This is a genomic window from Bacteroidales bacterium (genome assembly GCA_035342335.1).
In the GTDB taxonomy this organism is placed as follows: domain Bacteria; phylum Bacteroidota; class Bacteroidia; order Bacteroidales; family JAGONC01; genus JAGONC01.
In genome coordinates this window covers 57672-115342 of record DAOQWY010000006.1, presented here as the reverse complement: position 1 = coordinate 115342, position 57671 = coordinate 57672, and the positions used below count along the sequence as shown (strand labels likewise).

Sequence of the window (57671 nt, the reverse complement as noted above, 5' to 3'; positions counted from 1 at the left end):
CAGCCGGAGGCTGTATACCACACCGTGGTCAAAGGTGAATACCTTTCCAAGATTGCCAAACAATATTATGGCAATCCCAACCGGTACATGGAGATCTTCGAGGCCAACAAGCCGATGCTGAAGGATCCGGATGAGATCTATCCCGGACAGGTGCTGCGGATACCGAATGTGACCAAATAACCATATAATGGTGAGGAAGAGACTGCAGTCACTTCCTCACCATTATGTGAATTTCTTTTAACTGCTCCTCGTCCAGCGGGGCAGGCGAATCAATCATCATATCCCTGCCTGAATTATTTTTGGGGAAGGCGATCACGTCGCGTATGGAATCGGCACCTGCGAACATGGCTACAAGCCGGTCAAAGCCGAAAGCAATCCCTCCGTGCGGGGGAGCACCATACTCAAAGGCGTTCATCAGGAATCCGAACTGCTCCTGGGCTTTTTCTTTAGTAAAGCCCAGCACCTGGAACATTCTGTGCTGAAGATCCCTGTCGTGGATCCGGATCGAGCCTCCACCGATCTCTACACCATTAATGACCAGATCATACGCATTGGCCCTGACAGCACCAGGATCGGTATCCAAAAGGTGGTTATCCTCCGGTTTGGGAGAAGTAAAGGGATGATGCATGGCATAATAGCGATGGGTCTCCTCATCCCATTCCAGCAACGGAAAATCCACGACCCACAGGACCTCATACCGGTCAGGATCACGCAATCCCAGGCGGGTACCCATTTCCAGCCTGAGCTCACTGAGGGCTTTCCGGGTGCGGGAAGCCTCCCCGGCAAGGATCATCACCAGATCATTGGGTTCGGCATCAAAACACCGCACCCACTCTTTTAATTCATCGGCAGTAAAGAACTTATCAATGGTGGATTTGATGGTTCCATCCGAATTATACTTCACATAGATCAGTCCCCTGGCTCCGATCTGCGGCTTTTTTACAAACTCCGTCAGCTCATCCAGCTGTTTGCGGGAATAATCACCGCATCCCTTTGCGCAAATACCTGCAACAAGCTCCGCTTCTTCAAAAACAGAAAATCCCTTTCCTTTGGCCAGGTCAGTGACCTCCACAAACTTCATTTCGAACCGGGTGTCCGGTTTATCGGAACCATAAAATTTCATGGCTTCTGCATAACTCATTGCCGGGATCCTTCCTATGCGGATATCCTTGATCACATCGAAAAGATGATGGATCAGTCCGCTAAAGGTCTCCAGCACATCTTCCTGTTCCACGAAGGCCATTTCACAGTCGATCTGGGTGAATTCCGGCTGGCGGTCGGCGCGGAGATCCTCGTCGCGGAAACACTTGACGATTTGCATGTAGCGGTCATATCCCGCAACCATCAGCAGCTGCTTGAAGGTTTGCGGGGACTGGGGCAACGCATAGAACTGCCCGGGATTCATCCGTGATGGTACCACAAAGTCGCGTGCGCCTTCAGGGGTAGACTTGATCAGGCAGGGGGTCTCGATGTCCAGGAATCCCTGTGAGCTCAGGTAAGTGCGTGTTTCCATGGCCATCCGGTGACGCAGCTCCAGATTCCTCAGGTTTGGAGTCCGCCGGAGATCGAGGTACCGGTATTTCATCCGCAGCTCCTCTCCGCCGTCGGTAAGGTCCTCAATCGTGAAAGGAGGTACTTTGGAACTGTTCAGCAGTTCCAGCGTTTCAACCAGGATCTCAATATCCCCGGTAGGCATTTTGAGATTTTTATTGCTTCTTTCGGTCACCTTTCCGGTTGCCCGGATGACATCTTCCCTGCCCAGCTTACGTGCTTCCTGGCAGAGAGCGGGATCGGATTCCATATTAAATACCAGCTGGGTGATACCGTATCGGTCACGGATATCCACAAAGGTCATCCCTCCCAGGTCGCGGGAGCGTTGCACCCAGCCACTCAGGGTGACCGTCAGGCCGGCATGTTTCAGGCGGAGTTCGCCGCAGGTGTGGGTTCGGTACATGGGGATTGGTTTGAATTAAGGGAGTAAAGGTAGGGAAAAAGCTACAAGCTGCAAGCTAAAAGTCGAAGCGGAGCGAAGATCCCACCGAAAGGTGGGACTGCAAGCTGGTATCTGAGATTTTTCGTACTTTTGCTGACAAACTTTGTTAATAAATAGAACAAACCATGAAACATTTGATTATCACCTGCATGATGGCAGGGCTGCTGATTCCCTTTGCGCTGACGGCCCAGGTAGAAAAACCGGTGACTCCGGAAGAAGGCTATGTCTTTACGATCGTCAAACAGGTGAAGGCCACACCCGTTGAGAACCAGTACCGGTCGAGCACCTGCTGGAGCTTTTCCTCCACGGCATTTCTGGAATCCGAACTGCTGAGGATCAGAGGCGACGAATATGACCTGTCGGAAATGTTCGTCATTTACCATACGTATCTGGAAAAAGCCATTAAATACATGCGGCTCCAGGGAAATATCAACCTCGCAGGAGGAGGGGCTTTTCATGACGTTACCGATGTGATGCGCGATTACGGAATGATGCCTGAAAAAGCCTACACCGGGCTGGCAATCGGTGGAGAAAACCCGGTCCATAATGAGATGGACAAAGTGGTCAAAGCTTATATGGACGCCGTTGTCTCAAATCCGAACGGAAAACTGACCCCGGTATGGAAGGAAGGGCTGAAGGGGATCCTCGACGCTTATCTGGGAGAGATCCCGGAGGAATTCACCTACAACGGCAAGAAATACACGCCGAAAAGCTTTGCCGAAAGCCTGGATCTGGATCCTGATGATTACGTGGAGATCGGGTCCTATACCCACCACCCCTTTTATAAGCCCTTTGTGATTGAATTACCCGACAACTGGCGCTGGGGAAGCATCTGCAATGTTCCGCTGAACGAAATGGAAGAGATCATCGACAACGCCCTGAACAATGGGTACTCGGTAGCCTGGGGAGCCGATATCAGCGATAAGGGCTTCTCGTGGAAGAACGGCGTGGCAATCGTCCCCGATGAAAAACTCACCGACCTGACGGGAACTGAAAAGGAGAAATGGGAAAAGCTGACAGAGAAAGAGCGGCAGGATGCCCTTTATAAATTTGACAAACCGGGCAGGGAGAAAACGATCACACAGCAGATGCGGCAGGACGCGTTCGACAACTACAGCCTGACCGATGACCACGGCATGCAGATCATCGGTATTGCCAAGGATCAGTATGATAATCCGTATTACCTGGTAAAAAACTCGTGGGGCACGGATCATAAATACAAGGGCTATTTCTACGCTTCAAAACCCTACGTACTGATGAACACCATCGACATCATGGTGCACAAGGATGCGGTCCCGAAACAGATCCGGAAAAAGCTTGATCTGTAATGATCCTTTCCATCATCATCCCCGCTTACAACGAGGCGAAGACCATCCACCTGATCCTGGATAAGGTGCTGGCGGTCAAACTGATCGGCAACATTGAAAAGGAGATCCTCATTGTCAACGACTGCTCCGGGGATGCCACGATGGCCGTCGTTGAGCAATACATTGAAACCCATCCTTCCTGTAACATCCGTTTGCTGAACCAGCCGAAAAACCTGGGAAAGGGTGCGGCCCTGCACCGGGGCATTGACGAAGCCAGCGGAGATTATATCATGATCCAGGATGCTGACCTGGAGTACGATCCGCAGGAGTACAACCTGCTGCTGAAACCCGTGACCGATGGCTTTGCCGATGTGGTGTACGGATCCCGGTTCCTTGGCGGAAACCCTCACCGCATCCTCTTCTTCTGGCACAGCATCGGCAACAGGCTCCTGACCCACCTGTCCAATATGTTTACCAACCTGAACCTGACGGATATGGAGACCTGTTACAAACTCTTCAGGGCGGTGATCATCAAGAAGATCCATTTATGCGAGAACCGGTTTGGCTTCGAACCCGAAGTGACAGCCAAGATCGCACGCTTCAAGGGAATCCGGATCTATGAAGTAGGAATCTCCTATTACGGCCGAACCTACGAGGAGGGGAAAAAGATCACTGCCCGGGACGGATTCCGGGCAATCTGGTGCATCCTGAAATACAATCTCTTCAACAGAAGGTACCTGAAATGACTTACCTCAATCCATCTTTTGCAACATCCTTCGTACGGTACATCCGCGACCTTAGAATCCCGATGCGGTTCAGAAAATGCACCAGCGAGGTCTTCAGCACCCCGAAGGCATAAACGGTGCTGTTCCGTAAATTAATGGAGGATGCTTCCCTGAAGTATTTCGTGGGGCAGGTGATCTCCGCAATTGGGAAACCCGCGTAAATGATCTGTGAAAGCATCTGGTTGTCGAACACGAAATTATCCGAATTGGCATTGAAGTTCACCCGTTCCAGCACCTCCCTCGAGAACGCCCTGTAACCAGTATGGTATTCTGAAAGTTTCTGCCCCACCAGGAGATTCTGCAGGAGGGTCAGAACACGGTTGGAGATATACTTTATCAAGGGCATTCCGCCTTTCAATGCACCGTTGCCCAGGATGCGCGAACCGAGCACCACGGGATACACATCGTTGGCGATCAGAAACGCCATGGAGTGAATGAGCCTGGGCGTGTACTGGTAGTCGGGATGCAGCATGATGACAATGTCGCCGCCGAGCTCCAGGGCCTTGTTGTAGCAAGTCTTCTGATTCCCTCCGTATCCCTGGTTCTGGCCATGGACCACGATATGCCGGATCCCGATGCGATGTGCCAGTGCGGCTGTCCGGTCAAGGCTTTTATCGTCCACAAGAACCACCTCGTCCACAATATCGAAAGGGATTTCCTGATAGGTCTGTTCAAGGGTCATTTCTGCATTGAATGCAGGCAAAACGACGATTATTTTCTTGCCGTTGATCATATCCGGCTGATTAATTTAGCTTTACAATTTCCAGGTCATCAAAATAGACAGGTTGGCTTCCGCTGTTCCAAAGATACACCTTCAGCGGATCACTCCCAAGTTCACCGGGAACGGTGACATACATCACCAGCTGCCTCCATCCGCTTTCGTCCGACCGGATGTTGTCGTTCACCGACTTATAGTACAATTCCGGTTTTGGGGCAGCCACCACCAGATGGCTTTCGTAATAATCCCCGTACCTCCATACGCTGATCCGGTACCGGTCGCCTGCCTTCAGGTCCGTCAGGGTGTATTCCAGTCCGAACCGGTTCTCTGTATCGAGCTTGACGGAGCGGGAACCGGATCTGGCCTGCTCGCCCGAATGCAGCCAGCCTCCTCCAAAAGTACGGTTGCTGTTAATAAAACGGGAAAAATCAGATGTCAGCGAATCAGCATTGCAATAAATTCTTTCTCCGAAAGGTGCATTCAGATGCGCCAGTGCCGGCCCTATGGCATTGGTGTCCAGCTCATAGAGCGAATGGATCCGTCCTTTGTACACCTCTTTCAGGGGAAATCCTTTCTTTCCGATCGTCGCCACTTCATCCCCGGAGATCACCCGGCTGATGAAAATGATCCTGGGACCCGAGATCCGGAGAATGTCTTCCATGCTCATTTCCGCTTCCCAGTTATAAAAGAGGTAATTCCTGACATCAAAGAAATAGGTCTGGGGATACACCGCTTTCAGTTCCGGCAGGATCCTTCGTTTGGCATAAGCATTCCCAAACTTTAGGGCCGAGTATTTATTGATGGTGTTCGGGTAGTAATAAACACGTGTGAATCCGGCATATTGCTCATCAACCTTCAGGAACGTGGCATCGGTTTCCTCATTGGTGATGCGGTAATGATGATCCGCTGTTTTCAGGTAGGGTAAATTCCCGATCATAAAGATGATCACCAGTGCCAGGAAGAGGACCGGAGTGGCAATCTTCGTCAGCTTAGGATGGGACGAGAGGCGTTCAAGGCTCAGGGTGATCAGAAAAACGGAAAGCCCCAGAAAGCCCTGGGCGGGGAGGAGGTAGTGGTTGGCATGGTAATGCTTGGCAACGATGATGATACTTAGGGCGATCATGAAGGTGATGGCCGCAAGCAGCTTCACGGAGGGAATGGGCCCGTTGATTGTTTCACCGGGTGTTCTCCTGAGGATCTTGCGCGCCAGCAAGACAGCCAGCAGCGCAAGGGAAACGAAAAAGACCGCCGACATGACCGGGTTTGCCACGAAGATCTGTCCAATGTTGCTGAAATAGGTCTGTGTATCGATGAAACCCTCACTACCCTGGCCATAGATGCCAGTATGGGTCGTTAGCCGGTAAAACCAGTCAAACATATGCCGGTATTCGGGAAGGGCAGGGGAGGTGAACACAATGAAAGTCACCGCTGTACCGATGACAAAGAGGCTCTTGCGCAACCAGCCGTGTAAGCGGAGCAGGGGAACGAAAAACAGCGGGAAATAGGTGGCCTTGGTGGCCAGCCCGAATCCTGATAAAAGGGCAAAGAAGAGCACATATTTCCAGGAATCCCTTCCGGAATCATACAGATAATAGACCAAGAGCATCACCATGACGGTTGACACCATGAACAGGACGGGTTCCGGAGAAACCTTGGTCCAGACGTGTTCCAGCACATTGGCCGAAAGAAACGGGGTGATCTGAAAGATCAGGGCATACCACAGGGAACCTGTATTTTTCCAAACCACCCATCCCAGCAGGAGTAAAAGCACTGCAGTAAGAATGATGAAGGTTACCCGGATCAGCTGGATATACCGGTCGGGATCACGGATCACCCTTTCGACCAGCGGGTGGTCGTGATGCCGGTCAAATACGGAGGACAGGGCCAGGATAACGGCACTCCCTTCCATCACCGTCGTACCTGGATTGTCGACATGCCCGACGGGCTGCATCTTTAACAGGTTCAATGCATTGACAAGGTAGATGTAATCGGGGTCATTGGCAAACCGGGCCCTGTGAAACGTGATCCCAAAAACCGAGTAGAGGATGGGGAGGATCAGCAGGATAACGATCAGGGCGGGTTTTTTCATCAGGAAACCAGGTGTGTTTTTTAGAGCGCCATCTGGGGCTGGAACTGAAGGATGCCGTTAATGTATTTGGAATTTTTTATCAGGCGGAAGGGCAGCTGGCCTGTGATCTCTTCCGCCACATCATCGTGATCAAAGTCATATTTAAGCTCCAGAACCACTTCGGTATCGGCCGGGCGATCCCGGTCAAACAGATTCGGTAGGGTTAGAACCTCAAAATACCGCAGCCTGTCGTCGATGGTGATCCTGAATTTCCGGTCGTGGCTCTGATAATAGCTCCGCTGATAGGTGTTCAGCAGGGAGGGCTGCAGGCTTGCCAGTTCATTTCTGACCCATTCCGGCAGCGCTGATTGCGCAAACACAACTGATGTGTCAGCGGCGGTAAAGCCCCGGTCAAAATCAAAGGGCTCCAGGGGAAAGGACAGCTTTCGGCCCACAAACCCGTCCTTGACCTTGATCTCCAGTACCGGGTGTTCAAGATGTCCAAAAAGATCCCCGTACCAGCGGATCCGGAATTTTTTCCTGTTGGCGCTGCCGTAAATGTTGTCGTAGAAAAAACTCAGCGATGGGGTGTCAAAATACAGGTTATTGACGTGCCGCAGTTGATAGATCGGAGAAAACGCGGCCGGGTGCAACCGGATGATCATTTCTGCCTCGGAACGGGAGTAGGGATAGATCAGGAATTTTCTTTCAAACCGTTGACGGAGAAGGGGAGTATGCTCGCTGTTCATCATCCTGCACCCGATTAATAACCTTTGTTATCGATGAACACCACCTTTACGTCGGGGCTGATCTTCTGCAGTTCCTCCTTGCAATCCTGGAGGGAGTTTGTATGTTTTATCTCGATCAGGAAAGAGGCCTCGATCAGATGGTTCGATTCATCGAACCGTTTCAGTTCGGCAGCGATGAAATTCTTGCGCACGATGTCGCTGATGGTACTGAGTGGTATTTGTCCGGGTGAAGCGCTTGAGATGGTAAGGAAAAGGTTTTGTTTTTCCGATTTACGGGATAAAAAGTGGCGGGCCCAGAGAATGGCCACAATGATCAGAAAAGCGATCACCACAATGTTGCGTTGATTAGCCCCCAGTCCCAGCCCGACAGAGATACACAGGAACAGGTAGGCCAGCTCTTCGGGTTCTTTTATGGCGTTCCTGAACCTGACAATGGAAAGGGCTCCGACCAATCCAAGAGAGAGGGCCAGAGAGGACTTGACGATGGAAATGATCAGCATGGTGGCAAAGGCCAGCAGGATGAAGTTGGAAGCAAAACTTCTCCTGTTCGACAGGCTTTTCCCGCATTTGAGATAAGTCCACCGTAAAATCACCATCAATACAACAATGATCGCCGAGTTGATCAGAAAATCAGTGACCGATATCTCTGATGTCTGGGTGATCAGAAACTTTTGAAACAATTGCCATTTATCCTGCATGATCCAATTATTTAGAATTAATAATTAAAGCTAATCTGATTTCTGCTTCTGTTTAATAGAAAATGGAGGCGACGTCTTTCTTGTCTCCCTGAATCACGCTATCATTCAGGTATACCGTTGATTTCTCTTCAATCCACATCAGGTGTTTGATATCACGGAACTGCATCCGTTGTGCCTTGATCGTTCCACCGCCGTATTCCGGTTTTTTCCGGTAGGCCGTCATTCCGTACATACAACCAGAAATGCTGACATCCGATAAATTCAATACCGACAGGTCCTTGGAAGCCACCCCTTTGTCGGAATCAACGATGATGCAATTGCTCACCGTCAGCGTTGATTTCTCTCCGCAGCTGATCCCCTTGTCGCCGGCATTGATCACATAGCAGTCGCTGATCTCAATGGTGCTGCCTGAAAAGTCGATGGCGTCATTGGTCAGTTGCATGAACCGGCAGCGTAGCACCTTTCCCGTACAGAAATCACTGTCGAATGCATCTCCGAAGGTGTTCCGAAACGTCACGCTGTCGGTCAGAAAATCAGAACGGATGATGTTCAGGGCATCTTCACAAAGGTTATCACGAAAAACGCTGTTATGGATATCCACATCCGATTCATAGAAATTGACAGCTCCGGTCAGTGTCCATCCTTTATAATCCAACGTGTTCAGATTTTCAAAAACAGTATGCCGGACCTGGCATCTTTCCCCCGTCTGCAGCACGGTAAATCCCATGGCTGAAGAATCAGAGGAAGTTATCCGTACGGGCTCTGTTGCAGTCCCCTGCATGAACACGGGGGAATAGGATATGAAACCTGCCCGGTTGCGGATATCCAGCGTACAGCCCGGCTCAAAATACACCCTGTGCCCGGCCGGAACGACCAGATATTCATTCAGGTCGTGATACCCTCTTTTAAAGATCACCCGATCCCCTTCGATAACAAAAGAAGTATCCCTGGCAAAAACACCCAACTGTACCAACTCCCTTCTCGGGTTTCCCTCTGTCGGGTATGGCCAGGGGTTGACCGGGACAACGTAGGTCTTCTCACGTCCCTTTACCCAGAAATAAAGAAACTGAACAGCCGTGTCGGATTCAATGAGAGCAGACTGGTCTTTGCCGGAAACAAAGGAAGGTATGGTGAAGCCGGGAGCGACAGGATAACGTAACCGGTCGGGACCCTTACCTGTTCCCAATAAAAGGATATCGTGCGTGTAATTATTGAAAACCCGTACCCAGGCGGTCCGGCCTTCAGTTTTTTCCATATAGGCCTTTATGTAATGGGGTGGAAAAAGATCGTGAAAGGCGGTATCATATTTTGTCTGGACCCTGAAGTTCTTCAAGAGCCTGGAAGCGTACTCCGGATCCTCGCTGACCATTTTTTCATACCGCACCAGGCCTTCACGGACTCCCGCAGCACTCTTTAAAAGAAACTGACGGTCATACCGGTAATAAGGAAATTCCTTACGGATCGCTTCCTCGTATTCCGTAAGTTCAGGATCAATGGATCGCAAGAACGTGCTGATAAAATCCTCCGAAGAATATTTTTCAAGATAATGAATGTATAGCTTTATAAATTGCTGATCCTGAAATAGATAAAAAAGAATCAGCTGGTGTGGCTCTATATCGGATTTACCAAATTTATCGAATTCTCCTAAAAACGCCTGGTTACCGATAGGCAAAATCGGACCGTGCGTATATCCGTCAAAAACAATGGGTTCCAATTTGCAGAGCACGGGATTATAATACAGCCGCTGGTTGTGCCAAGGAATGGCGTGCCAGGCCTGGGTTACATCGCATATGGCGTAGTAGCGGGCCAGTTTGTCGAGGTCAAACAGCTCCGAAGGAGGCTGAAGGGTGTTTTTGAACTCGTAGGCAAGATTCTGGGCAATCAGGAACTCAGCCTTGAGGGTTGGGTCTTCCACGGTCCGGTTGACATTGAACGGTTCAATGACCGATGTTTCGAAACAGGGCAGCATATGATACCGTTTCGTCAGGTAGGCGACCTGTTGAATAGCCCAGAAGGCTTCTTCCGTTAATTTCAGGATCGGTCCTTCCCTGCGATTTCTGGATTCAACCAGGTGCTTTTCGAAATGCTCTTCGTAAGCATACAGGCCAAGGCTTCTTTCTTTGAAGTAGACCGGAATGAATTCATAGGAGGTGTTCAGAACATCCTCCTGGTCGCATAAACGATGAGCTGTCCACTCGCTCAGAAAATCGCGTGCCGCCGGTGTTTGTATGGAAAAAGTACGCATATGTCTCCAGCTGTATTCCTTTCTAAGCTTGATCCTGAACGACCATTTCTCACCGTACAAATGATCGAGCCAGTCGCCTTTCAGGCGGACCCTGGCTTCCATCATATCCCCGTTTTGACCGAAAAACAGGATCCCCGGAACCCAGGATGAGGCATCTGTTTCGAGAACACCCTGTTCGAAAGCCTTCATTCTGTCGCGCTCTATGGTGATCAAATCCACCGAATCGATGAACAGGCGCAGGGGACTCTGGCTGTATTCGGGATAGTGTTTCCCGGAGGATGAAAAAATATGCAGGTCATCAAAATAGACCGTGGCCGTATCCGGGTTCCAGACATAGATGACCATTTCCGCCTCACTGATGGTCGGTGGTATGAAGAATTCGAGCCGGATGAGTTCCCAGCCGCCGGAGTCAGCCTCCACCACCATCCGGGAAGCCTGGTAGAATTCGTTATCCAGGATATCGGCCACCAGAACGCCGGCATCTTCAGGTCCTTTTTTCCATACCCTGAGATCAAAATACTCATCGGCCGACACTAAGGGAAGGGTACATTTCAAGCCATACTGTTCATCGGGTGTCAGCTTAATGGCAAACTTCCCCGAATGAGACTCCCCGGTAGTCCGAAGATGAGCACTGCCCAACCGGTAGCTGGTATCTGTCGTAGAAAACGATACCCCATCGGAAGTGATACCTTCCAGGTCACTAAAAAAGTCCCTCCCCGGATTGACTTTTTTCTTTTCCATGCACGATATCAGCGAAAGAATCATAAAGAGCCCTCCGATAACCTGGAGGAATCTTCTTGTCCGCTCTAGATAGTGATCAAAAAGAAACATTTGTACTTTTGTAGAAGGTGAATCCCGTTATCCTGCAATTGCAAAAGTACAAATTTTTAGAGAAACGGGCAGTTTTCGCCTCTATCCCATGCATCCGAACACAAAACACATTCCCCTGACGCTGCTCCTGTGCTTCCTGCTGACTGCCGGCCTGGCTCAGGGGCCGGCCGGTAACACTTACGGGGGCCTGCTGAATGAACAGGGGATCTGCTTTGACCTGACCAGCGACAACGGATTCATACTGACAGGAAACACCAGGAGCAAGGGGGCGGGAAGCAATGATATTTACCTGGTGAAGGTCAACCCGTTCGGGATGGTGGAATGGGATCTGCCCTATGGCATCCTGTACCAGGATTTCGGGATGTGGGTGGAGCAAACCAGCGATATGGGTTATATTGTAACGGGCTATAAATGGGGACAGGGATACGGAGGAGAGGATGTGGTGCTGCTCAAAACAAACGCATACGGGGAACAGCAGTGGAAAAAGTACATCGGGCACCAGCACCGCGACCAGGGATTCTGCGTCAGGGAACTTGCCGATGGGTATGTCATTACCGGTCACAGCCTGAGTTTCTCTGAAGATGGGGACATCTACGTGGTACGGACGGATGCCGGAGGGGAGGTGATCTGGGAAAAGAACCTGGGAACGAACCAGATTGACTACAGCTATGGGATCACTCCCACGCAGGATGGCCAGTTCATCCTTGCCGGAACCTCCGGCGGATTTTACAACGTCGACCTGACGATTTTCCGGATTCCGGATGCGGAAGCTTTGCTCGCAAGGATCGACGATCAGGGTGAACTCGTATGGCAAAAATTTTACGGCGGCGATGGGCACGACTGGTTCTGGGCGGTAAGGCAGGCTCCCGAAGGAGGGTATTACTGCCTGGGTTCCACGCAGAGTTACGGAGAAGGAAGTTTTGACATGTACCTTGTGAAAATTGACGAAACCGGGGAAGAGCTCTGGTTCAAAACCTTCGGTGGCAGCCAGTTCGACTACGGACAATCGCTCGAGGTAGCCCCTGACGGAAACCTGTACCTGTTAGGAACCACCCGGAGCTTTGGACAGAACGGTTCCACCGATCTGTACCTGGTCAAAACCGATCCGTCGGGCGAAAAGATCTGGTCATTGGTGATCGGGGGTGATTTCACTGATTACGGACATTGCGCCAGGGCCACACCGGAAGGAGGATGCGTCATCCTCGGGGATTACCAGTGGGCGGATGAAACAAAAGACATATACCTGATCAGGATCGACAGCCTGGGAAATATCATATCACTGGGCAGCAATGACGATCTGTCCAGCGGGGATAACCTCTGGATCTATCCGAATCCGTTTTCGCACCAGGCCACACTGCTGGTCAAAGACAGCTCAGCCCTGAAGGGATTTGATCTCAGGATATACAACCAGAATGGCCAGCTTGTGGAAATAGAAGAAGATTTACAGACTCAGATCGTCCCCCTCCGGCGGAATCAATTGGAGTCCGGTGTTTATATCATACAGATATCCTTTCCCCGCACTCCGGGAAAAGTACTGAAGGGAACCTTCATCGTCTATTGATCTTTCGCTGTTGCGAGAGCAAAAGGCTGTCGAGATTGTGGAACTGATAGGTCATTGTTCGTCCGGGCAGGGCATATTCGAAGATCAGCACCTCATCCCCCGGGGATTCGTTCAATCCGACACCCATAAAATGGATCCCATCCTGTGAATCCATCAGAAAGTGCTGGCCCCCCATATCTCCAAGGATGCAGATCACTTCAATCCCCCTGTTTTTCACCTCCACCAAGCGGGGATAGATTGCATTGACAAAGCTGCTGCCGGGCGAATCGCAGTTGGCGTTCCAGTATTTGAAATCGCTCTGTGCGTAGGTCGCCGGGTTTGGTAAATTGGGTACCCCACGCCAGATACCATGGTGCATGATCAGCACCAGGTGTGAAGATGACCCAATGGTGTCACACACATCCATGATGATCCGGTATTGCTTCTCCACATTGTCACAATCGGTAGGGACGAGGTTCGTATTCATTACGATGGCGGTGATCCCCTGGAGGTAATGGGTGAAATATGTGTCGCGCCCGGTGAATTCTTTGAGCCATTCGTAATTGCCGTTCCTTGCATCGTGGTTTCCGAGCGACCAATAGGTAGTAGGGCTGCCCAGGTCGAAAAGGGAATCAATGTACTGGATGGTGGAATAGAGCAGGGTGGCCTCGGAGCACACATCCCCCCCCAGCCAGATTCCCTGGAATCCAGACATATCCAGCTGTTCAACCCTCGGGTCGATCTTGTTGCCGGCCGTATAGAACTTATAGATGTGCCCCATAAAAAGGTACCGAAGGGTGTCGGGCGCCTGGCCGGATACAATGCCCTGGATCCCAAACAGGGTGGAAAGCAGGATTGCGGTTATCTTACTGTTTTTCTTCATTCAGCTTTTTATCCACCATCCAGACGGCGTCCAGATGGATCATTTCATCGACAGAGATGTTCCTTTTGGAGGCTTTTGCTTTGATTGTCTCCATCCACTCCTTGTTGTTACGGATATCCCGTTCCGCTGTCAGGATCAGGGCTGCCCTTTTGCTGGCCGCCTGCCTGCCCTCAACCGTGATCAGATCGTATACCTGGTCAGTAAATCCAAAATCAAATTTGGATAATGTTGCATCAGTGGCCATTAAAATGACAAAATCGGCTGATTTCAGTTCACCTGCAATATCCAGGTCTTTCACCATCTGATCTTCGGGGTAGGCACCGTGCGCCGCCTGAAAATAATACCAGAATTTATCCTGAGCGTAAATTTTCTGCGTGATGGCATTCCCATGCAGGATCCAGTAATAACTGTCGGCGATGGTAATGACCACCGGTTTAAAAGTAGAAGTGTTTTCCCTGAAGCAGAACTCAGGATAAGGCATTGTGTAATGCGGAACACCGAACAGCAGGTTCATTCCGCTTGCAATGTCATTGTCGGGTTCCTGCAGGTCATTCGACATCCTCACGTCCGTCCAGCCAAAATCAACCATTTCCTTACCCTTTACCCGCTCCATGTACCTGACAATGGAATCCATGAACAGGCCCGCGCCATAATGGCTCCAGTGAATCCCTGTCTTTGGGTAAAGCGGATACGGTGAGCTGTCCTTCATCCGGGTGAACCAGTGGTTGGCATCGAAAAAACGGATCCTGTTTTCTTCCAGCTTTTTCATCAGGTATTCCTGGTTAGTGGTGTCCTTTTGCCAGGGTTTAAATTTATCCGGTATGTATTCCGGGAAAAAGGTGCCTTTTCCGGGGGCAAAGACCACCAGAAGGGTTGTTCCGTTCCTGTCGAGACTGTCGCTGATGGCCTTCAGCTTTTGAACGTAACGGTCCCATTTGTCGGTTCCTGTAAAATCCCTTCCAAGGGTTGCCTTGATGTAAAAGACCTCATAAAGATAGCCTTTTTTTCCGAGAATGACATCTTGTGCCAGGGCCAGGTTGAAGCACGAAAAAGCGATCTGGTTGTTGATCCTGACCAGCAGCGGGCGGAATCCAAGATGCTGCTCATAGTAGGCATTATAGTCCTCCTGGAATTTGCCGGTAAAATAATCACGAAAGGAAAAAACAGGTTCTTCCGCCAGTACATAGGATCCCTGGAGGGGTTTTATGCTGAACACCGGGAGTGCATGCTGGAATAAAGGCAGGAAAAGAGCCACGACGATGACAACATAGAGGATGTATTTTACCCTGGCCATCGGATCAGAACCTGAAATAGATAAATGGATTGAAACCCTGGGAGGTGATGGAGCTGGCGCTGATGATCAGCAGTACCAGGCCGGTGGCTGCCATCACCAGAATGGCCCTGTCTTTCTGTTCCTTCCCAAAAACCCGCACCTGCCACGCTTCAACGGCAGGAAAACCTCCAAAGAATGCAAACAGTGCTCCAAGTGCCAGCATGGCAAAGAACCTGGCATCAAAGGCGAATCCGGCAGCGGTGAAATCAAAGGCAAACATCTGCCGGAGGTACGTCCAGGCTGCCGGAAGGCTTTCGGCCCTGAAGAAGACCCAGCCGATCAGGGTGATGAAGAACGTGATAACGATACTGGGTATTTTGCCGATCTTTTTATAGACCTTCAGCAAAAACAGCCGGTCAAGGACAAGAAAAGTCCCGTGAAAGGCTCCCCAGACCACGAAATTCCATGCTGCCCCGTGCCAGAGGCCGGAAAGAAGGAAAACCAGCCATAGGTTAAAATACATTCTTTGGGTGGAAACGCGGTTTCCGCCCAGGGGTATATACAGGTATCCCTTCATGAACCGCCCGAGGGTCATGTGCCAACGGCGCCAGAATTCAGAGATGCTCTGCGAAATGTATGGATTGTTGAAGTTCTCAGGAAATTCAAACCCGATCATCCGGCCAAGTCCGATGGCCATATCCGAATATCCCGAAAAATCGTAATAGATCTGAAATGCATAGGTCACAACACCCATCCAGGCCAATGGGGTGGTCATCTCGGCAGGGGCCAGGGCAAAAATTTTATCTACATATTCCCCGAGCACATTGGCGATGAGTACTTTCTTGGCAAGTCCAACGGCAAACCGGAAAAAGCCCGTCAACCGGTTATCGACCGTTTCATTGGCCCGGCGATCGGTGATCTGATCGGCAATCTCCACATAGCGCACGATCGGGCCTGCGATCAGCTGGGGAAACATCAGGATGTACATGGCAAAATCCCATACATTTTTCAGCGGAGCATGCACATTTCGGTAAACGTCAATGGGGTAGGTCACTTTCTGGAAGGTGAAAAAGGAAATGCCAATGGGCAAAGCCACTCCTGTCCAGGCAAATTCATTGACCCCAAAACCCTGCAGGATGGAGTTCAGGTTTTCGACAAAAAAATTAGCATACTTGAAATATCCAAGAAGGGCAATGTTATGGATCACGGAAAGGGTAACGATCTGTTTTCTTTTCTTTCCGCTGCTCCTGTGCATCCATTGGACCAGGTAGAAATCCACAACAATGGATCCCAGCACGATGAAGATGAAGGTAGGGGCTCCCCAGGCGTAGAAAAAAATACTTGCAGCAAGCAGTACGATATTTTTATACCGCTGATCCGTCAGGAAGTAAACCAGTAAAAAAAGGGGAAGGAAATAAAAAAGAAAAAGGCTGCTGCTGAAGACCATATCCGTAACTTCTAAAACTCATCCTCGTCGTAGTTCTTTTGGCTGCCCGTACCCTGTCCGCCAGTGCAGTCAAGATCCACGGAAATCGGATTCAGGGGTTTTTCAAAATCCCCTGTGGAAATATGCAGGTTTGGGTCATTGTAGATCTTTTTCATATAAATTGCCCAGATGGGCAGTGCGGTATTGGCTCCCTGCCCGAGCGACAATGTCCTGAAATGGGCTGCGCGGTCCTCGCAGCCGGCCCAGATGCCCGTCACCAGTTCCGGTGTCATGCCAATGAACCAGCCATCCGACTGATTCTGGGTGGTGCCGGTCTTACCGGCAATAGGATTGGTGAATTTATACTTGTAGCGCAGGCGGATGCCGGTACCGGTTTGAACGACACCTTTCATCAGTTCGATCATCAGGTAGGCCGTTTCTTCGCTCATGGCCTCATTGATCCGGGGGACGAACCGCTCCAGCACATTTCCGTAACTGTCTTCAATGCGTGTAATAAAAACCGGCTCGATGTAAACGCCTTTATTGACAAATGTGTTCAGCGCGCCCACCATTTCATAAAGTGAAAGATCCGCAGATCCCAGGGCGATCGAGTAAACAGCCGGAATGTCGCTGGTCACGCCCATTTTCCGGGCGATGGTGATCACCGCTTCCGGCGAATAATTCTTCATCAGAAAGGTGGATATCCAATTGTTGGAATGGGCCAGGGCCTCCTTCAGGCTGATCATCTGCCCGGTTTTATAATGGGATGTATTCTGGGGTTCCCACAGACTGCCGTCGTGCAACTGAATGCTGTATTGAATATTCGGAACCTCTGTACAGGGTGAAAATTGCCCCTCCTGCATCGCCAGGGTATAAAGAAAGGGTTTGAAGGTGGAGCCCACCTGGCGTTTGCCCACCGTAACATTATCGTACTGAAAATATTTAAAATCAGGTCCTCCCACATAAGCCCTGACAAAGCCAGTGTTTGGTTCAACCGACATCAGGGCCGCACGGTACAGGAATTTATAATACCGGATCGAATCCAGGGGGCTGAGGATCGTATCAAAAGGACCGTCCCAGGAAAAAACTATCATTGGAACGGGGGTGTTGAAAATCAGCTGGATGGAGTCGTCCGGTTTGCCTGCTTCCTTCAGGTTCCGGTAGCGGTCGCTGCGGTACATAGCCTGAGTCATGAGCTTATGGATTTCCGCCTTGGGGTCGGAATCAGGAAAGACAAAGGGAGCGTTTGGAATATTTTTCCAATGCTTGTAAAAATCTGGCTGTATCGATTTACTCAGATGCTCGCGTACCGCTTCCTCGGCATAGGTCTGTAAAACTGAATTGATGGTGGTGTAGATCTTCAGCCCATCCTTGTACAGATTGTAGGCGGTGCCGTCGGTTTTTTTATGTGTTTCGCACCAGTCGTTCAACCTGATGCGGATCATCTCCCGGAAGTATTGGGCAATGCCGCTGGTATGGTCGAGGATCATATAGTTCGACATATCGATCGGCAATTGCCTGAGGGAGTCGAACTGATCCCGTGTGATGAAATCGTATTTTGCCATCTGGCCCAGAACGGTTTCCCTGCGCTGTGCCGCCCTGTCGGGGTGGCGTACCGGACTGTAAAACGAGGGGGCCTTCAGGATGCCGATCAGCAGGGCCGATTCCTCTGCGTTCAGATCGATGGGCTCTTTATTGAAAAACGTTCGCGATGCCAGCCGTACACCGAATGCCTGACTGCCAAAAGAGACCGAGTTCAGATACATTGCGGCAATCTCCTCTTTCGTATAATTACGTTCCAGCTTGGTGGCCGTCACCCACTCCTTCAGCTTGAAGAGTACCAGTTCACCCTTGTTGATATTGGATTTGCGCGGAAAAAGATTTTTGGCCAGCTGCTGGGTGATCGTACTTCCACCTCCACGGTCCTGCCTGGTCAATATCCCGAACGCCACACGGAAATTTGCCTTGAAATCAATCCCGGAATGGCGGGAAAATCGTATATCCTCCGTGGCGATCAGGGCATTGATCAAATGGGGGGATATCTCCCGGTAGGCAACATTGGACCGGTTCTCAATATAATAGGTCCCCAGGATTTGCTGATCTGCCGATATAATTTCTGATGCCAGGTTGCTCTTCGGATTTTCAAGCTCCCCGAACGAAGGCATAAATCCAAATCCCCCGAGGGATATGATCAGAAAGATCAGGAAGATCAACAAAATGATGGAGGCGTAAATGAGCCAGAAGTTCCTGATATAGGTTCGGTAGTTGTTCGTTGCTTGCTTTGCCATAGTTCCAGGATTACCTGCCGGAATCAATACCTTTCAATTCTCAGTCCCACATCGTGAATCCCTTTGAGCTGTTTCTCACGCATAGCCTGTTCAATGCGGAATACATAGGTTCCTTTCCGGGGAAGATGGATCATTTTTCTGAACGGAAAACGGTTATCCTTTATTTTCCCCAGACCCTTGCCCGACCATTTTCCGGAAGGATCTGCCAGAATGTACTCCACCGTATCCCTGTACAGCTGCCCATCCGGAAAACGGGTCTGGACAAAAAAGAAGATGTTGCTGAACGGGTAATCATTTGTGTGCCGGAGATGGATATACAGGTTGTAGATGGAAATCGTGTCATTGATCTCCACCTGAAACTCCTTACCATCCCTGGGCATCCATCCGCCCGCATCGATCCGGGCATTCTGGTCATAAACACGATTCCGGTCACAGGAACCTATGGTCAAAAAAACAATGCTGATAATCAAATATATCCCTCCGCTATTCCTCATATCTCCCTTTGTCCCTTTGTGCCTTTGTGCCTTCTTTAAATAACCACCGAAATCTCCTCCCCGGCATCAAACCGCCTTAAATCATCCTGTCCGACTGCGTTTTCAAAGTCAACCTTGCGCTCTTTGATCTTTGCAAAATCTTCCAGCTTGTCAGGATAAAGTCCCTTCATGTTGTTTTCGATGATTTCACGTACTTTATCAACGGGTATGGCCAAAACGTTATTTTGATCAGCAACGTAAGAATACCACATGATCTGGCTAAAAACATCGGTTTTTTGATGGATGGCCTCGCCTTTCGTGGTCTTGAGGATGATCTCGTTGTTGGGAAATTGTTTCAGGGCATCAACATACACTGCATATTCATAGCTCAGGCAGCATTTCAATTTCCCGCACTGACCGGCAAGTTTCTGGGGATTGGGGGAGAGTTGCTGAACCCTGGCCATGTTTGTACTAACCGACCGGAAATCGGTAAGCCAGGTTGCACAGCACAGTTCCCTGCCGCAGGTGCCGATGCCTCCCAGGCGGCCGGATTCCTGGCGAACGCCGATCTGGCGCATTTCGATCCTCACTTTAAAACTCTCTGCAAGCAATTTGATCAGTTCCCTGAAATCCACCCTTTCATCAGCGGTATAATAGAAGATGGCTTTGGTGCCGTCGCCCTGGTATTCCACGTCGTTAAGCTTCATCTTCAACCCAATCCTGGAGACAATGTGACGGGCGTTGTGCATGGTTTGATCCTCCTGCCCGACAACGCTGATCCATTTCTCAATATCGGAAATCCTGGCTTTACGGTATACTTTTTTTAGTTCTTCAGAGCCAGGATTGACGCGTTTTTTACGCATCTGCCAACGTACAACCTCACCCGACAGGGTCACGATGCCAATGTCGTGCCCCGGAGATGCTTCCACCGCCACGATATCGCCCGCATGGAACCAGGCGCCGTCAGGTATCCTGTAGAAATCCTTTCTGCTGTTTTTAAAGCGAACCTCTATGCAATCAAAAGGCTCCTGAGTGTCAGGAAGTATAAGGTCTTTCAGCCAGTCATAGCTGTCCAGCTTGCTGCAGCCATGGGAAAACCGCCCCTCATTTCTGTACTGCAGCTGAGGAGGTTGACAACATCCACGTGAAAGAAAGGTTTGATCCGGGTTGTTCTTTGTCTGCTCTTCCATGGAACTAAGCTTGAGCCTGCAAAAGTACAAATTAAACCGATTGTTGCTGTTCAGGCTTCATTTTAAGAAGTTTGCCGAAATTTAAGGAAAGATCCATGAACAGAAAGGATGGGTTGGCATTTCGTTCGATATGAAAAAGGGCACGGTTGAGCTCCTCTGTAATGAATACACCATTCACCTGGTGTATGAAAGGTGCAAAATTGACTGCAAACGCCTTTTCCTCCGGATGAAGCCGGGAGGAATCCTGGCCGGTATAGGGTAAAAGAAGGCACTCACGAATGAACCGCAATGCATAGTGAAGAAAACTCTTTTGCCGTTCCCTGCCCTGTGAGGCGATCGTTTCTGTAAATTCAGCAAGACCCGCCACCTTCTGCTGGTAGCATAAACGCATCCATTGAGCGAACCTGTTGAAAAGATCCACGTCCATTTGTTCCGCTGCTATCCTTCCGGCCAGGATCATGTTGCCATCAACCTGCCGCACCAGTGAAACCAGTTCTGATGCCGGCATTCCCAACCGCCTTCTTAAAACCTCCAGAACCGCCTGATCATCAACCTTCAGGAATTTCACCGGTTGCGTCCGTGACAAAATCGTGGGAATGATCTGATCGTGATTTTCGCTGATAAGGATAAAGAGGGTTTTGTCAGGTGGTTCTTCCAGGATTTTAAGGATTTTAGGGGCTGCCGAGTGGAACAGTTTCTCCACCATCCAGATGATCATTACCTTGTATTCTGATTCATAGGCTTTATAATTCAGGGCCTTAACGATCTCGTTGCAGTCATCGGCGTTGATGATCGCCTGTTTGTTCTCGATGTCGATCTTCTCATACCAGTCATTCAATGAAACGTAGCACCCCTGGTTCAGCAGTAATTCGCGCCATTCTGCAAGAAACTCCCTGGTGACAGGGTTTTTGGAGACTTTTTTGGTAACGGCCACTGGTATTACAAAATGCAGGTCAGGGTGAATCAATTTTTCATATTTGATACAGGAGGGACAGGATCCGCAGGAATCTTCCGGGGTTCTTGCACGGCAGTTGATGTACTGGGCATAGGCAATGGCCATCGCCAGCTTGCCGGCTCCCTCGGGTCCGAAGAACAGCTGTGCGTGACTTATACGGCTCTCCCGCACTGTCTGGATCAGGCGGCGCTTGATGTTATTCTGACCAGGGATTGAAGAGAATTTCATGAATTGTCAATTGTCAATTGTCAATTGTCAATTGTCAATCCCATCGAACATTGTACATTGACAATTAACAATCGACAATTATACCGTCTTCTGGCCGCAGACCTTGGCTTTCCAGAACTCCCGGTTCATGCGGGCAATGTTGGTGATCTTGATGCCTTTGGGGCATTCGGCTTCACAGGCATACGTATTGGTGCAGTTACCAAATCCCAGTTCATCCATTTTGGCCACCATGCGTTCAACGCGCCGTTTGGCCTCAACCCGTCCCTGGGGAAGCAGGGCAAATTGTGAAACCTTGGCCGAGACAAAGAGCATGGCTGAAGCATTTTTGCAAGCTGCCACGCAGGCCCCGCACCCGATGCAAATGGCCGAATCATAAGCCTCATCAGCGCTCTCTTTCGGGATCTTAGTCGCATTGGCCTCCGTGGCCTGTCCCGTATCGATCGCAACATACCCTCCGGCAACCAGGATCTTCTCCAGCGCGGTACGGTCAACGATCAGGTCCCGGATCACCGGAAAAGGCCTGGCACGCCAGGGTTCTACAACGATGGTCTGCCCGTCCCTGAACTCCCGCATGTACAGATGGCAGGTCGTGACCAACTTCTGGGGACCATGCGGATGACCGTTGATATACAACCCGCAGCTCCCGCATATTCCTTCCCGGCAATCATGCTCAAACGCTACGGGCATTTCTCCCTTTTCCACAAGGGTTCCGTTCAACGCATCCAGCATTTCAAGAAAAGACATCTCGGGAGATACCGTATCCATTTGATAGGTGACAAACTTCCCTTTCGCCCGGGCATTTGGCTGGCGCCATATTTTAAGCCTTACGTTCATGGCTGATTTGCTTTATTATTTGTAACTTCTTTCTTTTAATTCGACGTTTTCAAAAACCAGCGGTTCTTTATAAAGAACCGGTGTGCTGTCATCTCCCGCATATTCCCAGGCTGCCACATACGAATACCGGGAATCGATCCGCTGTGCTTCGCCTGTGGCGGTCTGGCTCTCCTCACGGAAGTGGGCGCCACACGACTCCTTGCGATCCAGGGCATCGGTGATCATCAGCTTGGCCAGGCCAAAAAAGTCGGCCACCCGAAGGGCTTTCTCCAGCTCCTGATTTAGTTCGGTGCTCGTCCCCGGGATCTTTACCTCTTTCCAGTATTCTTTTTCCAGTTCATCCACCATGGTGTATGCCTGCTTCAGCCCCGCTTCATTACGGGCCATGCCGCAATAGTTCCACATGATGTTACCGAGTCGTTTGTGAAATGACAGGGAGGTCTTTCTTCCATCAACGCTCATCAGCCTTTCGATCCTGTCCCTGACGTTTTTCTCAGCCGCTTCAAAAGCCTCTCCATCCGTCGAAATGCGGGGAATCCTTATCTCCCCGGCCAGATAATCGCTCAGGGTACAGGGCAGAATGAAATATCCATCACCGGCGCACTGCATCAGGGAAGAGGCGCCCAGACGATTGGCTCCGTGATCCGAAAAATTAGCTTCCCCGATGGCAAACAATCCCGGGATGGTCGTCATCAGGCCGTAATCCACCCACAGGCCCCCCATGGTATAATGACCCGCCGGATAGATCCGCATGGGTTCTTCATAGGGATCGCTGCCCGTAACCCGGTGGTAAAGTTCGAACAGGTTGCCATACTTCCCTGCAATGGTCTTTTTACCCTGCTGCTTTATGGCATCCTTGAAATCAAGGTAGACCGACAGGCCCGTGGGCCCCACACCATAACCCGCATCACAGCGTTCCTTGGCAGCCCTTGATCCCACATCCCTGGGTACCAGGTTGCCATAGGTCGGGTACCTTCTCTCCAGGTAATAATCCCTGTCCTGTTCGGGGATGTTATTCGGATGGCGCTTGTCACTCTTTTCCTTTGGGACCCAGATACGCCCGTCGTTACGAAGGGATTCCGACATCAGGGTAAGCTTCGACTGGTACTCGTTCAGCACGGGAAGACTGGTGGGATGAATCTGAACAAAGCTTGGATTCCCGAAGAATGCACCCCTTTTATAGGCAGCCCAGGCAGCAGTGGCATTGGAATTGATCGCAAGGGTCGAAAGATAATAGATCGTGCCGTATCCGCCTGTGGCCAGCACAACGGCGTGGGCGGCGTGCCGCTCGATCTCTCCGGTTACCAGGTTACGCGCAATGACTCCCCTGGCCTTTCCGTCGATCAACACCATATCCAGCACATCCCTGCGGGCATAAAAAGTAACGGTCCCCAGATCGACCTGCCGGCACAGTCCTGAATAACATCCCAGCAGTACCTGTTGTCCGGTCTGACCCTGTGCATAAAAGGTCCGGGAGACCTGAACTCCCCCGAAAGAGCGGTTGGCCAGCGTGCCTCCATACTCACGGGCAAAGGGCACTCCCTGGGCGACCAGCTGGTCAATGGAAGCCGAACTTACCTCAGCGGCCCGGTAGACATTCGCCTCCCTCGAACGGTAATCGCCTCCCTTGATCATGTCATAGAACAGCCTGTCAACACTGTCGCCGTCGTTCTTGTAATTCTTGGCCGCATTGATTCCTCCCTGGGCTGCCACAGAGTGTGCCCTCCGGGGCATGTCCTGATAACAGAAAACCTTAACGTTATACCCCATCTCGCCAAGGGTGGCTGCGGCTGCACTCCCGGCAATCCCGGTCCCAACGACGATTATGTCCAGTTTCTTCCGGTTTGCGGGATTTACCAGCCGGGAGTGACCCTTGTAATTTGTCCATTTCTCTGCCAGTGTGCCCTGCGGTATTTTTGCATCAAGTTTTGTCATTGGTATTTTAGTTTTTGTTCAGGGGTTAGGGTTGGGAGGCCGGTTTGGTTTAGAGGTGAGGTCTGGAGGCTTTTACTCTGATCTTTACCCCTAAACCAAACCGGCATCTTAACCTTTACCTCTAAACGAATATTCATCATTCATTCAAAATACAAGAAAATAAAGCGGAATACAGATAAATCCCAGTGGAACAATGATGGAATACAACGTCCCGATCCACCGGATGACGGGCGTATACTTGCTGTGATTCAATCCCAGCGACTGAAAGGCCGACTGGAACGCATGGTTCAGATGAAATCCCAGCAGGATGAGCAGAACAATGTAAAGAATGGCATAAGGCGCATTAGAAAACAGGTTGACCGCCATGGGATAGAAATCCTCCTCGCCCATTACCGGCGCCTGTCCCCGGGGAGGAGAAGTGATCCCAAGTTTGACAAAGTAAAAATTGATAAAATGGATCACCAGGAAAATAAAAATGATGATGCCCGTGTGGATCATGAATTTTGAGAAAAAAGAGGTGTGAGCCCATCCTTCCCTTCTGTACCTCTGGGGTCTGGCCCTCCAGTTCTGGATCTGCAGGATCGTTCCGTAAACAATGTGGATAAGAAAGGTGGCAAACAAGACGACCTCAAAAATCCGCACCAGGGGATTAGAGGTCATAAAATGAACGGCATTTTCGTAGACCTCCTGATGATTTTCGGCGATGGGCAGAATAAATAAATTAATGCCCAAATGCACCAGCAGGAAAAGCGCAAGGAATATCCCCGCAAAGGCCATAATGTATTTCTTTGTAAGTGACGACTGCTTGATCATTTCCCCGGGATTTTAGTGTCAAAAAATACGTGAGTGGTAACCTGAATGAAAAAAAATTAGTTCTTTTGTACGTGGATGTGGACAAAATTAGGATATGTTATTTGAATAACAATTGTACGGTATTTATTTTTAACGAGTATAAATAAACAGTTCATCCTTTAAACATGTTTCATGCGTTATAAACGAATTGACCCCGCATTATTCATCCGAAACCGGCATAAGCTCAGGGGAATGTTGCCCAAAAACGCCCTGGCGGTCATTCATTCCAATGATGAACTGTTGCGTTCGGGGGATCAGTTTTTCCCGTTCCGGCAGAATTCCGACATTTTTTATCTCACCGGTCTTGACCAGGAGAAATGCATTCTGACCATTTGCCCTGACCATCCCAATGAAAAATTCAGGGAGATCGTGTTCACGATAAAAACGGATGACCAGATCGCCACATGGGCCGGACATAAATACACCCGTCAGGAGGTCAGGGAGGTTTCCGGCATAGAAACCGTTCTGTGGCTTGAGGATTTTGAGATCACATTCCGAGACCTGATGGCCTCGGCCGATGTTGTCTATCTAAACCAGAATGAATACATCAAACTGACCAATGAGGTTCCCCTGCGCGATCTGCGCTTCGCACAGAAGATCCGCGACTTGTTTCCCGCGCACCGGTATGAACGGCTCGCTCCCCCGATGACCGAATTGCGGCTGGTCAAAGAACCGCAAGAGATCGACCTGATCCAAAAGGCCTGTGACCTTACCGGCCAGGCCTTTCTCCGGGTTCTGCGGTTCGTCAGGCCAGGAGTGATGGAATATGAAGTGGAGGCGGAAATGACCCATGAATTTATCAGGAACGGGTCCAGCGGGCACGCCTATCAACCGATCATCGGAGCCGGACGCAATGGCCTCGTCCTGCATTATCACGATAACGATGCCGAATGCTCCGACGGCGACCTGCTGCTGATGGATTTCGGTGCCGAATACGCCAATTACATTGCCGATTGCACCCGCACCATCCCGGTGAACGGAAAATTCACCCCCCGGCAGCGGCAATGCTATGAAGCCGTACTGCGGGTGATGAAAACGGCCACTGCATTCTTTGTACCGGGTAACAGCCCTGATTATGTGAACAAGGAAACCCATAAGCTGATGGAAAAAGAGATGATCGGCCTGGGCCTGTTCACACAGGAACAGGTTGACCGGCAGGATCCTGACAAACCGCTGTCTTTCAAATTCCTGATGCACGGCGTATCCCATCCGATCGGGCTGGATGTGCACGATGTCGGAAGTAAATACACCCCCTTCAAAAAAGGAATGGTGCTCACCCTCGAACCCGGACTGTACATTCCGGAAGAAGGCATCGGCATCCGCATTGAAGACGACATCCTGGTGGACGATGTCCCGCTCAACCTGATGGCCGGCATCCCGCGGGAACCGGAAGAAATCGAGGCACTGATGAAGCGGCTGTGAGCTTTACCTCCTGCCCCTCCCCATCCGGGAAGGGATCAGGGTAAATGACCGTTTGACCATTTAACAATTTATCAATAAATCATTTAACCATGTTCAAAAAAAGCATTTATGTCAATCGCCGCAAACAACTCAGGGCAAAAGTACGGTCGGGCGTGATCCTGATCCCGGGCAACACCGAAGCTGCAATGAATTACCCTGCGAATACGTATCATTTCAGGCAGGACAGCAATTTTCTCTATTATTTTGGTCTGGATCATCCCGACCTGATGGGCGTGATCGACGTGGATCAGAACAAAGAGTACATTTTCGGGAACGATATGGAAATCGAGGACATCATCTGGATGGGGCCGCAGCCCAAAATAAAAGACCGCGCTGCAGAAGCGGGGATCGAAAATACAGATTCCTTTTGGAAGGTGGCAGATCTTCTTGCCGCCGCCGTGAAAAGCGGAAGAAAGGTGCATTTCCTGCCAACCTACCGCGGAGAGCAGGTGATCCTGCTGCATAAGCTGCTGGGTCTGATCCACTCACGGGTGAACGATTACGCTTCCCCGGAACTGATCCGTGCCGTGGTCGCCATGCGGTCGGTGAAAGACCGGTATGAGGTGGCCGAGATCGAAAAAGCGGTGGACGTCGCCTATGAAATGTTCACCACGGCGATGAAAATGGCATACCCTGGTGTATATGAGCGCGAAATCCAGGGCGTTTTGGAGGGGATCTCCGTCGCCTATGGCAACCCGGTGTCCTTCCCGACCATTCTCTCGATCAACGGACAGACACTGCACAACCATACGCATGGCAACAGGCTGGTGATCAACCGCATGCTGGTAATTGACGCCGGATCGGAAAGCCCCTTGCATTATGCCAGCGACATTACCCGGACCGTCCCGGTGGGCGGAAAATTCTCCGCAAAACAAAAAGAAATTTATGAGATCGTGCTAAAGGCCAATCTTACAGCCATTGATGCCATGAAGCCGGGGGTCTCCTATAAAGATATCCATTTGCTGGCTGCCAGAACCATTGCACAGGGACTCAAAGACATCGGGCTGATGAAAGGCAACATCGAGGAAGCCGTGGCCGCCGGGGCCCACGCCCTGTTCTTCCCCCACGGGCTGGGACATATGCTCGGACTGGATGTCCACGACATGGAAGGCCTTGGAGAGGATTATGTCGGATATGACCCTACGGTGAACCGGAGTGAGCAGTTCGGCCTGGCCTATCTCCGTATGGCTAAAACCCTGATGCCCGGCTATGTGCTGACCGTCGAACCGGGAATCTATTTCATTCCCGAACTGATTTCACAATGGATGGCGGAACAAAAATTCCGGGACTTCGTCCATTATGACAGGCTGGCCGATTATAAGGAGATCGGGGGAATACGGATCGAAGACGACGTACTGGTCACCCCCGAAGGACACAAGGTGCTTGGCAGACCCATCCCAAAAACAGTGGAAGAGATCAAAAACGCCTGCCGCCGGTAAAAAGCTTCATTCCTTACTGCCGGATGAAAATGGCCTTGATGATCTGAGCGGCCATCTTGGGATTTTCCTTTAAACGCCGGGTCGAGTAACCAAACCATTTTATTCCGTAAGGTACATAAATACGCATGGGGTGCCCTTTGTCGACCAGGTTTTTTCTCCGTTCAGGGGTGACCCCGTAGAGCATCTGGAACTCATACCTGTCTTTGGGAACGCCGTATTTCTCGATCAGGCGCAATGCTCCCTGGATCAGTGGAACATCATGCGTTGCTATGCCGACATAGATCCCGTTCTGGAACATAAATTCCAGATCCTCCAGATAATGTTTGTTGACCTCATCGTATTTCTTGAAGGCAATCTCGGCAGGTTCAACGTAGATCCCTTTGCAAAGCCTGTAATTCAGCGGAACCTCTTTGCTGTGCAGATCCATCAGATCCCGCAGGTCCTTGCTTGTCCTTTTCAGATAGGCCTGCACCACCAGCCCGACATTCTTTGGAAATTCCTTTTTTAACCGGCGGTACAGGGCGATCTCCATGTCGGTGCATTGTGAGTCTTCCATGTCAATCCGGATAAAGTTGTCGTACTTTGCTGCCCTGGCAACGATTTCGCGGATGTTTTGGTAACAGGCCTCCTGGTCAATCAATAAACCGAACATGGTGGGCTTCACCGAAATGTTGCCGTCAATGCCTTGTTTCTGCAAAACATCCACCAGGTTCAGGTATTCATGCTTGTTCTCCTCCGCCTCATCCAGCCGGGTGATAAATTCACCCAGGACATCCATGGTGATACGGATGCCATCCGCATTGAATTCGCGGGATACCCGCAGGGCGTCTTCCAGTGTCTCCCCGGCAATATATTTTTTGGAAAAGATCCAGATGAATTTCTTCGGGAAATAGGGCAACATGGCCGCAATCATCTTGTTTATCATACGCTCGGATTTTTTGTGATACTATTGTTAATGAAATAACAGACAAAAGTAAATAGATTTTTTTTACCCAGGAGGGTGCATCCCCATTATTTCGTTCAATGGTTTTTTTCATTGAACCTTTGCGTGTTAGATTGTTTCGTGCAGGACGAAAGTTGATAAAGTGTAAAAAAAATACTACCTTTGCAAATCCCTTTGTAAAACACTGCCTATGGAAAAAATCAAGGTATTATTTGTTCACCAGGAAATTACACCCTATCTAAAAGAGAGTCCCATGGGGAAAATTGGCCGCTTCCTGCCCCAGGGCATTCAGGAAAAGGGAAAAGAGATCCGCACATTCATGCCCCGTTATGGCAACATCAATGAAAGACGCAACCAGTTGCACGAAGTGATCCGTCTGTCAGGCATGAACCTGATCATCGACGACACCGACCACCCGCTGATCATTAAGGTAGCCTCCATTCAGTCAGCGCGCATGCAGATCTACTTCATTGACAATGAAGATTATTTCCAGCGAAAATCAACCTTCACCGACAAGGACGGGGATTTTTATGACGACAATGACGAAAGAGCCATATTTTACTCGCGCGGGGTTCTGGAGACCGTAAAAAAATTAGGCTGGGGGCCCGACATTGTACACTGCCACGGGTGGATGACCAGCCTGGTCCCCCTGTACATCAAGCGTGCCTTTCACGAAAATCCCCTGTTCAGTGATACACGGGTCATCTATTCTGTTTATAATGACGATTTCCCGGGCTCTTTTAAAAAGGACTTCCATAAAAAAGTAAAAATGGATGGCATCACCACTGAGGATCTTAAGCATTACAAAGAGCCGACCTTCATTAATATTACCAAGGGAGCCATTCATTTTGCAGATGCTGTCATTGCGGGAAGCGAAAAGATGAATCCGGAAATTGCCGATCACCTGGCTTCCCTTAATAAACCATGCCTGCCTTACACATCCATCGACAGGTGTGTGGATGCCTATTCTGATTTTTACGATCGCGTTCTGTCCAGTGAAATGATTTCCAGATAAAATATATTGATGATATAAACGTTTTGCTGCAGAATCCAATGAATTTGAAAACGGGCCGTTCGGTTTATATCGTCACAGCATCAGGGGTATTCTTTTTGCTCATTTTTTTTCTGTCCTGTAAGAAAGATCCAACCACCATTGGCCTTGACCTTGTTGAGGGTGATCCCCTGGAAGTATTATTTTGCGACACCGCCACCATCATAGCCTATTCTGAGCTGGAGGACTCCATCCGCACGGACGAATCCACCTACAATCTGCTGGGATCCCTTTATGATCCTGTTTTCGGCAAGACTTCGGCGGCCATTTTCACGCAGATCAGTCTGTCATCCACAAATCCCGACTTCGGAACCAATCCGGAGTGCGACTCCCTGATTGTCCAGCTGCAGTATGCCGGTTATTACGGGGATACCAACACGGTGCAAACGATCCGCATTTACGAGATCACGGAGTCCTTGCGCATAGATACTTCCTATTACTCTTTCCAAACGGTTGCCTATGGTACGACGGAACTGGCATCGTATTCCTTTGCCCCGAAACCAACTGATTCCGTGCTGATCGACACCACCTATTATGAGCCGCACCTCCGGTTCAACATGGGCCCGGAGCTTGGGAACAAGATCCTTTCGGCTCCGGCGGCAGAACTCGACAGCAACTCTTCTTTCAAGGAATATTTCAAAGGATTGGCCATCATTCCGGATGATGTTGCCACTTCTCCGGGACAGGGATCCCTTCTGTATTTTAACTTCTATGCCACTATCTCCCGCATCACGATCTATTATCACAGCGATGAGGAAGACTCCCTGGTGTACAGAATGGCCCTCAACGCAACGTCGAACGCGCGCTTCGGGCATTTCGACCATTACGGGTATAACGAAGCTTCCGATCCGCTCCGCCAACAAATCATCCTGGGCGATACCACCTCTGGTAACGACTTACTGTATCTTCAGTCCATGGCAGGAGTGAGGATCCGGATTGTTTTTCCCTACCTGTTGAACATGGTAAAGGAAAACAACATCGCCATCAATGAAGCCCAGCTTATTTTTTACAACCTGGATCCCGGAGGGTTTTATCCGGCTCCCGGCCAGCTGGCACTCTACGGAAAGAACGACAGCACCCTTTTTTATCTGGCTGACCAGTCGGAAGATGCCAGCTACTTCGACGGTAAGTACAATGAACCCCGTTACCGGTTCAGGATCAGCCGCTATATTCAGGAGAAACTTCTGGAAAGGGACTCCACCACAGCATTGAATCTTTTTACCTCCGGCGCCTCCATTAATGCATCACGAGTGGTCATCGGCGGCCCCGGGGCACTTTCCAACAACATGAAGCTGCGGCTTATTTACACCAGGCCAACCATCTGATATCGGAATTCAATCCATTTTACCCAACATTATGTGCGGCATTGTAGCATACCTCGGAAACCAACAGGCACTGCCCATTCTGATCAACGGTCTTCGCCGGCTGGAATACCGTGGCTACGACAGTGCAGGCATTGCACTGATCAACGAACATATCCATCTGTATAAAAACCAGGGTAAGGTTGCTGATCTTGTTAACCGCATCAGTGGTCTTTCACTGGCGGGCACGGTGGGAATCGCCCATACCCGCTGGGCAACCCACGGCATACCAAATGATGTCAACGCCCATCCCCATTTCTCCCAATCCGGGAACCTGGCCATCATTCACAATGGCATCATCGAAAATTACTCCTCGTTAAAACAAATCCTCACAGAGAGAGGTTACCACTTCCGAAGCGATACCGATACGGAAGTGTTGATCCAGCTGATCGAAGATATCCTCAACAGTGAACAGGTACCGCTGGTTGAGGCGGTACAGGTGGCTCTTAATCAGGTGATCGGGGCTTATGCCATCGTTGTGATCTCGAAACATGAACCGGATATGCTGATTGCCGCCCGGAAGAGCAGCCCGCTGGTCGTCGGTCTGGGGCAGGGAGAGTATTTTCTGGCATCGGATGCAACTCCCATCGTAGAATACACCCAGGATGTGGTCTATCTGAACGATGAAGAAATTGCTATCATACGAAGAAATGAGCCACTGAAGATCAAGACCATCAAAAACATTGACAAGATCCCCTATGTCCAGAAACTGGAGATGAACCTGAGCGCCATCGAAAAGGGCGGATTTCCCCATTTCATGCTCAAGGAGATCTTTGAGCAGCCTGCATCCGTCAGGGACAGCATGCGCGGGCGTCTTGACGTTGAAAATGGGATCATCTCCCTGGGAGGGATCCGGGATTACCTGCAAAAGCTGATCGCGGCTGAACGGATCATCATCGTGGGCTGTGGAACCTCCTGGCACGCAGGACTGGTGGGTGAATACCTGATCGAAGAGCTCGCCCGCATACCCGTTGAGGTGGAATATGCCTCCGAATTTCGATACCGCAACCCGATCCTGTGTGAAAAAGACATTGTCATCGCCATCTCGCAATCAGGCGAAACGGCCGACACCCTGGCAGCCATTCAGCTGGCCAGGTCAAAGGGAGCCATCATCCTTGGAATCTGCAATGTAGTGGGGTCGTCCATTGCCCGTGAAAGTCATGCAGGATCCTATACCCACGCAGGCCCGGAGATCGGGGTGGCATCCACCAAAGCCTTCACCGCCCAGGTTGCCATCCTGACCCTGATGGCACTCGAAATTGCCAAAGCCAAGGGTACCATCACCCGGTCCCGCTTCTTCCGGATCATCCGGGAGCTCAATAAAATCCCCGAAAAAATTGAAAAAGTCCTTGAACTGAATCAGCGGATCCTTGAAATAGCCAAAAACTACAGCCACGTACGCAATTTTCTGTACCTGGGAAGGGGTTACAATTTTCCGGTGGCCCTGGAAGGCGCACTGAAGCTTAAGGAAATATCCTACATCCATGCAGAAGGCTATCCGGCAGCCGAAATGAAACACGGGCCCATCGCCCTGATCGATGATGAAATGCCCTGCGTGGTCATTGCGACCAACAAGGGAACGTACGACAAAGTGGTCAGCAACATCATGGAAATCAAGACCCGCAAGGGTAAGATCATTGCCATCGTCACCCAAGGTGACAGCATTGTTACGGAAAATGCGGATTATGTGATCGAGATTCCCGAAACCGAAGAGATGCTGGTGCCTCTTCTGGCAACAGTACCTCTCCAGCTGCTGTCGTACCACATCGCCATACTCCGCGGCTGCGACGTCGATCAACCCCGCAACCTCGCCAAATCCGTGACAGTGGAGTAAACGCCTTTTACCGACTGCCGACCGCTGACCGGCTATCGGCTACAGCCTTCCAGATACGGCATTCCAGTCAACGATGTTCCAGAAGTCAGCAACATAATCCGGCCGGCGGTTTTGTTTGTCGAGATAATAGGCGTGCTCCCAGACATCACAGGTGAGAAGCGGTGTCAGGCCACGCCGCAGAGGATTCCCGGCATTGCTTTCCTGAACGATTTCAAGCTTCCCGTCAGGATGGCTGACCAGCCAGGCCCAGCCTGATCCGAACAGGGTCGCCGCGGCCTGCGTAAACTTCTGCCTGAATTCATCCACCGTTCCAAATGCTTCCTCCAGTCGCCCGACCATTTTCGGCGGGAGCTGGACATTTCTTTCCGGGGTTAAACAGTTCCAGTAGAACGTATGATTCCATACCTGTGCCCCGTTGTTGAAAATGCCGCCTTCAGCCTTACGGACAATGTCGTCAAGGGTGGCACTTTCAAACGGAGTGCCCGGAATGAGCTTGTTCAGGTTATCGACATAGGCACGGTGATGCCTGCCGTAATGGTATTCAATGGTCTGCTTCGAAATGAACGGCTCCAGCGCGTCCATTTCATACGGTAATTTGGGTAATTCAAAAGCCATGGTTCTTATCGTTTTAAATGGGTTTTCCTTTCATCTCATCAACCGCCCTGAGAAAGATCTTATCATCCTGATTGAGGATGGGGTAAAATGCCTCATCGTTGAACAGATTCCTGCCGATATACGCTTTCAGCAAGTTGGCAATCATTGCACGGGTTGAGTTCAGTCCCTTTGCATCCCTTTCCAGCCCTTTTTCTTCACTGTACGCGATCAGTTTTTCAAACAAGGATTGGTCAACTTCGTATCTTTTAATAAAATTGCCTGCATCCGGATAGGTCTCCAGCATCCTGTCCCTGTTCCTGTCGGCAAAATCATACGCGAACTGATAGATCAATCCCTTGTTTATCAATTGGTTATAGTACCCGTAAAACTTACCTGTATCAATGGGCACATAGATATCAGGCATGATCCCGCCCCCTCCGTAAACCACTTTTCCGCCGGGAGTGTAATATTTAAGGGAATCCGGGAATTTAATACTGTCCTGGTTGTTAAGTTCACCGGTCTTCAGCCGCATCAACAGGTCCTCATAGTATGCTTCCTGTCCGTCGTTGTAAGGTCGCTGGATGCACCGTCCCGTAGGTGTATAGTAACGTGCTACGGTAAGTCTCAGGGCAGAGCCATCGGCAAGTTCCAGCTGCTGTTGCACCAGGCCTTTTCCGAACGATCTCCTTCCGATGATGACACCCCGGTCATTGTCCTGAACTGCTCCTGCAAGAATTTCGCTTGCCGAAGCCGATCCCTCATCGATCAGGATGCACAATGCAGCATCTTCAAGCCGGCCGCTGTGTGTGGCATACATATACTGGCGGGGACGGTTTTTACCCTCGGTATATACGATCAGTTTCTCATCGTCAAGAAACTCATCCGCCATTTTGGTGGCGGATTCCAGATACCCGCCAACATTCCCGCGAAGATCCAGGATCAGCTTGCTGCATCCTTGCTCCCTCAGTCTTTGCAAAGCGTCGTCAAACTCTTCCGGCGTGGTGGCAGAAAACCTGCTGACCTTTATGTAGCCGATCGAATCATCCACCATATATGAAATGTCAACACTGTAGAGCGGAATGACGTCCCTGATGATGATGAAATCAGCCTCTCCGGAGATCTCCGGTCGGTAGACCGTCACCTTCACCCTGGTTCCCCTGGGGCCCCTGAGTTTTTTTATGACATCCTGATTTTCCAGCTTTATGCCGGCGACAACTGTGTCGTTGATCCGGATGATCCGATCGCCGGAACGCAGTCCGGTCTTTTCAGAAGGACCTCCAGAAATGACCTGTACAACGTTGATCGTATCGCTTACGATCCTGAATTCAATTCCAATCCCTTCAAAGTTGCCCACAAGCGACTCATTTGCATCTTTCAGCATCCCGGCACTCAAATACTGCGAATGGGGGTCAAGATCGCCTAACATTCCGTTGATCGCATCTTCCCTTATGTTTTCACCGGATAAAGAATCCACATAATCCTGTTCGATGAAACGCAGGGCTTCCATGACCTTATCGGAACGCATTGCGGGAATAGGGATGGGTTTGCTGGTCCGGTTCATATAGCCCACCAGCCGCGCCCCGGCCCAGATCCCTATCAGCAACACAAGGATGATGAGCAAAGGAAGGCTGATCAATGTTCTTTTCGGTCGCTCATTCTCTGATTTTGATTCCATCATATTTGGTTTCAATGCCATTTTCATAAGTTATCACAATGAAGAGGGTTCCATCAGGATCAAATTTCAACCACTCCCCCTCTTTCAGGCCCATGACATACCTGCCCTCCTCCTTGATCTTTCCGTCGCCCCAGTAGTATAAGTGCTTTCCGTTTGGATTGTCGTCAATGAAATTACCAGTGAAACGAAGCTGTCCGTCCTGGTAATAGGAACTCCAGGTTCCGCTTCGCAATCCATTTCCGTAGGTGCCTTCTTCCCTTGAGCCATCGATGTCATAAAACCAGAATCCTTCTTCCCTGCCCTCGATGTATTCACCCGAACTGACAAGCTTTCCTGCTTCATCATATTCGACTGATCTGCCGTCGGCAAGATCATTCAGGTATTGTTCCTCCCGGTGCAGGGCTCCGGAGGGATAATACCATCTCCATACCCCGTCAAGCATTCCGCCCTGATTATAAAAACCTTCCTGCTCCAGGGTGCCGTCGGGATAATAATACTTCCATCCTCCCGTTTTTTTTCCGTTATCGTAATCCCCTTCCGCCTTAAGCTTTCCATCGTCATAGAACTCCTTCCAGGATCCCTGTTTTGTTCCCTGTTCATTCATGATGCCCTGACCCGTCATATTCCCGGCCCTGAACGTATAGGCCATCCATATCCTGCCATCTTCCGTGTATTCCCTCCTGACCCCTTCGGGGATTCCGTCCTTGTAACTGGCCACTGTCTTAACTTTTCCGCTGGGATAGTAATCTGTCAGGACATCCAGTTCAACAAGCTCTGCAACATTCTCCTGCAGTACATCATCCAGATACTTTTCAACGATGACCAGGTTTCCTTCGCGGTCGTATTGTTTGAAATAACCGTTTTTCAGATCATCACGGTAGGTGCCTTCAAGCCGTACCCGGCCGTTGTCGTAAAAATACGCCCATTTTCCCTGTTTGAGGTTATTTCTGTCTTTTCGGTTGATCTTTTCCCTGTTGACAATGAAACCTTTCTTATACTCGATCAGGGAGATGACCGTACCCTCCGGATCATACTCATAGGCCATTCCATCCTCGATCCCGTCCACAAACGGAACTGTTTTCTTTTTTTTACCATCCGGATAGAAATAAACCGTATTACCCTGCTTAATGTCATCCGCAAAATTTTCCTCGATCACCTCAAATTCCTGGATCGTTCGCCTGATGCCATTTTTTTTATTGTTACCGTAGGTAATTTCCAGAACCAGTTTTCCTTTTTCATCATAGAACTTCCACAGGCTGTCCAGAAGAAATTCTTTCCTGTTGCCTTCTGATTTCAGTGTTCCGTTTTCATAATAGGTCTTCCAGTATCCGTCAGGAACACCGTTGACCATTTTGCCCTCGCTGGAGATCTGTCCGTTTTCATGATAAAAGACATTTAGTCCATTCGGATTGATCACGTTCTGTTGTGCCGCACAAACGTATGTCCATAATAAAAAAATAAACAAAAACAGATATTTCATAGTTTTTTCACCTTATCCTGCGAATGAGGGATTCAATTCTGGTCACTTCATTTTCCGGATATTTCCAGCATGCGTTCGATGGGTACTCTTGCACGGTTGATCAGTTCATCAGAAAGAACGATTTCAGGGGCTTCGTTTTTCAGGCACAGATATAGCTTTTCGAGCGTATTCATTTTCATATAGGGACAATCATTGCACGAGCAGGTTGTATCGGAGGGAACAATGATGAATTCTTTATCCGGGGAGGATTTCTTCATCTGGTGAAGTATTCCTGTTTCAGTTGCCACAATGTATTTTTTACTGTCATCCCTGATCGTAAATTGAAGGAGGCCGGTTGTCGAACCAATGAAATCGGCCAGTTCCAGCACCTGTGCCTTGCATTCGGGATGAGCAATAAGTTTTGCATCCGGATTTTCAATTTTTAGCTGAATGATTTTTTCCGTGGATAGAATGTCGTGCACTTCACAGGTGCCATTCCATATAACCATATTTCGTCCGGTCATCCGGTTCACATACCCGCCCAGGTTCTTATCCGGAGCAAAAATAAGGGGCTGACTCTCAGAAAATGACCTGACGATCTGAAGCGCATTGCTGGATGTACAGATCACATCCGACAGGGCCTTGACATCCGCTGAACAATTGATGTACGATATGACTTTGTGATGGGGATGCTGTTGTATGAACCGTTCAAACTCGTCCGGCGGGCAGGAATCAGCCAATGAACATCCTGCAGCAGGATCTGGTAAAAGAACCCTGCTTTTCGGATTTACAATTTTGGCAGTTTCAGCCATAAAATGGACTCCTGCAAATACAATGATTTCAGCGTTGGCATTGGCTGCCTGCCTGGATAATCCCAGGCTGTCGCCAACAAAATCAGCCAATTCCTGTATTTCGGGGACCTGATAGTAATGTGCCAGAATGAGGGCATTCTTTTTCTGTTTCAGCCGTTTGATCTCTTCAATTATATGATCCTGTTTCATTCTTTTTCCGATGAATTAACAATACGAATTAATGAATAAACTTAATTAAAAAGATTATTATTATTAGTAAGGACTGTTCATAGTGTGTATAAAAGGACTGACTGATTTTTGGAAAATTCATTATTTGTCGTTCATTAACAAAAATCATACACTTATCATCTGATAAGTTGGTGACTGTGATAATTATGAACTTTTATTCACATATCGTTAATAACTCAGACGTTGAAAAAAAAGCATCTGAATCATTAATTTTTTTTGTTGATAAATAATAATAAAAGAACTCCAAATCTTCGTCTCTGAAACTGAGTACCTATGATTTTTCTTTTATCAATAGTTGATAACAAAAGTAAACAGTTATGAACAACTAATTGTTTAAATAATATAAAAAATTGATTTATAATTAAATAGAATACAGTTGATTCAAGGGATCCTTAAAAGCCAATGATCCGGGAGTGAACGCTGAAAGGTCGTGGTATAATTGTTTTAAATTTGTGCTCGATAACCATCGTTTATGATCATCATTGGAATGGGCAGCGATCACGCCGGGTACGCACTCAAGGAAAGCCTGAAGCAAAAGCTTGTCGCCCAGGGATTTTCTGTGGAAGATTTCGGGACTTTCAGCAATGAAAGTGTAGATTATCCCGATGTCATCCATCCGCTGGCCTGTGCCATTGATCAGCAGAAGCTGGATTGGGCCATCATCATATGCGGTACGGGAATCGGAGCAAGCATGGTAGCCAACAAGTATCCACGGGTAAGGGCTGCCCTGTGCTGGATGCCGGAGATTTCAGTTCTGGCCCGCCGGCACAACAATGCCAATGTGCTTGCTCTTCCGGGCAGGTTCATCGGTGAGGAAACCGCCTGGGAGGTGGTCAGTCTGTTCCTGAATACTCCTTTTGACGGTGGCCGCCACCAACGACGTGTGAGCAAGATACCCCGCATCATGACCATTCAGAAGGCGCGTTTTCTGGAACAGGCAGAAAAGAAAGCGTTCGATTTAAAGCACAGAAAAACACTCAATTACAACATTTCCCGGTATGAAGAATCATTTCATGCCGGTCTGGTGCAGTTTGAAAACCTGGAAAACGCCAGGCAGCGCGCAGCGAATATCAGGCATAAAGTGCTCGAGCGGCTCGACGAATACCTCATTGAGTTTGAATCCAATTTCAAAAAAAGAGGGGGAAGGGTTGTCTGGGCCCTCAGTAAGAAAGAAGCAGTCAGGGAAATTCTCCATATTCTGAAGCAGCATGACGTGAAGCTTGTGGTCAAATCGAAGTCCATGCTGACGGAAGAACTGGAGCTGAATGAGGCGCTGGCCCGAAATGGAATCGAGCCCGTTGAGACTGACCTTGGTGAATACATTGTGCAGCTGTCAGGCGAGAAGCCCTATCATATCCTGACGCCGGCGATGCATAAATCGAAAGAAGATGTGTCGGCACTTTTCAGCGAAAAATTCGGGCTGGATGCCAACAGCACGCCGGAAGAAGTGACCGGTTTTGTCAGGGAACAACTCCGGCAGAAATTCCTGCAGGCCGGTGCCGGAATCACCGGTGCCAACTTTCTCATTGCCGACGCAGGTGCCGTTGCTATAACTGAAAATGAAGGAAACGCGCTGATGTCGGTGTCATTTCCAGGTATTCATATTGTGGTCGCGGGGATCGAAAAGGTCATCCCTTCCATTGCGGACCTGCACCTTTTCTGGCCATTGTTGTCTTCACACGGAACCGGGCAGTACCTCACCGTGTACAATTCGATTCTCACTGGACCCCGAAAGGAGGATGAAACCGACGGACCAGATGAAATGATCGTTATTTTGCTCGACAACAACCGTACGGAAGTACTCCAACAGCCGCTGCACCGAAGAGCCTTATCCTGTATCCGTTGCGGAGCCTGCCTGAATGCGTGCCCGGTGTACAAGAACATTGGCGGTCATGCCTATGGAACGACCTATACCGGACCCATTGGCGCCGTCATCAGTCCTTACCTGAATGATTTCAACCAGCATATCCATCTCAGCTTTGCCTCTTCCCTGTGCAGGCATTGCACGGAGGTTTGCCCCGTAAAGGTGAACCTGCACGAACTCCTGCTCCATAACCGCAATGAGGCCGTGAAAAGAGGATTAACGTCTCCTCAGGAAAAAGTGATCATGAAAGGGTGGAAAAGCATCATGATGCGGAGGTACCGGATGGATTTTTTCGGATCCGGTGCCAAAAACAGGGCGATGGCTTATTTCTTCAGCCGAGCCTGGGGCAAGCGCCGGACGCTGCCGGTGTTCAGTAAACGATCCTTCCGTCAGCGCTGGATCGAAAACGGGTGATCCTGGAGGAGACGGGCAGGCGTGATTTGTTAAAAGAAGTTAAACTGAAAATAAATGAATCCAGAAACCGTTGATTATACTGCGGCGAATGGTTTTCATTAGCTGTTTTTTCATGGTTTTGGGTGCGTTAAATAGGGAAGCGGACGCTTCCCTTTTTTCTCCCCCAAATAGTGTATTTTTGCAGGATGGTTGGCTAAGAGCCCTATTGCCGAAATGACCGACACAGGAAATAATAATGGAAATTATGGTGTGCTGATCCGGAAACTGGACCAGTTCATCCGAAAATACTACAAGAACCGCATCGTCAAAGGACTGATCTATAGCGTTGCCCTGGTGGCGCTGTTTTACCTGGTGGTCAGCCTTCTTGAATTTATCGGCCATTTTGGCACCCAGATGCGCACCGTGCTCTTTTATGGTTTGCTGGCCGCCATTCTCATCATTTTAGTTCGTTTTGTGGCCATCCCGGTCTTCCAGCTTTTCAAGATCGGAAAGATCATTACCCGCGAACAGGCCGCCGGGATCATCGGGAAACATTTCCCGGAGGTCAGGGACAAATTGCTCAATACCCTGCAGCTTGGCCGGATAGAAGAACCCTCCAGCCGGGAGCTGATCGAGGCCAGCATCAGCCAGAAGATCCGGCATCTCACCCCCATCCCGTTTCATTCAGCCATCCAGCTACGCGACAACCGAAAGTACCTGAAATATGCCCTGGTTCCCCTTTCCATTCTTCTGTTCATCTTCATCGCCGCCCCGGGAGTGATCAGGGAACCCACGCATCGGATCGTGAACCATAACGTATATTTTGAGAGAGAACTTCCTTTTTCTGTATGGATTGAAAACAAGGAACTTAAGGCATTGAGAAATGAAGATTTCAAGCTGATCGTCGGTGTATCGGGGGAGCAGATCCCCGAGGCATTTTACCTTGAAATGGAAGGTCAAAACCTGAAGTTATCCCGGGAATCCAACGGCCGGTACAGTTATCTTTTCAGAAATATCCAGCGGAACGTGGCCTTTTATCTTACGGCCGACAAGTACCGGTCCGACCGTAAAGAGATCCTTGTCATTCCCAGCCCTGTGATCGGAAGGTTTGAAATTAAAATGAACCCGCCGGTTTACACGGGGAAAAAGGAAGAAGTGCTGGAAAATACAGGGGATCTTATCGTGCCTGAAGGAACCCGCCTTATCTGGAAGTTTTTCACCACCGACACCGATTCGGTCCTGTTTTCGGTGGATGACCGCAGAGAAGTGCTTGGACAGCAGGGCAACAATGTTTTCGTTTATGAGCATTCCTGTTACCGCAGTTCTTATTATTCGGTAAAAACGGTCAATCGTTACGTTCAGGACAACGATTCGCTGTTTTACACCCTTACGGTGATCCCCGACCTGTACCCGACCATTCTGGCGGAGGAGTACAGGGATACGCTGTACGACAACCGACTGTATTTTAAAGGTAACATCAGGGACGACTATGGTTTCACCCGTTTGCTGTTCCGTTATGGTGTGAAGGACAGGCCCGGCGGGGACGACCGCGTTCCCGATTCAAGTCAGCGCGTTGCGGTAGATCCCCGGCAAACCCAGCAGCTGTTTTATCATTTTTTTGACATCACCTCTCTGTCCCTTTCACCGGGTGATGAAGTGGAATATTTTTTTGAGGTATGGGACAATGATGCGGTGAACGGAAATAAATCGAGCCGTACACCAAAAATGACCTTTCGGATACCCTCCCTGGAGGAAATCGACGAGCAAACCCAGGCAGCCAGCGAGTCCCTTAAAAATGAAATGGAATCCACTCTGCTTGACCTGAAAGGCATGCAGAAAGACATCGAGGAACTTCACCGGAATTTTCTTGAAAAGAAGAGCCTGAACTGGCAGGAGGAGCAGCAGTTGGAGCAGCTTCTCAAAAAACAGCAATCCATTCAGAACCGCATGGAAGACCTGAATCTTCAGAATCTGGAAAAATCGGTCAGGGAGCAGCAATACAAGGAAGTGGACCCCGACATTCTTGAAAAACAAAAGGAGCTGGAAAAGCTCTTTGAAGAGATCCTTTCCGAAGATGTGAAAAAGCTAATAGAAGAGTTGCAGCAGATGATGAGTGAAATGGATAAGGATAAGATCAATGAGATGCTTGAGAAAATGAAGTGGACCAATGAAGACATTGAACAGCAGCTCGACCGGAGCCTTGAGCTGTTCAAACGGTTTGAATTTGAGAAAAGGCTGGCCGACATGATCGATAAGATCGGGAAACTTTCTGAAAAACAGGAAAAGCTGTCAGAAGAGACCAGTGAAGGCAGGAATGAAGACGCGGAAGAATTGATGGATAAGCAGGAGAAGATCGGGGAGGAATTTGACCAGATAGGCGAGGAGCTGGATGAACTGGACAAAATGAACCAGGAGCTTGAAGATCCGAATCAGATGGAGAATACCGAACAGGATGAGCAGGGGATCAAGGATGATCTTCAGAACAGTCAGAACGAGCTTTCGACGAAGAAGTTCTCCAAAGCCTCCAAATCGCAGCAGGGTGCCGCCCGGAAGATGAAGGAAATGAGCAGCAAGCTGCAGAACATGATGGACAGCATGATGTCGGCCGCACTGGGGGAAGACATCTGGGCGCTTCGGGAGATCCTTGAAAACCTTCTCCAGGTCAGTTTTGATCAGGAAAAACTGATGGATGAGCTTTCGATGACCGGAAGAAATGATCCGGTTTATAACCGCATTGTGCAGGATCAGAAAAAATTAAAAGATGATGTGGGGATGATCGAAGACTCCCTGTTCGCTCTCAGCAAGCGTCAGCCTGCCATCAAGGCGGTCGTCCAGCGGGAGATCAATGAGATTGATGACAAGCTCAGCAAAACGCTGGCTGACCTGGCAGAAAAGAATGTCAGCACCGCGCAGTCCAATCAACAGTATGTGATGACATCGGTGAACAATCTGGCGCTTTTGCTTTCAGAATCACTTCAGAACATGCAGTCGCAGATGGATCAGATGAGCCAGAATTCAGGCGGTGGCAGCTGCCCCAATCCGGGAGGGTCATCCCCCTCTTCGATCAGTACGATGCGGCAGCTCCAGGAGCAGCTCAACAAACAGATTGAACAGCTAAAGAAAGGGATGGACAAGGGTCAGGGCAGTGAGCAAATGGGAATGCCGGCCATGAGCGAGCAGCTGGCCAGGCTGGCGGCGCAGCAGGAAGCCCTGCGCAACCAGCTGCGGCAATACATGGATGGGTTGAAAGAGCAGGGACTTGGCGACCAGGGCGAGATGAAGCGAATGATTGAGGATATGGAAAAAACCGAAACAGACCTGGTCAATAAAATGATCACCAACCAGACCCTGATGCGGCAGCAGGAGATACTTTCAAGGCTTCTGGAATCGGAGAAAGCCGAACGCATGCGTGAGCTTGAAGAACAGCGTGAATCAAAAGAAGTAAAAAATCAAAAAATCAGTAACCCTGAAGAGTTTTTTAAGTATAAAGGTATAAAAGACAATCAGACGGAAATCCTTAAAAGTATTCCACCAGGCTTAAAACCCTTTTATAAAAGAAAAGTTAACGACTATTTATTTAATTTTGAAGACTGACAAGAGGATATATGAGATTTGAACGGCTTGCCATCAGGATTCCTTCAGGCATGAAACACCTTCACCTGGTGGAACGGTTTCTTGAAGAAATTTGCGACAGGTATAACATAGGGATGGACTATTATGGCAACATCACCGCTGCAGTGATGGAAGCCGTTGAGAACAGTCTCATCCACGGCAACAAGATGGATGAGGGGAAAATGATTGACATCCTTTTTGAGGCAAAGCCGGGTAAGCTTGTCTTTCACATTCAGGACGAAGGCGAGGGATTTCCTTTCAGAGAGATAACCGATCCGACCGAACCATCCCTTCCCGCATCCGGGCTCCAGGGCCGTGGGCTTTTCATCATCAGGCGCCTTGCCGACGAAGTTCATTTCAATGAAAAAGGGAATTGTATCAGCCTTTATTTCACCGTCAGCGGCATCCGGGAAGAGGTCAACCTGGACCGTCAGAAAAAGATGGCTTCTTTTAAGAAGTCTGCCAGGAAATCCACCCACGAAAAGAACCGTTAAACCCCTGAAAACATGACAGATAACAGGATCCATTTCTTTCTGGAGGGCGTTTCCTATCCATTACGGAATAAAGAAAAGCTTCGCCAGTGGCTGGATATGGTCATCATCAGTGAGAACGAATCCTACCACGACATCAACATCATTCTCTGTACGGATGAGTTTTTACGCCAGCTCAATCTTACCTATTTATCCCATGATCACTTCACCGATGTTCTGACATTTGATTTTTCAGAATCTGAACAGATTGCCTCAGGTGATATTTACATCAGCCTGCCCCGGGTGAAGGAGAATGCCATAACTTTTGGCGTTTCAGTAAAAGACGAGCTGCACAGGGTCATGGTCCACGGCATTCTTCATCTTGCCGGGTATGATGATAAAAGGGCCAGGGACAAGAAGAGAATGACCGAAAAAGAGAATCATTATCTATCGTTACGTGAGAAAGGGATTTGAGTTCCCTGTTTCACGTGAAACATTCCCGAACCATGTTCGTTCCGTATGATGTCATTGTGGTGGGTGCCGGGCACGCCGGCTGTGAGGCTGCTGCCGCTGCTGCACGGCTGGGATCGCGGGTGCTGCTGGTCACCATGAACATGACCACCATGGCGCAGATGAGCTGCAATCCCGCCATGGGAGGCATTGCCAAGGGACAGATCATCCGGGAAATTGATGCGCTCGGCGGATTATCCGGAATCGTGACCGACCGTACCATGATCCAGTTCCGGATGCTGAACCGCTCAAAAGGTCCTGCCATGTGGAGCCCCCGTGCTCAGAATGACCGGGGTTTATTTTCCCTAGAGTGGCGACAGGCAATGGAAACCATCCCCGGACTTGATTTCCGTGAAGACATGGTCACCGGCGTTCTGGCCGACGGTGACCGGATCACCGGCGTCGTTACCCGGCTCGGTCACATCCTGCCTGCCAAAGCCGTCATCCTGACCAACGGAACTTTTCTGAATGGCGTGATCCACATTGGTGAAAAGCATTTTGAAGGAGGCCGCATCGGGGAGAAAGCTGCAAAAGGCCTGACGGAAAGCCTGGTTCAGCTCGGATTTGAATCCAGCAGGATGAAAACCGGCACCCCGGTTCGAATCGATGGCCGCTCGATCAATTATTCAAACCTGGAAGAACAAAAAGGTGATGAAAACCCGGGAAAGTTCTCCTTTACCGATACTCCCCGCCTGAAACGACAGCGCAGTTGTTACCTTGCCTACACGAATGAAAAGGTCCATGCCGTGCTGAGAACCGGCTTTGACCGGTCACCGCTTTTTGTGGGCCGGATCAAAGGCATTGGCCCCAGGTACTGCCCGTCGATCGAAGATAAAATTGAACGGTTCAGCGATAAACTGTCGCACCAGTTGTTTGTTGAGCCGGAAGGATGGAATACCGTGGAGGTGTACCTGAACGGATTTTCGTCTTCCCTGCCGGAAGAGGTTCAGGTTGAAGCGTTGAAACTGATTCCCGGTTTTGAAAATGCCCGGATCTTCCGGCCGGGATATGCCATTGAATACGATTATTTCCCTCCTGTCCAGTTGTATGCCACACTGGAAACCAAAAAGATCCATCATCTCTATTTTGCCGGTCAGATCAACGGAACCACAGGATACGAAGAAGCTGCCGCGCAGGGGATCATCGCAGGGATAAACGCCCATATGAAGATCCACGATCAGCCCGAATTTGTTCTCAAGCGTTCCGAGGCCTACATCGGAGTGCTCATCGACGATCTGATAACAAAGGGTGTTGACGAGCCTTACCGGATGTTCACCTCGAGGGCAGAATACCGCATTTTATTACGGCAGGATAATGCCGACCTCCGGCTGACCCCCAAGGCTCACGGCATAGGCTTGGCCGATGACGCCCGGATGAACCGGCTGATCAGGAAAAAAGAGCACATCTGGAAAATGATCCGGTTTCTTCATACCCAGAGTGTTACACCCGGGGAGATCAATCCCTACCTGGAGCAAATGAACACCGCTCCCCTGGAGCAAAGTGTAAAAGTGGCCACCCTGCTGCTTCGGCCCCAGGTAACCCTGGACGGACTGTTCGTTCACCTGGACACACTCCGTCAGCTGGGAAATAAGGCGGGCATGAACGACCGCGAAGCTTTCGAAGAGGCGGAGATCACGATCAAATATGAGGGATACATCAGCAAGGAACAGGAAATGGCAGCCCATCTGTCGAAGGTCGATGAAATCTACCTGAAAGACACCCTTGATTACCACTCCCTGAAAGCACTTTCTTTTGAAGCAAGAGAAAAACTCAACAGGATCCGGCCCGCCACCATCGGACAGGCATCCAGAATACCCGGGGTTTCCCCGGCCGACATTTCCGTTTTGCTCGTCATGCTTGGAAGATAATAAGCTGTTCCACGTGAAACATCGGCGATGAATACAATTTCCAACTGCCCGGTATGCCAGTCCCCGGATCTTCATCCCTACCTGGAGGTCAGGGATCTTTTTCTGACCAATGAAACCTTTGTCATACGAATCTGCCCGAATTGCGGCTGCGGAATCACGGATCCCCGGCCCACGGCAGAAGAGATCGCCAGGTATTACCAGAGCAGGTCTTACATATCCCATTCAGCATCGTCCAAAGGACTCCTGAACAAACTGTACCTCATTGCCCGAAATTATACCCTGTGGAAGAAGTATAACCTGATCCGGACCCAAAGCAGGCAGTCTCCGGGGACCATTTTGGACATAGGCTGTGGCTCCGGGGACTTCCTTGGCTATTTTCAAAAACGAAAATGGGAAACCCTCGGCATCGAGCCTGACGAACCGACCCGGCAGGCTGCCATGCGTAACTATCCCCTGCACATCGGCGGAAGTGAACTCTTCACGCAGATTCCAACCCGGAGCCATCACGTGATCACCTTATGGCATTCACTGGAACATATTGCCGGTTTGCACGAAACCTTTGCTCAGGTCAAAAGGATCCTGAGACCCGATGGCGTGCTGTTCATCGCCGTTCCCAATTATACTTCCCGGGATGCTGCTTTTTACGGACCCTACTGGGCCGCCTGGGATGTACCGCGCCACCTGGTTCATTTCACTCCGCAAACGATGGACCGGCTGGTTCGGCAGTACGGCCTGAAAATTCAGTGTTCACTGCCCATGAAGCTCGATGCCTATTATATCAGCATGCTCAGTGAACGCTATCAGCATGGCCGGGTGAACTACCTCAGGGCCATCCGCAATGGATGGCGGTCCAACCGGTACGCCAGATCCCACGAAAATACCTTCTCCAGCCTGATTTATGTCATCAAACCAGAAAATGCTTAACTTTAGCCCATCTTTCATTTACGTGCATGCACATCAATGCTTCTCATCGTAAAGGCATTCTCCGGGCATTTGGAATATCCCTGGCGTTTCTTTTCATCGCCGTTGCAGCGAATCTTGTTTTGGTCAACCGGCTGGATCCTGTCAGACAGAGCAAATACCTGGAAAAAAAACTGTCACTGAAGGAACAGGCGTTGGTTTCAACCATTGAAAAGATACGAACCTGCAGTAACACTCCCCGTTCTGACCGCAACACGGTGTGGAGCGACCTCTACCGGCGCTGTGACAAGGAAGGCATCATCGTACTGATGTATCACAGGGATACCTTGAAATTATGGACCTCCAGCACGCTGCCGCATGATTCCCTGAGCCTGCCGCCAGAAATTCATCAGCCCGTCCTGTTGCTTCGGAATGGATGGTATCTGGTCCGGAAAATGACGACAGCGGATACGACCTATGCCGGGCTTTTTCAGATCAAAAACAGGTTTCCTTATCAAAATGAATACCTGGTCAATACCTTTGGAAAAGGCATACATCTTTCTTCTAATATATTGATATCCAATAAAATAACAGATTATCCAATCTACGGGACTGACGGAAGTTACTTGTTTTCACTGGTGTTTCCCGAATCGCCAAGCCTGCCGGATGTACAGAATTACCTCCTTTTTCTTCTTTATTTTCTTTTTCTCCTCTTTTTCGTACTCGGGATCTTCCGAACATACGGGTGGATAGAGAAAAAGATGAAAATCCGCCCTTCCCTGTTGTTTCTGGCTTTTACAACCGATGTTCTCATCACGCGGATCCTGATCTTCTATTTCAAAATACCACATACGCTTTATCAGTCCGATCTGTTCAAACCCCTGTATTATGGTTCTTCTTTTCTGCTGCCCTCCCTGGGCGACCTGGTGGTGAATACCCTGTTGTTACTGTTTGTTTCCTACGCCTTTTTTGTCCTGGCCCGCCCAACCCTCAGGGCAACCAGGGTACGGGTCCCCCTTCGGTATATCCTTTCGCTTGTTTGTTTTCTGACCATTTTCCTGTTGATGGATGTGGTTCTCTATTTAATAAAAGGCCTCATCCTTGACTCGAACTTTTCACTGAACCTGAACAACATATTCGGGATGACCTTTTCCAGCCTGCTGGGCTTCAGTGTCATCACCAGCCTGCTGATTTGTTTTTTCCTGGCGGCCTGGACACTTTTCGCCTGGATCTATCTTTATTTACCATCCCTTAAACACCATGTCCTGTTCCTGATCCTTTCAGGCGTGCTTTATTTTGGCATTGGGAGCTTAACGGGCTTTTCACCGGATGCAGCCTTCGCCGGATTTATGGTCATTTTTATGCTTTCCTTATGGGTGGTCAGAAAAAGGCACATTCCCCTGCTGTCGTTTTACAACGCCGTCTATTTCCTGTTTCTGTTTGCTGCATTTACCACGTACGTTCTCAATACCTATCATCATAAGAAAGAAAGGGAGCAACGGAAATGGATGGCGATCAAACTTTCCATTGAACGGGATCAGATCACGGAATACCTGTTCGCTGACACAGAAAAGAAGATGAAAGGCGATAGTCTGCTGGAAGCACAAATTTTTACAGCCCTGGCCGATGATTCCATTGAGCAAATGATCCTGCAGTACATCGGTGACCGGTACCTGGAACCCTACAGGGATAATTACAACTACCAGATCACGGTTTGTGATGAGAAGCAGGTGTTGCGTGTGCAGCCCGAAAATTATGATGTGTCCTGTCTTGAATTTTTTTCGGACATGATTCAGCGGATCGGCAAACCGACGGCAGCAACTACCCTTTATTTTCTTGATGACGGAACCGACGACATCAATTACGTTTCCCGCATCCCCTTTGTTTCCCCTGCCGGAACCGACAGCCTGGGGCTTTTTATTGAGCTTTATTCCAAGTATATACCCAAGGCGCTGGGTTATCCCGAGTTGCTCATTGATAAAAAGACAACGGCATTTACCGATCTGACCAATCATTCCTATGCCATTTACAATAACCAGGCTCTTACCAAGAGTGTAGGGAAATATTTTTATCCGATCGATGAAAACTCCCTGGGCCATACAACAGATGAATTTACGTTTTTCAACCGCGATGGTTACAATCATCTTCATTACCGTGCCGGCCCGGGAAGGGACATCATTGTGAGCACACAGCGCGACACCCTGTGGGGATTGCTCGCACCTTTTGCCTATCTGATCATCTTTTATGGTGTTGTCCTGTTGATCCTGGTTCTGGTGCTGAGTCCGTCGCTTCGGATCCGCATGTCGGCCCCCAGCTTCAAGGATCGCCTGCAGCTTGCGGTGATAGCCATCATCCTTGTTTCATTCCTGTTCATCGGGATAACCTCTCTCTTGTACCTGGCTGATCTGAACACAAAAAAGAACCTGGACATTCTGAGTGAAAAGACCCATTCCGTTCTGATCGAACTGGAACATAAGCTTTCGTCCGAACCGTCACTGCCTCCGGCGATGTCTTCCTATCTGACAGAACTGCTGAATAAATTTTCACAGGTCTTCTTTTCGGATATCAATCTTTACGATACCGGGGGCCGGTTACTGGCTTCCAGCCGGCATGAAATCTTTGAAGAGGGATTGCAGTCAAATCTGATGAATCCCATGGCATTCGATCAGATGGTCATTCAGAACAAAACGATATTCATTCAGCGTGAGCGCATCGGTCGCTATGAATTTTTGTCGGCCTACGTGCCCTTTCAGAACAATGACAACAAAACCATTGCCTACGTCAACCTGCCGTATTTCGCCCGCCAGTCGGAGCTGCGCCAGGAGATCTCCATGTTTCTGACCGCTTTTGCCAATATCAATGTCATTTTGATTGCCCTTGCCACCTTTGTAGCACTGATCGTATCAAATTACATCACCCGGCCGATGCAGCTGATCAGGGAGAAGATGGGCAAGCTGAAGCTGGGAAAAACAAACGAAAAGATCGAATGGTCGGGGAAAGATGAGATTGGCAATCTGGTGGAAGAGTACAACCGGATGATCGGCGAACTGGCCAACAGCGCCGACCTCCTGGCACGGTCGGAAAGGGAAAGCGCCTGGCGGGAGATGGCCAAACAGGTTGCCCACGAGATCAAGAATCCACTGACCCCCATGAAGCTCAGCATACAGTACCTTCAGAAAGCCTGGGATGAAAAGGCACCGGACTGGGACCTCCGCCTGAAGCGATTCACGGAAACCCTCATTGAACAGATCGAAAACCTGTCGCTGATTGCCACCGAGTTCTCTGATTTTGCCAAAATGCCCCAGCCCCTTCTGGAACGGATGGACCTTAAGGAGGTGATCCAGTCGGCCGTAAGCTTATTTGAGGATATTCAGCACATTGAGTTCATTGCCTCGGACATGCCGGATGAACCCTGCTGGATATGGGCCGACAGGAAACAGATGCTGCGCGTTTTCAATAACCTGATCAAAAATTCAGTTCAGGCTATTCCCGTCCATCAACAGGGTGTCGTTGAGATCTCCGCTCACAAGGAGGCCTCCGACGTAGTGGTTCACATCCGGGATACCGGGATTGGCATCCCCTCCGATCAAATTCCCCGGATCTTTACACCGAGCTTCACTACCAAAACCGGAGGGATGGGTATGGGGTTGGCCATTGTAAAAAGCATCATTGTCAACACACAGGGCGACATCTGGTTTGAATCCCGGGAAGGAAAGGGCACCGTGTTCTCGTTCCGGTTGCCCCTGCTTCAGGAGAAACGATAGCCTGACAATAAAATCCCTATTTTTGCGTACAGAAGTAAATTCTCCGACCGGTTGAATCCACTCCGACAACTTGCGGGACAGACCGTCATTTACGGAATGGGAACCATTGTTCCCCGGGTGCTGAATTACCTCCTGCTTACTCCTTTCTATACCCGAATTTTCATCACAGGTGAATATGGAGTGATCACCGAACTGTATGCGTATGTGGCATTTTTAATGGTACTGCTGACCTATGGGATGGAGACCGCCTACTTCCGCTTTGCGGAAAGCAACAGCGACAAGGAAAAGGTTTACAGTAGCGCACTGACCTCGCTTTTTTTCACCACGCTCCTTTTCCTGATCCTGGTCTCGCTTTTTGCCCAGCCCATTGCAGAATGGATCAAATACCCCTCCCACAGGGAATACATCCTGTATTTTGCATTTATCGTCGGCATTGACGCATTTACAGCCATACCGTTTGCCCGTCTCAGGCAGCGGCAGCAGGCCACGCGTTTTACGATCATCCGGATCGTCAATGTTCTGGTCAACATTGGATTGAATATCTTTTTTCTTTCCATTTGTCCCCGGATCCTTGAGAACAATCCCGATTCAGTCATCCGGTTCATTTATTCTCCGGAAGTGGGTGTAGGTTATGCCTTCATTTCCAACTTGATAGCCAGCATAACCACACTGCTGATGCTGCTTCCTGAAATTCTTCGTTTCAGGATCCGTTTCGAACCGGTCCTTCTCAGGCAACTCCTGGCCTACGCCCTGCCGTTGTTGGTGGTGGGGCTTGCCGGGATGGTCAACGAAGTAGCGGATAAGATCCTGTTGAAATACCTGGTGGTCCCTCCCGAGGGGACCATCGACCGAAATGCCTATGCCATGGGACAGGTGGGGGTGTACGGGGCCAATTTCAAACTGGCCGTTCTGATGAGCCTGTTCATTCAGATGTTCCGCTTTGCAGCGGAACCCTTTTTCTTTGCGCAGGCAAAAAATGAGAATCCCCAAAAGATCTATGCCGAGGTGATGAAGTATTTTGTCATTTTTTGCCTCCTGATCTTTCTTGCGGTCACACTGTACATCGACCTGTTTCAGCACCTGATCGGGAAAGACTACCGTGAGGGCCTGCATATCGTTCCCATTATATTGATAGCCAATTTATTGCTTGGAGTGTTCTACAACCAGTCGATCTGGTACAAGCTTACCAATCTCACCCGTTATGGTGCCGGAATTGCTATTATGGGAGCTGTGATCACCGTGATCGTTAACCTGACGCTTGTACCACGGCTGGGTTATGTGGGATCTGCACTTGGGCACCTGGCCTGCTATCTGGTGATGGTGCTGGTGTCCTATTTTCTTGGTCAGAAGTATTATCCCGTTCCATACGACCTGAAAATCCTGGGTTGGTATTTATTGTGTGCCCTGGCCATATATGGCATCAGCCTTCTGCTTCCCATATCTGCTCTTTTGCCTAAATTGCTGGCTCATACAGGCCTGTTCCTGGTGTTTGCCGCGCTGGTGTACATCCGGGAGAAACCGCTCATTGCCCGCCAATTCATAAACAAATGATTTATTTCCTTAATTTTGCGCGGTTTAACCCGTCACAATGAAGATAAAGATCGTCAACAGGTCGAAACATCCCAGTCCGGTCTATGAAACATCGGCCTCAGCCGGCATGGATCTCCGTGCCGATCTTCAGCAGCCTGCCACGCTTGGGCCACTCGACCGGGTGCTGATCCCGACCGGGCTGTTCATCGAGCTGCCTGCCGGATATGAAGCGCAGGTCAGACCACGAAGCGGACTGGCCATTCGTCACGGCATTACGGTTCTGAATACGCCGGGCACCATTGATGCCGATTACAGGGGTGAAATACGGGTGATCCTGATCAATCTGTCGAAGGATCCTTTCGTCATCAACGATGGTGACCGGATTGCACAGATGATCATATCGTCCCACGAATCCGTTGAATGGATTGAGGTGCAGGAACTTTTGGAAACGGACCGGGGTCAGGGCGGATTCGGGCACACCGGGAAACACTAAATAAAACGAAAGCCAGCTATGAAGAATGTTGCTATTTTGACCATCGGCTTGTTGTTTCTGGTGCTGACCCCTGGCTGCAAGGCTCCTCCCCAGACAGCCATTCCCTTTGATCCGTCCAGTGTTGAGGCGTATAAGCCAGGGGAAAATTCTCCGCAGCGGATCACCGCACTGTTCATCGATGCAAAAAAAGAGGCCCTTCTGGGAAATGCCATCAAGGCCGAAGCCATGTTCCTGTCGGTGATTGAAAAAGATCCCCGGCGGGATGCAGCATTTTACGAACTGGCAAAGCTGTATTCACTTCAGAACAACCTTACCGATGCCCGGATCATGGCGGAAAAGGCATTGGCCCTGGCCCCGGATAATCACTGGTACAAAGAGCTTCTGGCTGAGCTGTATCAGCGCAATCAAAACTACGCCCAGGCCATCCGGCTGTACGACGATCTGGCCCGCGATTTTCCCCATGACATGGAGTATCGTTTTCAGCTGGCCGCCTGCTATGTTTTTGCCGGAAAGTTCAATGAAGCCCTGGGCGAGCTGGACAAAATTGAAGCAAGACTGGGTGTAAGTGAAGAGATCGTCCGGCAAAAAGAGAGACTGTATCTTTTCATGGATAAAGTGGAGGAGGCAGCGGCTGAAATCCGGAAGCTGATCCTGGTTAATCCGGGCGAAAGCCGTTATTACTCCTGGCTTGCAGAGCTTTACATGTCGCAGGGGCAGCCCGAAAAGGCCCTCGAAGTCTATAACCAGGTTGCAGAAAAGTTTCCCGATGATCCCTATATCCATATTTCCCTGTCGGATTATTACCGAAAAAAGGGAGACAAGGAGAGAGCCCAGGAGGAACTGAAGCTCGGTTTTTCCAATCCCGCCCTGGATATTGATACGAAAATCCAGGTGATGCTGTCTTTTTATTCGATGAGTGAATTATTTGAGGAGATACGGCCCCGGGCAATGGAGCTGGCGCAGATCCTGGTCAAAACGCATCCCGACAATCCGAAAGCCTATTCCATGTATGCCGATTTTTTGGTGCGGGACAGGCAATTCAGGGAGGCCAGGGATGCGTTTTACAAGGTCATCTCCCTCGACAGCAGCAAATTCCTGGTGTGGGAAAGCCTGCTCCGGGTGGAGGCTGAGCTGGAAGATTATGACGCAATGAAAAGGGAGAGCCAGCGGATGATCGAATTATTTCCCGTTCAGCCCATTGGATACCTGTTCAATGGTGTGGCCCGGATGCAGCTGAAGGAGTACAGGGAAGCGATCGAATCCTTCAAAACCGGGCTGGGCTTTGTGGTTGCCAATAACCTGCTTTCATCACAGTTCAATGCGTACCTTGGAGATGCCTCCTATCAGGCACAGGATATTCCCGCTGCGTTTGAATACTATGACAAAACGCTGCAACTCGATCCTGACAATTCCTATGTGCTGAATAATTATTCCTATTACCTGTCGTTACGAAAGGAGAACCTTGACAAGGCCGAGGCCATGGCCCTCAGAGCGACACAGCTTGATCCGGGGAACATGGCCAATCTGGATACCTACGGATGGGTGCTTTTCATGCAGAAAAAATACGAAGAGGCGGAGCAGTGGATTAAAAAGGCACTTGATCAGGGTGGGGTGAACGATCCGGATATCCTTGAACATTACGGAGATGTCCTGTTCAAACTGGGTAAAACCAATGAGGCCATTCACTATTGGAAGACCGCGCTGGAAAAGGGACCGGGTTCCGGGTGGCTGGAGAAAAAAGTACGGGATGGCAAACTCTATGAATAAATCATGGTCTGTTCCCATTTAGAATGGCTCAACCGTTTGGGCTTCGGTGTATTGCTTTTAGCGTGCCTGGCGGGATTCACCTCCTGCGGAACTTCACGGAAAGCTGCCCGGAAGCCGCTGAAGGAAGAAAGTCCCTCTTTTCTTTTACAGAAGCTCGCTGAAAATGAACTTTCCTACGAAACGTTGTCCGCGAAGTTCAATGCCACCTACGATGACGGGAAGGCAACGGTCTCGCTGACGGGCCATCTGCGGATGAAATGCGACAGCATTATCTGGCTTTCCCTTTCACCCGCCCTGGGTATTGAGATGATGAGGGTCGTTCTGACCAGGGATTCCCTGAAGATCCTGGACCGGATACAGTCGGCCGGCCTGCTGCGGGAGTATGGTTATATCCATCACCTGGTCAATGGAATGCTGGATTTTGAAATGCTGCAGTCACTGATCGTCGGCAATGATTTTCCCGGCTTTGAACAGGGCACCGTGCACACTGCAACCGGGGGAGATCATTACAAGATAGGGTTCCATGGCCGCAGCAAGAAGAGTGATGCTCCTTCAGGACCCGACAGCGTCCTGTTCATTCCCAGCCAGGATGTCTGGCTTAGCCCTGAGAATTTTAAAATCATTTATATGTCCTTCCGGGAACAATCCGGTGAAGACCGGACTGCTGAAGCCGGCTTCAATGCATTTAAACTGACAGGCAATCAACTTTTTCCTTACCAGGTTACGTATGTGATCCGGGAGGGAGATACACGCCTGAAAGTGGATGTTCGCTACATGCGGGTGACATTGAATGAATCCCTGAACTATCCTTTCAGCATACCAGAACGTTTTATCCGGGCCAAAAAATGAAACGCGTCATTCATATGACCCACAGCCACAGGTTCAGTGCAATCCTTATCCTTGTTTCAGGATGGGTGCTTCTGGTTGCCGGAGGGATGTTTTCTGCCGTGTACGCCCAGGTGGAGGAGAAGGAAAACCTTCAGCAAAAAAAGTCTGAAATAGAAAAGGAAATAGAGTATACCAATAAACTGCTCGAGGAGACCCGGAAGAGCAAGCAGTCCTCTCTGGGCGAGCTGGCGGTGATCAACCGAAAAATAAACCGGAGAGAGGCATTGATTCAGACCATCAACAATGAAATTTCCTTGCTGGACGGCCAGATCCATCAAAACCAGGCAGCTTTGGAGGCACTCAATGCTGAGCTGACCGGACTCAAGGATGAATACGCCAGAATGATCTATTGTGCATTTAAAAACCGCAGAGCATATGACCGGCTCATGTTTCTGTTCTCTGCCCGCAGTTTCAACCAGGCCTATCAGCGGATGAAATATCTCCAGCAGTACAGTGATTACCGCCGGCAACAGGCTGTCCTTATCGTGAAAAAGCAGGAGGAACTGAATGAAGCCACACAGCAAGTCGAGCAGCTTAAAGAGGAGAAGCTGTCGCTGCTGACATCGAAGGAAAGGGAACTGGCCAATCTGGATATTGAAAAAAAGAACAAGGACAGCACGGTGTCCGGGCTGGGTCAAAAAGAGGCTGAACTGCGTAAAACACTGAAATCAAAAGAATTAGCAGCAAAAAAATTACAACAGGCGATCGAGAAGATCATTGCTGAAGAAATAAGGAAGTCCAATGAACTGGCCAACAAGAAAACTTCGGCGGCAGGAGCGACATTTGCCCTCACTCCCGAGGAGCGGGAGCTATCCAGTACCTTTGAAGCCAATAAAGGGAAATTGCCCTGGCCTACGGAGCGGGGTGTGCTATCCAGTTCTTTTGGGGAACATGCTCATCCTGATCTGAAAGGAATAAAAGTTAAAAATAACGGCATCGATATTTTGACCAATGCAGGATCGGCCGCCAGAGCTGTTTTTTCGGGAGAAGTGTCGCGCATCATCTCTATACCCAAGTACGGCAATGTCGTTATCATCCGTCACGGAGAGTATCTTTCGGTTTATTCCAACCTGGATGAGGTCATGGTGAAAAAGGGTGACAGGGTTGTGACCAGGCAGGTGGTCGGATCCATTAAGACCGACGAGGTCCTGATCCGGACGGAGTTACACTTTGAGCTCTGGAAAGGGAAAGAAACCCAGGACCCGATGTTATGGATTGCCCGTTGATATGTCCGTCCGGACCCCTGCAAAAAATCTAATAATTGATGTGATCCGGGTCCCTCAATAAAATTCGTATATTTGTTCATTAAATTTCATCGTTATGGTAACAGGAATCATCTTGCTGGGTATGATCGGTCACTGGGAAATACTTCTCATCGTTCTGGTCATCGTTTTGATCTTTTTTGGCGGAAAAAAGATCCCCGAATTAATGAAAGGAATGGGCAAAGGCGTTCGCAGTTTTAAGGACGGATTGAGTGGTGAGGA

43 protein-coding genes (2 of these 43 cut by a window edge) are annotated in these 57671 nt (G+C 49.6%); 22 read left to right on the top strand and 21 right to left on the bottom strand.

The features are described 5' to 3' along the window. Positions 1-180: the final stretch of a peptidoglycan-binding protein LysM gene (gene lysM / locus PKI34_04860; GenBank protein HNS17136.1), read on the top strand. It extends 300 nt beyond the left edge of the window; 180 of the gene's 480 nt are visible here — the last part of the coding sequence; the start codon falls outside the window, past its left edge; its stop codon occupies positions 178-180. 28 nt (positions 181-208) lie between these two features. On the opposite strand, the gene aspS is transcribed toward lysM, so the two are convergent. Next, positions 209-1954 (bottom strand): aspartate--tRNA ligase, encoded by a 1746-nt coding sequence (aspS, locus tag PKI34_04855; GenBank protein HNS17135.1) that lies wholly within the window; start codon positions 1952-1954, stop codon positions 209-211. 164 nt (positions 1955-2118) lie between these two features. On the opposite strand from aspS, the gene PKI34_04850 reads away from it, so the two are divergent. Both PKI34_04850 and PKI34_04845 read left to right on the top strand, forming a co-directional pair. Further along, positions 2119-3321, top strand: coding sequence for a C1 family peptidase (locus tag PKI34_04850; GenBank protein HNS17134.1), 1203 nt, complete (start codon positions 2119-2121; stop codon positions 3319-3321). Continuing rightward, positions 3321-4046, top strand: a complete 726-nt coding sequence (locus tag PKI34_04845; protein ID HNS17133.1) for a glycosyltransferase family 2 protein — start codon at positions 3321-3323, stop codon at positions 4044-4046. Before PKI34_04850 ends, PKI34_04845 begins: the two co-directional genes overlap by 1 nt. Before the next feature lies 1 nt (position 4047). Here PKI34_04845 and PKI34_04840 read toward each other — a convergent pair whose 3' ends face one another. From PKI34_04840 to PKI34_04820, 5 genes are read right to left on the bottom strand one after another with little or no spacing between them, the layout of a single operon-like run. Then, a complete protein-coding gene (locus PKI34_04840) occupies positions 4048-4818 on the bottom strand; it encodes a glycosyltransferase family 2 protein (protein ID HNS17132.1) in 771 nt (256 codons plus the stop codon). A 10-nt stretch (positions 4819-4828) separates the two neighbouring features. Continuing rightward, positions 4829-6892: a hypothetical protein gene (locus tag PKI34_04835; GenBank protein ID HNS17131.1), complete on the bottom strand. Its 2064-nt coding sequence runs from the start codon at positions 6890-6892 to the stop codon at positions 4829-4831. 20 nt (positions 6893-6912) lie between these two features. Then, entirely contained in the window at positions 6913-7623 is a 711-nt protein-coding gene (locus PKI34_04830) for a polyphosphate polymerase domain-containing protein (GenBank protein ID HNS17130.1), read from the bottom strand. Between the two features lie 11 nt (positions 7624-7634). Beyond that, a complete protein-coding gene (locus PKI34_04825) occupies positions 7635-8318 on the bottom strand; it encodes a DUF4956 domain-containing protein (protein ID HNS17129.1) in 684 nt (227 codons plus the stop codon). A 52-nt stretch (positions 8319-8370) separates the two neighbouring features. Beyond that, complete coding sequence (locus PKI34_04820) at positions 8371-11304, bottom strand: right-handed parallel beta-helix repeat-containing protein (protein HNS17128.1); 2934 nt, start codon at positions 11302-11304, stop codon at positions 8371-8373. Positions 11305-11482: 178 nt separating this feature from the next. Here PKI34_04820 and PKI34_04815 point away from each other — a divergent pair, with 178 nt between their 5' ends. Continuing rightward, on the top strand, positions 11483-12955 hold the full coding sequence (locus tag PKI34_04815; protein HNS17127.1) for a T9SS type A sorting domain-containing protein: 1473 nt from the start codon (positions 11483-11485) through the stop codon (positions 12953-12955). Here the strand turns inward: PKI34_04815 and PKI34_04810 are convergent. The 10 genes from PKI34_04810 to PKI34_04765 form a co-directional block, all read right to left on the bottom strand. Further along, a complete protein-coding gene (locus PKI34_04810; protein HNS17126.1) occupies positions 12942-13817 on the bottom strand; it encodes a hypothetical protein in 876 nt (291 codons plus the stop codon). The genes PKI34_04815 and PKI34_04810 overlap by 14 nt on opposite strands. After that, a complete protein-coding gene (locus PKI34_04805) occupies positions 13801-15111 on the bottom strand; it encodes a hypothetical protein (protein HNS17125.1) in 1311 nt (436 codons plus the stop codon). The genes PKI34_04810 and PKI34_04805 overlap by 17 nt, the downstream gene beginning before the upstream one ends. Positions 15112-15115: 4 nt before the next feature. Beyond that, positions 15116-16537, bottom strand: a complete 1422-nt coding sequence (locus PKI34_04800; protein HNS17124.1) for an MBOAT family protein — start codon at positions 16535-16537, stop codon at positions 15116-15118. An 11-nt stretch (positions 16538-16548) separates the two neighbouring features. Next, on the bottom strand, positions 16549-18804 hold the full coding sequence (locus tag PKI34_04795) for a transglycosylase domain-containing protein (protein HNS17123.1): 2256 nt from the start codon (positions 18802-18804) through the stop codon (positions 16549-16551). Between the two features lie 23 nt (positions 18805-18827). Beyond that, a complete protein-coding gene (locus PKI34_04790) occupies positions 18828-19298 on the bottom strand; it encodes a gliding motility lipoprotein GldH (GenBank protein ID HNS17122.1) in 471 nt (156 codons plus the stop codon). Between the two features lie 35 nt (positions 19299-19333). Continuing rightward, positions 19334-20467, bottom strand: a complete 1134-nt coding sequence (gene ricT, locus PKI34_04785) for a regulatory iron-sulfur-containing complex subunit RicT (protein ID HNS17121.1) — start codon at positions 20465-20467, stop codon at positions 19334-19336. Positions 20468-20498: 31 nt separating this feature from the next. After that, positions 20499-21650 carry a DNA polymerase III subunit delta gene (locus PKI34_04780; GenBank protein HNS17120.1) on the bottom strand — a complete coding sequence of 384 codons (1152 nt, stop codon included), beginning with the start codon at positions 21648-21650 and terminating at the stop codon, positions 20499-20501. Between the two features lie 78 nt (positions 21651-21728). Then, the gene (locus PKI34_04775; GenBank protein ID HNS17119.1) at positions 21729-22484 is read right to left on the bottom strand and encodes a succinate dehydrogenase/fumarate reductase iron-sulfur subunit; all 756 of its coding nucleotides are present in this window, start codon (positions 22482-22484) and stop codon (positions 21729-21731) included. A 15-nt stretch (positions 22485-22499) separates the two neighbouring features. Further along, on the bottom strand, positions 22500-24419 hold the full coding sequence (locus tag PKI34_04770) for a fumarate reductase/succinate dehydrogenase flavoprotein subunit (protein HNS17118.1): 1920 nt from the start codon (positions 24417-24419) through the stop codon (positions 22500-22502). A 144-nt stretch (positions 24420-24563) separates the two neighbouring features. Beyond that, complete coding sequence (locus tag PKI34_04765) at positions 24564-25232, bottom strand: succinate dehydrogenase cytochrome b subunit (protein HNS17117.1); 669 nt, start codon at positions 25230-25232, stop codon at positions 24564-24566. 171 nt (positions 25233-25403) lie between these two features. Between PKI34_04765 and PKI34_04760 the strand changes: the two genes are divergently transcribed. Both PKI34_04760 and PKI34_04755 read left to right on the top strand, forming a co-directional pair. Further along, the gene (locus PKI34_04760) at positions 25404-26693 is read left to right on the top strand and encodes an aminopeptidase P N-terminal domain-containing protein (protein HNS17116.1); all 1290 of its coding nucleotides are present in this window, start codon (positions 25404-25406) and stop codon (positions 26691-26693) included. Positions 26694-26782: 89 nt separating this feature from the next. After that, on the top strand, positions 26783-28171 hold the full coding sequence (locus tag PKI34_04755) for an aminopeptidase P family protein (protein HNS17115.1): 1389 nt from the start codon (positions 26783-26785) through the stop codon (positions 28169-28171). 13 nt (positions 28172-28184) lie between these two features. Here the strand turns inward: PKI34_04755 and PKI34_04750 are convergent, their stop codons facing one another. Continuing rightward, positions 28185-29096 carry a proline dehydrogenase family protein gene (locus PKI34_04750; protein ID HNS17114.1) on the bottom strand — a complete coding sequence of 304 codons (912 nt, stop codon included), beginning with the start codon at positions 29094-29096 and terminating at the stop codon, positions 28185-28187. 208 nt (positions 29097-29304) lie between these two features. Between PKI34_04750 and PKI34_04745 the strand changes: the two genes are divergently transcribed. The 3 genes from PKI34_04745 to glmS are packed head-to-tail and all read left to right on the top strand — an operon-like array spanning position 29305 to position 33360. After that, the gene (locus PKI34_04745) at positions 29305-30129 is read left to right on the top strand and encodes a glycogen/starch synthase (GenBank protein ID HNS17113.1); all 825 of its coding nucleotides are present in this window, start codon (positions 29305-29307) and stop codon (positions 30127-30129) included. Between the two features lie 38 nt (positions 30130-30167). Beyond that, entirely contained in the window at positions 30168-31490 is a 1323-nt protein-coding gene (locus PKI34_04740) for a DUF4270 domain-containing protein (protein HNS17112.1), read from the top strand. Positions 31491-31521: 31 nt separating this feature from the next. Beyond that, entirely contained in the window at positions 31522-33360 is a 1839-nt protein-coding gene (glmS, locus tag PKI34_04735) for a glutamine--fructose-6-phosphate transaminase (isomerizing) (GenBank protein HNS17111.1), read from the top strand. Positions 33361-33399: 39 nt separating this feature from the next. Here the strand turns inward: glmS and PKI34_04730 are convergent, their stop codons facing one another. From PKI34_04730 to nadA, 4 genes are read right to left on the bottom strand one after another with little or no spacing between them, the layout of a single operon-like run. Further along, positions 33400-33975: a superoxide dismutase gene (locus PKI34_04730; GenBank protein HNS17110.1), complete on the bottom strand. Its 576-nt coding sequence runs from the start codon at positions 33973-33975 to the stop codon at positions 33400-33402. Between the two features lie 13 nt (positions 33976-33988). Then, positions 33989-35629, bottom strand: coding sequence for a S41 family peptidase (locus tag PKI34_04725; protein ID HNS17109.1), 1641 nt, complete (start codon positions 35627-35629; stop codon positions 33989-33991). Next, on the bottom strand, positions 35607-37109 hold the full coding sequence (locus PKI34_04720; protein HNS17108.1) for a hypothetical protein: 1503 nt from the start codon (positions 37107-37109) through the stop codon (positions 35607-35609). The genes PKI34_04725 and PKI34_04720 overlap by 23 nt, the downstream gene beginning before the upstream one ends. A gap of 47 nt (positions 37110-37156) precedes the next feature. Next, positions 37157-38089 (bottom strand): quinolinate synthase NadA, encoded by a 933-nt coding sequence (gene nadA, locus PKI34_04715; GenBank protein HNS17107.1) that lies wholly within the window; start codon positions 38087-38089, stop codon positions 37157-37159. Positions 38090-38600: 511 nt separating this feature from the next. Between nadA and rpiB the strand changes: the two genes are divergently transcribed. The 13 genes from rpiB to tatA form a co-directional block, all read left to right on the top strand. Further along, positions 38601-40406, top strand: coding sequence for a ribose 5-phosphate isomerase B (gene rpiB / locus PKI34_04710; protein HNS17106.1), 1806 nt, complete (start codon positions 38601-38603; stop codon positions 40404-40406). A 213-nt stretch (positions 40407-40619) separates the two neighbouring features. Continuing rightward, entirely contained in the window at positions 40620-43979 is a 3360-nt protein-coding gene (locus tag PKI34_04705; GenBank protein HNS17105.1) for a hypothetical protein, read from the top strand. An 11-nt stretch (positions 43980-43990) separates the two neighbouring features. Further along, positions 43991-44491, top strand: coding sequence for an ATP-binding protein (locus PKI34_04700; protein HNS17104.1), 501 nt, complete (start codon positions 43991-43993; stop codon positions 44489-44491). A gap of 12 nt (positions 44492-44503) precedes the next feature. Beyond that, positions 44504-44941: an rRNA maturation RNase YbeY gene (ybeY, locus tag PKI34_04695; GenBank protein ID HNS17103.1), complete on the top strand. Its 438-nt coding sequence runs from the start codon at positions 44504-44506 to the stop codon at positions 44939-44941. Positions 44942-44973: 32 nt separating this feature from the next. Beyond that, positions 44974-46845: a tRNA uridine-5-carboxymethylaminomethyl(34) synthesis enzyme MnmG gene (mnmG, locus tag PKI34_04690; GenBank protein ID HNS17102.1), complete on the top strand. Its 1872-nt coding sequence runs from the start codon at positions 44974-44976 to the stop codon at positions 46843-46845. Positions 46846-46872: 27 nt separating this feature from the next. Further along, the gene (locus tag PKI34_04685; protein ID HNS17101.1) at positions 46873-47769 is read left to right on the top strand and encodes a class I SAM-dependent methyltransferase; all 897 of its coding nucleotides are present in this window, start codon (positions 46873-46875) and stop codon (positions 47767-47769) included. Between the two features lie 26 nt (positions 47770-47795). After that, positions 47796-51509 carry an ATP-binding protein gene (locus PKI34_04680; GenBank protein ID HNS17100.1) on the top strand — a complete coding sequence of 1238 codons (3714 nt, stop codon included), beginning with the start codon at positions 47796-47798 and terminating at the stop codon, positions 51507-51509. Between the two features lie 51 nt (positions 51510-51560). Continuing rightward, positions 51561-53060, top strand: coding sequence for an oligosaccharide flippase family protein (locus PKI34_04675; GenBank protein HNS17099.1), 1500 nt, complete (start codon positions 51561-51563; stop codon positions 53058-53060). Between the two features lie 37 nt (positions 53061-53097). After that, on the top strand, positions 53098-53532 hold the full coding sequence (dut, locus tag PKI34_04670) for a dUTP diphosphatase (GenBank protein HNS17098.1): 435 nt from the start codon (positions 53098-53100) through the stop codon (positions 53530-53532). Between the two features lie 18 nt (positions 53533-53550). Next, on the top strand, positions 53551-55299 hold the full coding sequence (locus PKI34_04665; GenBank protein ID HNS17097.1) for a tetratricopeptide repeat protein: 1749 nt from the start codon (positions 53551-53553) through the stop codon (positions 55297-55299). A gap of 3 nt (positions 55300-55302) precedes the next feature. Beyond that, positions 55303-56148: a DUF4292 domain-containing protein gene (locus PKI34_04660; protein ID HNS17096.1), complete on the top strand. Its 846-nt coding sequence runs from the start codon at positions 55303-55305 to the stop codon at positions 56146-56148. Continuing rightward, positions 56145-57413, top strand: a complete 1269-nt coding sequence (locus PKI34_04655; protein ID HNS17095.1) for a peptidoglycan DD-metalloendopeptidase family protein — start codon at positions 56145-56147, stop codon at positions 57411-57413. Before PKI34_04660 ends, PKI34_04655 begins: the two co-directional genes overlap by 4 nt. Positions 57414-57507: 94 nt before the next feature. After that, positions 57508-57671, top strand: the 5' portion of a protein-coding gene (gene tatA / locus PKI34_04650) for a twin-arginine translocase TatA/TatE family subunit (GenBank protein ID HNS17094.1). Its footprint extends 40 nt past the window's final position; 164 of the gene's 204 nt are visible here — the first part of the coding sequence; it begins with the start codon at positions 57508-57510; the stop codon falls past the right edge of the window.

Excerpts from the sequence above, each read along its gene's own strand:
- aspS (HNS17135.1), bottom strand. The coding sequence starts at position 1,954 with ATGTACCGAACCCACACCTGCGGCGAACTCCGCCTGAAACATGCCGGC.
- PKI34_04850 (HNS17134.1), top strand. The coding sequence starts at position 2,119 with ATGAAACATTTGATTATCACCTGCATGATGGCAGGGCTGCTGATTCCC.
- PKI34_04845 (HNS17133.1), top strand. The coding sequence starts at position 3,321 with ATGATCCTTTCCATCATCATCCCCGCTTACAACGAGGCGAAGACCATC.
- PKI34_04840 (HNS17132.1), bottom strand. The coding sequence starts at position 4,818 with ATGATCAACGGCAAGAAAATAATCGTCGTTTTGCCTGCATTCAATGCA.
- PKI34_04835 (HNS17131.1), bottom strand. The coding sequence starts at position 6,892 with ATGAAAAAACCCGCCCTGATCGTTATCCTGCTGATCCTCCCCATCCTC.
- PKI34_04830 (HNS17130.1), bottom strand. The coding sequence starts at position 7,623 with ATGATGAACAGCGAGCATACTCCCCTTCTCCGTCAACGGTTTGAAAGA.
- PKI34_04825 (HNS17129.1), bottom strand. The coding sequence starts at position 8,318 with ATGCAGGATAAATGGCAATTGTTTCAAAAGTTTCTGATCACCCAGACA.
- PKI34_04820 (HNS17128.1), bottom strand. The coding sequence starts at position 11,304 with ATGGAAAAGAAAAAAGTCAATCCGGGGAGGGACTTTTTTAGTGACCTG.
- PKI34_04815 (HNS17127.1), top strand. The coding sequence starts at position 11,483 with ATGCATCCGAACACAAAACACATTCCCCTGACGCTGCTCCTGTGCTTC.
- PKI34_04810 (HNS17126.1), bottom strand. The coding sequence starts at position 13,817 with ATGAAGAAAAACAGTAAGATAACCGCAATCCTGCTTTCCACCCTGTTT.
- PKI34_04805 (HNS17125.1), bottom strand. The coding sequence starts at position 15,111 with ATGGCCAGGGTAAAATACATCCTCTATGTTGTCATCGTCGTGGCTCTT.
- PKI34_04800 (HNS17124.1), bottom strand. The coding sequence starts at position 16,537 with ATGGTCTTCAGCAGCAGCCTTTTTCTTTTTTATTTCCTTCCCCTTTTT.
- PKI34_04795 (HNS17123.1), bottom strand. The coding sequence starts at position 18,804 with ATGGCAAAGCAAGCAACGAACAACTACCGAACCTATATCAGGAACTTC.
- PKI34_04790 (HNS17122.1), bottom strand. The coding sequence starts at position 19,298 with ATGAGGAATAGCGGAGGGATATATTTGATTATCAGCATTGTTTTTTTG.
- ricT (HNS17121.1), bottom strand. The coding sequence starts at position 20,467 with ATGGAAGAGCAGACAAAGAACAACCCGGATCAAACCTTTCTTTCACGT.
- PKI34_04780 (HNS17120.1), bottom strand. The coding sequence starts at position 21,650 with ATGAAATTCTCTTCAATCCCTGGTCAGAATAACATCAAGCGCCGCCTG.
- PKI34_04775 (HNS17119.1), bottom strand. The coding sequence starts at position 22,484 with ATGAACGTAAGGCTTAAAATATGGCGCCAGCCAAATGCCCGGGCGAAA.
- PKI34_04770 (HNS17118.1), bottom strand. The coding sequence starts at position 24,419 with ATGACAAAACTTGATGCAAAAATACCGCAGGGCACACTGGCAGAGAAA.
- PKI34_04765 (HNS17117.1), bottom strand. The coding sequence starts at position 25,232 with ATGATCAAGCAGTCGTCACTTACAAAGAAATACATTATGGCCTTTGCG.
- PKI34_04760 (HNS17116.1), top strand. The coding sequence starts at position 25,404 with ATGCGTTATAAACGAATTGACCCCGCATTATTCATCCGAAACCGGCAT.
- PKI34_04755 (HNS17115.1), top strand. The coding sequence starts at position 26,783 with ATGTTCAAAAAAAGCATTTATGTCAATCGCCGCAAACAACTCAGGGCA.
- PKI34_04750 (HNS17114.1), bottom strand. The coding sequence starts at position 29,096 with ATGATAAACAAGATGATTGCGGCCATGTTGCCCTATTTCCCGAAGAAA.
- PKI34_04745 (HNS17113.1), top strand. The coding sequence starts at position 29,305 with ATGGAAAAAATCAAGGTATTATTTGTTCACCAGGAAATTACACCCTAT.
- PKI34_04740 (HNS17112.1), top strand. The coding sequence starts at position 30,168 with ATGAATTTGAAAACGGGCCGTTCGGTTTATATCGTCACAGCATCAGGG.
- glmS (HNS17111.1), top strand. The coding sequence starts at position 31,522 with ATGTGCGGCATTGTAGCATACCTCGGAAACCAACAGGCACTGCCCATT.
- PKI34_04730 (HNS17110.1), bottom strand. The coding sequence starts at position 33,975 with ATGGCTTTTGAATTACCCAAATTACCGTATGAAATGGACGCGCTGGAG.
- PKI34_04725 (HNS17109.1), bottom strand. The coding sequence starts at position 35,629 with ATGGAATCAAAATCAGAGAATGAGCGACCGAAAAGAACATTGATCAGC.
- PKI34_04720 (HNS17108.1), bottom strand. The coding sequence starts at position 37,109 with ATGAAATATCTGTTTTTGTTTATTTTTTTATTATGGACATACGTTTGT.
- nadA (HNS17107.1), bottom strand. The coding sequence starts at position 38,089 with ATGAAACAGGATCATATAATTGAAGAGATCAAACGGCTGAAACAGAAA.
- rpiB (HNS17106.1), top strand. The coding sequence starts at position 38,601 with ATGATCATCATTGGAATGGGCAGCGATCACGCCGGGTACGCACTCAAG.
- PKI34_04705 (HNS17105.1), top strand. The coding sequence starts at position 40,620 with ATGACCGACACAGGAAATAATAATGGAAATTATGGTGTGCTGATCCGG.
- PKI34_04700 (HNS17104.1), top strand. The coding sequence starts at position 43,991 with ATGAGATTTGAACGGCTTGCCATCAGGATTCCTTCAGGCATGAAACAC.
- ybeY (HNS17103.1), top strand. The coding sequence starts at position 44,504 with ATGACAGATAACAGGATCCATTTCTTTCTGGAGGGCGTTTCCTATCCA.
- mnmG (HNS17102.1), top strand. The coding sequence starts at position 44,974 with ATGTTCGTTCCGTATGATGTCATTGTGGTGGGTGCCGGGCACGCCGGC.
- PKI34_04685 (HNS17101.1), top strand. The coding sequence starts at position 46,873 with ATGAATACAATTTCCAACTGCCCGGTATGCCAGTCCCCGGATCTTCAT.
- PKI34_04680 (HNS17100.1), top strand. The coding sequence starts at position 47,796 with ATGCACATCAATGCTTCTCATCGTAAAGGCATTCTCCGGGCATTTGGA.
- dut (HNS17098.1), top strand. The coding sequence starts at position 53,098 with ATGAAGATAAAGATCGTCAACAGGTCGAAACATCCCAGTCCGGTCTAT.
- PKI34_04665 (HNS17097.1), top strand. The coding sequence starts at position 53,551 with ATGAAGAATGTTGCTATTTTGACCATCGGCTTGTTGTTTCTGGTGCTG.
- PKI34_04660 (HNS17096.1), top strand. The coding sequence starts at position 55,303 with ATGGTCTGTTCCCATTTAGAATGGCTCAACCGTTTGGGCTTCGGTGTA.
- PKI34_04655 (HNS17095.1), top strand. The coding sequence starts at position 56,145 with ATGAAACGCGTCATTCATATGACCCACAGCCACAGGTTCAGTGCAATC.